The sequence below is a fragment of the Frankia torreyi genome, assembly GCF_000948395.1.
Taxonomy (GTDB): Bacteria; Actinomycetota; Actinomycetes; order Frankiales; family Frankiaceae; genus Frankia; species Frankia torreyi.
Genome location: NZ_JYFN01000061.1, coordinates 1 through 41,452, shown reverse-complemented (window position 1 = coordinate 41,452; position 41,452 = coordinate 1). Strand labels below are relative to the sequence as shown.

The window sequence follows — 41,452 nt, the reverse complement described above, 5'->3', positions numbered from 1 at the left end:
CGCCAGCGCACCCGCCTCACGGGCCTTACGCCACTCCACGATATGCGCCGAGTACAGACTCTCCCGGCGCAGAATTGCACCCTTCTGCCCGTCCGGGGCCGCCTCGTACTCGTTCAGGATCCGCAGCTTGTACGCCGCTGAGAACGACCGCCGCCGCGCCTTCGGCTCGACCTCCGGGTCCGGCCGCCGGCCCGCGTCCTCACGTCCGTCCACACGGACATCATCGANCAGGCCACGCCCAGCCGGCACCGCCATCGTCACGATCTTCCTCTCCCTACCCGCCCAGGTCACAAGATGATAGCCGCCGCCTGGCTCATCTCATGCTGACAGATAGGGGGGGCAGCGACGCAGGATCCTGTTCCACGTCGACGTCGCCGGCGGTATATTCCTTCTCCTATGATCAGGCCGATCGGCTCACGAACACCGGCTACACCTATGACCTGTTCGGCCGCACCACCACCGACCCGTATCCACCCGCGGGCAGCTCGGCGACGCTGGGCTACTACGTGAACGACCTCGTCGCCTCGGAGACGGTCGGCTCGTCGACCCGGACCTACGCTCTTGATCCCGCGCGGCGGATCCGTTCCTGGACCGACGGCTCCACCACCAGCACCAACCACTACACGTCCGCCTCTGGGGACAGTCCGGCGTGGATCGGTGCCGGCACGGCTTGGACCCGGAACATCACCGGGATCGGTGGGGACCTCGCCGCCACCCAGACCGACACCGGCACCGTCACGTTGCAGTTGGCGAACCTCCACGGCGACGTGGTCGCCACCGTCGACGACAGCACGTCAGCGTCCTCGCCGGCCAGCTACGCGGAGTCCACCGAGTTCGGCAGCCCCTACTTCCCCTCCACCGCCTACCCCCGCTATGGCTGGCTCGGTGCCAAACAACGCTCCCGCGACACCGACTCCGGCCTCACCCTCATGGGTGTCCGCCTCTACGACCCCAGCCTCGGCCGCTTCCTCCAGACCGACCCCGAACCCGGCGGCTCCGACAACCCCTACGACTACGCCCACCAGGACCCCTACAACACCTTCGACCTCGACGGCAAATGCATCCAGGTCTGGCGCAAGCACTGCCGCGGTAAGAAGAGCGTGTGGGCACGGGGCGGGCGGCTCGTGAAGGCGGCATATGCTCACACCGAGATCGGTTTCAGCGGCTGCTTTGGAGTGTGTTGGGGCATGAGCGCTCAAGGGCTCGGTACCAAAGGCGGGGCTCTCAACCAGTGGTGGGGCTGGGGCTGCTGCTCGCTCGGCGTCAACTACGGGTATTCTCCTCGTCGATATTCGGCTCGGTCGTGTCAGTCCGCGACCGTCTCGCTTCCCGCCGGCTATCTGACGAAGGGCCGAAGCCGCTCGCTCCGCGATGTTTCGTTCGGTAGAGGTGTGGGTGTCGGCAGTGGGGCCGCCGTGGGGGTTCATGCCTTGGATGTGATTCCGCTCGGAAAGTACTGTGCGAGGTGAGCGGCGGTCGTTTCCGAGGTGCTTACGTCCATGTCTGGTTCCAGAGGACGTCGAGTTACTGGCGTCTGCTCACTGTGGCGCCCGACGTCTGTGTGCAGTACCGGGCATTCCGGCGAACCACGATGATTGGCCGCGATGATGTCTCACGGGTCCTGTACGAGAAAAGAGATCTGTATCTCGGGCTATTTGGGACGGTGAGTTTCCTTGACACGTATGGGAACCGGTTTGGCCTCTCGTTCGTCCCGCTGCGGCCCGGGCGGGTGCTCGACGCTCTCGTCCTGGCCGGCTGGCCTGTCTGGGCCGAGCGGGTGCATCTCCTCGGCGAGCGTACCGAGATAGTGATCCCAGGAGCGCACCATGGTGGGAATAACAGTGCGGAACAGCCGTGACAATGCATCCGCAGCCACCGGGTCTGGCGGGGGGCGGCGGTGAGCCACCGCTGCCAGGCCCCCTTCGGGAATGGCTATCCCGGTCGGGAAATGCCGTCCTGCAGGCGCACGAGTCCTTCGGTTGCCTGGGCCATCGCCTGTACACCCCTGATCGGTCTGGGTTTCGCAATCACCGCCGAGACGACCGGCAGCCTTGTGCTCGGACTACTCAGCGCTCCAGTGAGTGTTATGGGAGTCTGGCTGGCCTCGCTGCTATTGGTGGTTGTCGACGCTCGACGGTTGGTGGCCCTCGGGTGGTCGTCGCACTGGGCTTTCGGGTTGTTCGGCCCTTGGATCTACCTACTGATCCGCGTGCTATGCCGCCTGGGTGCCACACCGAGGGTCGGCTGGGTTCAGTTCGCCGTGGCCCTGCTACTGACGTTCACGATGGGTATCGCGACACAGCGTGCCTTCGAGAGTGCGATTCAAACCATTAATAATCATCATCACGTCCATGTCACCGGCGAACAGAAGAAATTGCCAGCATCCGAACACTGATCTGAACCGCCCCGGGCATCTTGGAGGTCCGGGGCGGTTCAGCCGAAGCCTGGATCCGCTTGTTGGGCGATCTAGCAGAGCCGGTCGAGGGTGTAGCGACCGCTGCTGATTGCGGCGTCGAGGTCGAGGAAGTCGCGTGCGGCGGCGCGGTTGCACAATGCGTCGGCCTTGCCGGCCATGACATCGTCCAGGTGCAGCACGGGACCGATGTCCATCTGGACTGGGGGCTCGATCCGCCAGTTCGCGACCAGTTCCACCCGGTGGACCTCGTCGGAGTTGTCTGGTTCGGTGATGTGGAGCCGCGCGATCAGCTCGGTCCGGAGTTCGGTCTCGACCTCGAGACCGTCCGCTCGGGATGCCGCGATGACCGCGTCGACGGCGGCGGGGAAGTCCGCGCGTTGGTCCCAGTCGGCGAAGAGGTCGACGTCCTCGCTCGGCCGCTGGAGGATCCCGTGGGCCGCGACCGCGTGGCCGCCGGCGAGAGCGAAACCGTAGGGACCGCCGACCTGGAGCCCGATCCGGGCGAGTCGCTGGTGGATCGGCGGGGGCTTGGCCGTCACCGGTCTACGCCGCAGACGGATGCCCGGCGGTCAGCTCGGTGAACCGGGCCTCCCACCTGCTCCGGACCTGCGGCGGCAGAACCAGATCACCCCACAGCCGGACCAGTGTGCGCCCCTCCAGCCAGCGGGACAGGTTGCCGTCGTGGACGCCTCTCGTAGCACCGTCTCGTGCATCCGTTCGAGGCGGCCGGGTTTCGCCAGGTCGTACCGGGCCGAACCCGACCAGTCCAACCACCGGTCCAGGACCACCACACCCGAGGTCGGACCATGCAGCTCGCCGAGGGTGTCCGCGATCGCGTAGGGACGCACGTCGGCGTACCGCGAGCCTGCGGGCGGCCCACCGGATGGCACATCGCTCATCGCCGACACCACCTCCCGGACTGGTCCTCGTGTCGAAGAATGCTCGTCCCACTCCACAGTAGACCAGGCCCAAGCCCGCTCCATCGGCGCCGCCAGGGAGATCACCTGTGCGACGAGAGGCGAGTTCGCGGCGGCCCTTCCAACCGGGAGATGAGGTTGCCTGTCGCCCCTGTGGCGCCCAGAAGATACGCAAGCCGTCTGGCGGGGTCGCTCTCGCTCGCCAGCGTGCCGAAGTCGCGAAACTCCTGGTCAGGCTTGGTAGGTCAGCTGGGCTTGACCTCGATCAGCAGCATGAACGTGCCGAGGCAGACGGTCGTCAGTGGCAGCCATTTGCGCATGCCGACACCTGTTTCTCACGGGGGTGGACAACGTCGTGCGTCCCAGCCTGGCCATCGCCCAATCAGAAGTCCAACAGATGGTTCTACTGAAGACTAGAATCACTACTCATGGATCTGAGGCAGTTGGAGTACTTCGTCGCGGTCGCCGAGGAGCAGAACTTCACCCGGGCGGCCGAGCGGGTGCACATCAGCCAGTCCGGGGTCAGCGCCCAGATCCGCCAGTTGGAGCGGGAGCTCGGCGCCGAGCTGTTCGATCGGTCGGCGCGCACCGTCACGCTCACCGTCGCGGGCAAGGCCGCGCTCGAACACGCCCGCGCCGCGCTTACCGCCGCCGGGGCGGTGAGCCAGGCGGTCGGCGAGGTGACCGGCCTGATCCGCGGCCGGCTCGCCCTCGGCATGATCATCGGTTGCACCATCACGCCGCTGTTCGACGCCCTCGCCGCCTTCCACCGGGCGCATCCCGGCGTGGTGGTCTCGCTGCTGGAGGACTCCTCCGACCGCCTCGCCGACGGGGTGCGCGCCGGCGCCCTCGACCTCGCCCTCATCGGCACCGCGGAGGCCACCGTCGAGGGGTTGGAGTCGCTGACCATCGTCAGCGAGCGGCTCGTCGCGGCCGTGCCGCCCGGCCATCCCCTGACGCGGCGGCCCCGGCTCACCCTGCGCGACCTGGAGTCCTACCCGATCGTCTGCATGCCGCCCGGCACCGGCCTGCGCGCCGTGTTCGACGAGGCCTGCGCCGCGCAGCGCCGGCGGCCGCTGATCGCCCTGCAGGCCAGCGCCGCCGACGCCCTCGCCGACCTCGCCGCCCGCGGCCTCGGCGTCGCGATCCTCAGCGCCTCGATGGCCGCCGGCTACGCCGATCGGCTCACCGCCCGCACCGTCGACGACGTCGAGGCGCCCGCCCGGCTAGCCCTGATCTGGCGCGGCGGGCACGGTCCGGCGGTACGCGCGGCGCTCGCGCACCTGCACCGCGCGTTCGCGGTTCCGGCGGCCACCATGTGATAGGTCTTGGCGCCGCCGGCGCAGTCGCCGCCGAGACCGGCCAGGACGGAGCGCACGGTGCGCAGGGTGCACGAGACGCGCGAGACGACCGGCGCGGGCGGCGCGGGCGGCGCGCGGCTGCACCGCCAGCTCGGCCTGGCCGGCCTGACCTTCATCTCGCTCGGCTCGGTCATCGGGTCCGGCTGGCTGCTCGGCGCGCTCACCGCCGCTGAGGTGGCCGGACCCGCGTCGGTCGTCTCCTGGGCGATCGCCGGCGCGCTGGTCGCCCTGCTCGCCCTCGTCTACGCCGAACTCGGCGCGGCCTACCCGGTCGCCGGTGGCACGGCCCGTTATCCGCAGCTGGTCCTCGGGCCGCTCGGTGGGTTCGTCGCCGGCTGGGTGGCCTGGATTCCCGCCGTCGCTCTGGCTCCGCTCGAGGTCACCGCGGCGCTGTCGTATCTCGACCACCGGTTTCCCGGGCTGGTGGACGACGACGGCACCCTGACCCGCAGCGGGCTCGCCCTCGCCGCCGCGGCCCTGATCGTCTTCACCGCCGTCAACCTGCTCGGCGTGCGCTGGCTGGCCCGGACCAACACCGTCACCGTCGGGTGGAAGGTGCTCGTTCCCGCCGTCACCGTCGTCGCGCTGACGGCCACCGCCTTCCATCCGGCGAATTTCCAGGCGGGGGGCGGATTCGCCCCGTTCGGCGCCAAAGGCGTGTTCACCGCGCTGCCCGCGGGGGTGGTGTTCTCGCTGCAGGGTTTCGAGCAGGCCGTGCAGATGGGCGCCGAGGCGAAACGGCCGCACCGGGATCTGCCCCGGGCCATCATTGTGGCGACCCTGGCCGGCACGGCGCTGTATTTCCTGCTCCAGGTCGCCTTCATCGCCGCCGTCGAGCCGGCCCGGCTCGCCGCGGGCTGGAGCCGGCCGCTCGGCACGGGCGACTACGGGCCTTACGCGACGCTTGCCACCAACCTCGGTCTGGGTTGGCTGGCGATTCTGCTCTATATCGACGCGGTCGTCTCCCCGGGGGGTACCGCGCTGATCTATCTCGGCACCTCGGCCCGGCTGTCCTATTCCCTGGCCCGCACCCGGAGCCTGCCGGCCGTGCTGGCCCGGCTCGACCGGCGCGGGGTGCCGATCGTGTCGGTACTGCTCGCGGCCGCCGTCGGCATGGTGGTGCTCCTGCCCTTTCCGAGCTGGCAGAACCTGGTCCGGCTGGTCAGCTCGGCGACGTTCGTCATGTACGGTTTCGCGCCCGTCTGCCTGGCCGTGCTGCGCCGCGCCGACCCCGACCGGTTCCGCCCCTACCGCCTGCCCGCCGCGCGGATCCTCGCCCCGCTCGGCTTCGCCGCAGCCAACCTGGTCATCTACTGGGCCGGCTGGCGGACCAACCAGAAGCTGTTCGCCGCGATCGCCGTCGGGCTGGCGGTGTTCGGCGGTTATCAGGCGACCCGGCCCGCCGGCCGGCGGCCGGACCTGGAGTGGCGCGCCGCGTGGTGGATCGCCCCGTGGCTCGGTGGCCTGGCGGTCCTGTCCTGGCTGGGCCAGTTCGGGGGGCGCGGCGTGCTCCCGTTCTGGGTCGACCTCGCGGTCGTGGCCGGTTTCGCCCTCGTCGTCTTCGCGGCGGCTGTGCGCGCCGCGGTGTCCACCGGGGTCGGGCGGCGGCGGGTCGAGATCGCGCGGATCCAGACGTCGGACGCCGCCGGCGGCGAGACCGGGGGCGGCGAAATCGAGGGCGCCGAGAACGAGGCCATCCCCGGACACGGCCCGCCCGGCCGGTGAATGGCATCGACGTGATTACCACCAAGGTGCCCCCGGACGGGTCCGTCGGTCTTGACCGCCTCCTGGCGGTAAGCGCACTTCGTGGCCGGTTCGCGGCACCCGTCGCACCGAGGGAGATCGGCCTCGAAGATCCGTCCCAGCGAAGTGATAGCGACCTTTCACTTCAGTGGTAGCGTCGTCGGCGTCACGTTCAGCGCGATCGGCGAAGGGCGGAGAGGTGATGACCGAAGTATCGGAAATACCACTGCACATGCGGCGCGCGCAGTTCGATCCGATCTCCGAGCTCGGCGAGGTCCGCGACAGCGCGGGCGTCTGTCCGGTGGTGACGCCTTTCGGCGTGCCCGCCCATCTCGTGAGCCGTTACGACGACGTTCGGGAGGTGCTTTCCGATTCGGCGCGGTTCAGTACCGCGGATCGGCGTGCGCTCACACCCCCCGACGCCGCCGGGCCAACCGAGGAGGAATACGCCCGGGCCCGGGTGGGAAATCTTCTGTCCTACGACCCGCCGGAGCACACCCGGTTGCGCCGGATGCTCACGCCGGAATTCACCATGCGCCGGATGCGGGCACTCGAGCCGCGGATCGTCGACATCGTCAACGCGGCCCTCGACGACGTGGAGCGGGCCGGCAAGCCGGCCGATCTGGTCTCGACGTTCGCCCTGCCGGTGCCGTCCCTGGTCATCTGCGAGCTGCTCGGCGTTCCCTATGCCGACCGGGCCGACTTCCAGCGGCGCACCGCCGACCAGCTCGACGCCTCCCAGCCGCCGCAGCGCCGCCTCGCCCTGCAGCAGGCCAGCCGCGCGTACATGGCCACCCTCGTCGAGCGGGCGCGCCGCGATCCCGGGGAGGACATCCTCGGCATGCTCGTGCGCGAACACGGCGACGACGTCAGCGCCGAAGAGCTCGTCGGCATCGCCTCCCTGCTGCTTCTCGCCGGCCACGAGACGACCGCGAACATGCTGGGACTGGGCACCCTCGCGCTGCTGCGCCACCCCGACCAGCTCGCCCGGGTCCGCGACGATCCGGCCAGCGTCGAACCGGCCGTCGAGGAACTGCTGCGCTGGCTGTCCATCGTCCACGCCGGCATCCCGCGCACGGCGACGACGGAGGTGACCATCGCCGGGAGCACCATCGCGGCCGGGGAACACGTCGTCCTCGCGCTGCCCGGGGCGAACCGCGACCCGGCGCTCGTCGACGATCCGGACCACCTCGACATCACCCGCGAGCCCACCGGGCACGTCGCCTTCGGTCACGGTCTGCACCACTGCCTCGGCGCGCCGCTGGCCCGCCTGGAGCTGCGGATCGCCTACCCTTCCCTGCTGCGACGCTTCCCCGGCCTCGCGCTCGCCGTGCCGTACGAGCAGATCGCCTTCCGGCCCTACTCGGTGATCCACGGACTGCAGGCGCTGCCCGTCACGTGGTGACGGGCGCGGTCCGCCGGCGCCGGCGTGAGGGTCGCTGAGGATCATCGAGAGAGGAGTGCCGCCGTGCGGATCGTGGCCGAGCGGGACCGGTGCATCGGCGCCGGAAACTGTGTGATGACGGCGCCGGAGGTCTTCGACCAGGGCGAGGACGGCCTCGTGACGCCGCTGGTCGACGAGGCCGACCCGGTGGACCCGGCCAGCGTCGACGCCGCGCGCCGGGCGGTCGACCGCTGCCCGGCGACGGCGCTGCGCGCGGTGGAGGACTGACCGCCGCCGATCTATCCGTTGCCGCCGATGCGCTGTCCGCACAGCGGCTGCGGGTTGACGACCTCGAAGCGGTCGCCGGTGGCGGCGATGCGCACGAAGTCCGAGCAGCGGTCGAGCTGCCCGTGGTCGGCGGTGAGGTTGATCTTCTGCACCATCATGCCGTCGGCGTCGTAGTCGGTGATCGATCGCATGCCGGTCATGAACGATGCCCGGGTCGGGCAGCCGTGCTGGGTCTTCAGTCCGCGGATGAACAGGTCCGCGTTGATGTAGCCGGCGATGGCGCTCTGCTGGCCGGCGGGCTGGATCTCGGGCGAGTAGGCGGCCATCGCCTGCAGGAACCGCTGCTGCGCGGGCAGGTTCCGCTCCAGGGCGGCGAAGGTGAGCTGGGAGTAGGTGCCGGCGAGCTTCTGGCCGTAGGGCGCGAGCAGGCGCGGGTCGTAGCTGACCGCCGAGACGGCGACCTTGATGGGATGGCCGGCGCTGATGGCCGCGTCGAGCGCGCCGGTGTACAGGTCCAGCGGCGAGGCGGCGATGACCGTGTCGGCGCCGGCATCGATGATCTTCCGAGCGACGTCTGTGGCGTTGGTGGAGTCGATGTCGTCCTGGACCACCGGGATGCCGGCGTTCTCCAGACTCTGCCGGACGCCCGCCGCGTACAGCTTGGACGCCTCGGTCAGGAAGGTGACGACCAGCGCCGCCTTGGTGCCGCCCTGCTGACGCACGAAGTCGGCGAGCGTCGTCGTGCTGCGACCGGCGTCGGTGACGAAGGTGTAGGTGAACATGTTGTCGTGGTCACCCCAGAACGGCTGATCGGCCACCCCGACGACGGGAATGTGCTGGTCGTCGAGGTACTGGCCCGATCCCTGGGAGAACGAGGTGTACTCCAGGACGGCGAAGGCCCCCTCGTTGACGAGGGTCCGCGCGCCCTGCAGATTGCCCCGGGGATCGGATTCGTCGTCCTCCCAGACGTAGTCGATCTTCCGTCCGTTGACACCGCCGGCGGCGTTCTGCGCCGAGATCCGGGCGTTGACACCGGCCCGGTAACCCGAGAACTGGGTCCCCATCACCCCGGTGTCGGGGTAGAGCAGCCCCACCTTGATGGAGTTGTCGGTCACCCCCGGCGCACAGGTCCCGCTCGCTTGCGAAGCATCCGAGGGTCCGCCGGAGCTGCACGCCGCCAGCATCGTCGCCGCCGCAATCATCGCCACGGCAAACCTCGTCCGCAACACCCGCATGAGCCACCTCTCGACTGTTGTTAAGACCCGACCGAACCCCCCCCGTGGCGACGCCCACTCGGCTGCAATTCCGCCGGGATGACGGCAGCACACATTGCGTCCACCGCAATGTGTGCTGCAACCTCCAGCGTCACCCGTCTTCCGGGCCGACGGAGATCGGAAGATGTCACTCACATACGACAGTTCGTATGCTGCCTATCTCCCGATCGGATCTTCATGTTTCGTCCGACGGAAGCCTAGCAGGGAAGCCGTGGCGATCGAGCGGCCAGGGGCGCGTCCCGGGTCCGCCCAGACGGGCTATATCAGACCGCGAGACACTTACACAAACACATTTGCGCGTTGACAGACACAGGTCGACCGGTGGATGTAAGAACTTTCCGCGTTGATGTGTAGCGCGAGATGTGGGAAGCCGGTTTCGCGAAGCGGCGCACATCGACGTGTCGCACCGCCGGGGACGGCACGAGGCAGGCCCATGCGCGCCAACCCGGCGATGCTCGGGGCAGCGGTCCGACAGCCACCCCGTCCACGTTACTTTGGTCACGCTGCTTTGGTCACGCTGCCTTGGTCACGTCGCGTGAGTCACACCGGGCACATGGGCGGCGGGCCGGCGTGGTCCCGTCGCCCTTCCGGCTGCCCCTGGCCGCGCAGATGCGTGCCGAGCCGGTCGATCTCGTACCCGTCGGGGTAGACGCTCGCGATCAGGTCGAGGACGACCTGCGGCGCCCGCTTGTCGGTGGCGTCCCGGGCCGCATGCTCGCGCGTGGCGCGGTGGACCCGCTCCCGGTAGGCGGCGTCGGGATAGTCGTAACCCAAAGCCGCGACGATGCGGGGATCGGTCAGGCTCATCATGACCTTCTCGACCCGCGGGGCGATGTGCACCGGCACGGCGGTCGCCAGCAGCCGAAGCGCGGCCTCGGCGAGCCGCCGATTCGACGGGGCGAACCGCACCTGCCGGGCGAAGTAGTCGTCGCGGAAGGCCACCATCTCCGCCTCGGTGGCGGGCACGTCCCGGATGTTCATGTGCAGGGCCTGCACGCGCTCGAACTCGACGACGCCGAGCACCTCGTGCTCGGTGAGCTCCCGCCACCCGTACTCCCGGGCTGCGGTGAGCTGGCCGAGGGTGGTCTCGACCGACACGGCCGTGAAATCCTCCGCGGTAATCGCGTACTGGCGGTGCATCTCGTTCATCCGCCGCAGCGCGTCGCGCCCCCGACCCGGCACGAATCCGTGGGTCAGCATTTCGTGGTGGATGAGCATCTGATCCACCAGTCGTTTGCGGTTACGGAACTCCAGTTCACCGGTGCGAATCAGGATGCGGGTCATCCGGGGCGGTGAGATCGTCGCGAAGAAGCCGGTCGCGATCTGCGGCAGCAGGGCCCGCTGGAAGTCGCGGTGAAAAAGATGGGCGATCTCCCGGGCATTCTCGACGGGATCGAGCGCCAGAATCCTGTCCCGTAACGCGTAGGGGTCCCTGTCGTGACTTGTTGTGCTCATCGCTCGCCGCCTCCGCTCCCGCGCCGGCCGAGCCTCGATCGGGCGATCGCCGGCCCCACCGGCCCCTGCCCATTTAGTACGACACAATCGAGCGGATGTCCATGCCCCCATGGGGCCCCGCGCCGCCCGCTAGGCCTTCCGGGCGACGCCGCCGTAGGCGCTGACCTGGGCATCGGTCAGGTCACCCGGGATGGCGCCGTCGGGGCGCCAGCGGTGCAGCAGCCGTACCCCGGGCTCGATCAGCTCCAGCCCGGTGAACAGGCTCTCGACCTCGGCCAGGCTGCGCAGCCGGGTGGGGATGCCGCGCCGCCGGTAGGCCTCGGCCGCGGCCGCCACCGCCGGGTCGACATCACCGGTGCCGTGGCTCAGGACGAGGTAGCTGCCCGACGGCAGCGCGTCGAGCAGCCGGCGCAGCAGGTCGTGCGGGTCGTCGGAGTCGGGGATGAAGTGGAAGATCGACATCAGGGACAGGGCGACCGGCCGGCGCAGATCGAGCGTGGCACGCACTTCGGGGGCGCCCAGGATGCGCTCGGGGTCGCGCAGGTCGGCGTCGAGGTAGGCGGTGGCGCCCTGGGGGCTGCTGGTCAGCAGGGCGCGGGCGTGCGCGAGCACGATCGGGTCGTTGTCGGCGTAGACGACCCGCGAGTCCGGGGCGATGCTCTGGACGGTCTCGTGCAGGTTCGGCGAGGTGGGAATGCCGGTGCCGATGTCGAGGAACTGGCGGATCCCGACCTCACCGGCGAGGAAGCGCATCACCCGGGTCATGAACGCCCGGCTCGTCCGGGCGGCGGTGGCGACGTTCGGGGACGCGAGCAGGGCCTGCTCGGCGGCTTCCCGGTCGGCGGGAAAGTGGTCCTTTCCGCCGAGGTAGTAGTCGTACATCCGGGCCGAATGCGGCTGGTCCGTCCTGAGATCCACCGGGCTGCGCTCCTCGACGAGACTCTGCCACCACCGCCCGCCCGCCGGATCCCGCTCGCCTGCGCCCGTCATCGCAGCCAGCCTCCTCACATCAGGACGAACACCTCTAATCACCCTAGCCGCAGCGGGTTCTCGTCGGCGGCGGAGGTCATCGCCGGCCTGTGCAAGGAGCTGGGACCGTGGCGGGAGTCAGGCCGTCCCCGGCTGGGTGGGTGGCCGGTCGGAGGGGCGCACGAGGCCCGTCTCGTAGGCGAAGACGACCGCCTGCACGCGGTCGCGCAGCTCCAGCTTCGCGAGGATCCGGCCGACATGGGTCTTCACGGTGGCCTCCGACAGCACGAGGTGCGCCGCGATCTCGGCGTTGGAGTGTCCGGCCGCGACCTCGCCCAGGACGACCAGCTCGCGGTCGGTGAGGCGGCCCAGGCGGGGATCGGCGGGTGCGCGCGGGCTGTCCGGGTCGGGCAGCCGGTGGGCGAAGGTGTCGAGCAGCCGGCGGGTGATGCTCGGCGCGACCACCGCGTCGCCGACCGCCACCGCCCGGATCGCGGACAGCAGGTCCGCCGGACGCACGTCCTTGAGCAGGAAGCCGCTGGCACCCGAACGCAGGGCCGCGTAGGCGTACTGGTCGAGATCGAAGGTGGTCAGGATGAGGATCCGGGCCGCCCCGCCGGCGCCGATGATCTGACGGGTCGCCTCGATCCCGTCCACGCCGGGCATCCGGACGTCCATGAGCACGACGTCGGGGGCGAGCTCGGCGGTCAGCCGGATCGCCTCCGCGCCGTCGCCCGCCTCCCCGGCGACGGTCAGGTCGGGCTGCGAGGACAGCACCATCCGGAAGCCGAGGCGCAGCAGCGGTTGGTCGTCCACGAGCAGGACCGAGATCGTCACCCGGCCACCCGCTGCGCCGCGACCCACCTGGGCACCGGGCCGCCCGGCACAGGGCCGCCCGGCGAGGCGGTGCCCGGCGCGGGGCCGTCGGCGGGCGCGACCGGATCGGGAGCGGCGGGCAGCCGTGCGTGGACGCGCCAGCCGCCCGTCGGCCGCGGTCCGGCCACCACGATGCCGCCGAAGGCCGCCACCCGTTCCCGCATCCCGACAAGTCCCTGCCCACCAGCACTGCCCTGCCCACCAGCACTGCCCTGCCCACCAGCACCGGCGGGCCCACCAGCACTGCCCTGCCCACCAGCACCGGCGAGCGGTCCGCCGTCGAGGATCTCGACCTCGAGCGCGCCGGCGCCGTACCGCAGCCGGACCTGGGCCGTCGCCGCGGGCCCGCCGTGCTTGAGGGTGTTGGTCAGGGCTTCCTGGACGAGCCGGTAGACGGTGAGGGCGGCGCCGGCGGACAGCGCGAGCGGCTCGCCGCCCACCTCCAGGGTGACGGGCAGGCCGGTCGCCCGGACCTGCTCGACCAGTCGGTCGAGATCACCGAGGCCGGGCTGCGGCGCACGGGTGTCCTGCTGCGCGTCGTCGCGCAGGATGCCGAGCAGCCGGCGCATCTCCCCGAGCGCCTCCCGGCCCGTGTCGGACACGGCCTGGACCGCCCGGCCGGCCTCGGCGGGGTCGGTGTCGAGGGTGAACGCCACGCCGTCGGCGAGGGCGATCATCACGGACAGGTTGTGGGCGACGACGTCGTGCATCTCGCGGGCGATGCGGGCCCGTTCCGCCGCGGCGCCCAGGCGGTTCTGCTGGTCGCGTTCGCGTTCGAGGCGGGCCGCGCGGTCCTCCAGGTAGGCCAGCCGGGCGCGGCGCCCGCCGATGTTCACCCCGGTCGCGCAGGCCGCGATCATCATGCCGGTGAGGAACACGAAGGCGCTGAACATCTCCCGCACCGGCGGCCCGCCCCAGCGCACCGCCGCCAGCACCACCCCGAGCTCGGTGACGCCGGCCGCGAGCAGCGTCCAGCGGCGGGGCCGGGACGCGGCGACCGAGTAGAGGGCGATGACCAGCGCCGCGTCGCCGGGCGAGGTCACGTCGAGCAGCCACTGGACGAAGGCGATCGCGGCGAGCAGGGCGAACACCGCCAGCGGCCGCGACCGCCGCCAGATCAGCGGAACCAGCAGCACGGCCGCGAACACCAGGCTCAGCGCCTGCCCCTCGGGGTGCAGCACCGCGGCGATCAGCGCCAGCGCCGCGCACGGCAGCACGACCGCCGCGTCGACCCCGGTCGGATGCGCCGCGAGCAGCCGCAGCAGCCGCCCGGGGCTGCGCAGGCCGGGCAGATCGTCGACAGCCACGTCGAGGGCCACGGGCTCCATTGTGCTCGCGGCCGTGCTCGCGACGACCCGTCCGAAGCCCCGACCGATGCCCCGCCGAAGGCCCCGACCGATGCCCCGCGCCGAGGAGGCCACGAGCCTAGGCGTCCCGTCGCCGCAGGACCACCGCCGCGGCGGCCAGCAGGACCGCCGCGTACCCGCAGAACAGCAGGAAGCCGGTCCAGGGCCCGAGCGAGGAGGAGTCCCGCACGACGGTGAAGATGTCCTGGCCGGCGCTGCTGGGCAGGTACGGGTCGATGTTGTTCGACCAGCTCGACGGCAGGAAGTTGACGATCAGCGGCAGGATCAGCAGCACCCCGAACAGGGTGGCGATCCCGCCGGCGGTGCTGCGGACCAGTGCGCCGAGAGCGACCCCCAGCAGGGCCACGACCGTCAGATAAAGGCCGCCGCCGAACACGGCGGTGAGGACGCCGGGATGACCGAGCGTGGTGTCGATGTGCTTCGACGACAGCATCGCCTGGCCGCCGACGAAGGCGACGAACGACGAGACCGTCATCAGCACGAGCGTGACGACCCCGAACACGATCGACTTCGCCCACAGCACCGGCAGGCGGTGGGGCACCGCGGTGATCGTCGCACGGATCATGCCCGTGCCGTACTCGCCGCTGAACATCAGCACGCCGAGCACGCCGATCGCGAGCTGGGCGAGGAACACGCCACTCAGGCTCGTGTTCGTCGGATCGAAGGTGAGCCGGTCGATCGGCGACTCCTGATCCCAGTGGCTGGCCTGCGCCCAGGAGATGAGGATGCCGAGGGCGACCACGAAGACGATGGCCGCGAGCAGGGAGAACAGGGTCGAGCGCAGGGACCGCAGCTTCGTCCACTCCGACAGCAGGACCCGCCGTTGGGTGACCCCGTAGCCGGCCTGCGCCGTCAGCTCGCCGCGTGCCGGTCCGACGTCCGTCAGCGTCGTCATGATCTCGCTCCCGCCCCGTGCGTCTCGAGGCGGGCGCCGCCCGCCGCCGGTGCCGACCCGTCCCCCGGCTGGTGCGGCAGCGCCGACGCGGAGCCGCCGTGGTACTCGACGGCGTCATGGGTCAGCGCCATGAACGCCTCCTCCAGCGACGCCTGCCGCGGCGTCAGCTCGGACAGTGCGATGCCGGCCGCGGCCGCGATCTCACCGATCCGACTGCTCGGCAGCCCCGACACCTCGAGCACGTCGGCTCCGTCCGCGCGGATCGTGACGTCCGCCGCCAGCAGCAGATCCCGCAGCTCCGGCGCGCGCGGCGAGCGGACGTGCACGACGTTCTCGGAGGCGCCGGCGACGAAGTCCGCGACGGACATGTCCGCGATCAGCCGGCCCTGGCCGATGACGACGAGATGCTCGGCGGTGAGCGCCATCTCGCTCATCAGGTGGGACGACACCAGCACCGTGCGTCCCTGCGCGGCCAGATCCTGCAGCAGGGTGCGGATCCAGCGGATGCCCTCCGGGTCGAGACCGTTGACCGGCTCGTCGAGGATCAGCGTCCCGGGATCCCCGAGCAGCGCCGCGGCGATGCCCAGCCGCTGCCCCATGCCCAGCGAGAAGCCCCCGGCCCGCTTGCGGGCCACGCCGCCCAGCCCGACCAGCTCGATGACGTCGCCGACCCGGCGGCGCGGGATGCCGTGGGTCTGGGCGAGGGCCAGCAGGTGGTTGTAGGCCGACCGACCGGTGTGCACCGACCGCGCCTCCAACAACGCACCGACCTCGCACAGCGGTGCCCGGAAATCCCGGTACCGCTGCCCGTTGATCAGGACGCTGCCCTCGCTCGGCTGGTCCAGACCCACGATCATTCGCATCGTCGTCGACTTTCCCGAGCCGTTCGGCCCGAGAAATCCGGTGACGATGCCGGGCCGGACCGTGAAACTCAGCTCCGATACGGCGACTTTTTCGCCGTATCGCTTGGTGAGACCTTGCACCTCGATCATCGCTGATCGCCCATCTCTAGGGATCCAAGTCCAGCAGTGCCGAACCTAATCCGATGGACACGGCGCGACGACGGCCCACAGAGCGATCTTTACGGGCGCCGATGTCCTCCTTGCGGCGTACCCGCCTACGCCACGGGAGGTACGCCGCCCCCACCCCGAGCCGGCGGCAGCACGCGCCAGCGGCAGCACGCGCGGCGACGAGCAACGGTAGGGCTAGCCCTCTGGCCGGATCGGGTCCTCCCCCGCAGGCGTAGGGAGCGCCTGGTATCGAGCGCGGCGCCGAACGGCGACGGTCGTAGCATGACGCAATCGCCTGCGAACACGGTGGAACCGCCTGCGAACACGGTGGAACCGCGGATGGCGGATGACCATTTCGACGAGCTCGTGCGCCTGCACCGGACGACCCTGCTCGCCTACGCGACCCGGCTCACCGGCGGCGACCGCGGGCGGGCGGAGGACGTCGTGCAGGAGACCTTCCTGCGCGCCTGGCACAACCTCGACCGGTTGACCCCCGAGCGCGGCTCGGTCAACGGCTGGCTGCGCCGGGTGGCGCACAACCTCGTCGTCGACGGCTACCGGGGACGTCGGGCCCGGCTGACCGAACTCGAGCTCGAGCCCGAGCACACCGAGGTCCAGGCCCAGCCGGACCACGCCGAGTCGGTGCTGGTCGCCGCCACCGTGCAGGCGGCGCTGGGCCGGATCTGGCCCGAGCACCGGGCCGCCCTCGTCGAGGTCTACCTGCGCGACCGCACCTGCGCGCAGGCGGCGACGGCCCTCGGCATCCCCGAGGGGACGGTGAAGAGCCGGGTGCACTACGCGCTGCGGACCCTGCGCCGGCAGGCGGAACTGACCGTCCTGTAGGGCGCGTCAGGTGCAGGACGCGGTGCGGCCCGCCGGGATCGCCATCGGACCCGGATCCGCAACGGTGCCGGGAACGCCGTCCTGCCGGGTCGCGACGTCACTCATCCGCAGCCGCGACGCCTGCGTCGCCAGCCGGACCGCCTCGCCGCCGGTGCCGCCGATCACGCCGCCGTCGATCGAGACCGTGCGGTCCGTCTCGACCAGAACCCCGGGCCCACGGTCGCCCACCAGCTCCGTGTCCGTGACCGTGGCCCGGGTACCGGGTCCGAGCACCAGCGCGGCGCCCGCCGTGCCGCGTACCCGGCTGCGGGAAAGACGCGGATGCGCCGATTCCCGCACCTGGATGCCGACGCCGACGTCGCCGATGTCGAGCCCGACCAGCCGCGGCGCGGCGGCGTCCTCGACCGACACCCCGATCGGGCTGCCGTGCACCCGGACGCCGTCCAACCAGGCGGTCGAGTCGCCGAGCAGGAGGACTCCCACGTCACCGCAGCCGACGATCTCCCCGCCGAGGAGGGTCGGGCTTGCGTCACCGTCGACGACGACCCCCGCCACAGCGCTGCCACGCACCGCACAGCGCTGGATCTCGGCCGCCGACCGACCCGAGGCGTGCAGCCCGTGGCCGGCGGGGCTGTCGACCACGCATTCGACCAGGCTCGGCGCGGCCAGGTCCACGGTGACCACCGCCGGACCGGCGGTGTCGCGAAACCGGCAGTTCTCGACGGTCGGCCGGGCCCGGTCGGCGACGTAGAGGCCGACCTGACCGCCGTCCACCAGCGAGCCGACCATCCGCAGGCGGCAGTCCTCCCGGGCGAGGACCGCGGCGCTGGACAGCGAGCTGATCCGGCAGCGGTCGAGCAGCGCCGCTCCCGTCCCGGCCGCCAGCACACCCACGCCTTCGACGTCCGTGAACGTGCAGCGTCGCAGGATCGGCATCGCCCCGCCCGACACGGTGAGACCGGGACCGCCGATGCCCGCCAGGGCGACGTCGACGAGTTCGGCGAGGCCGGCCTCGACCGCCACCCCGGCACCGGCGGGGTTTCCGATCCGGCCTCGGACCACTCGAGTCCGCCCGCCGTGCAGGTGCAGCGCCACCGCCGCGGTGGCCCGCAGATCGCAACCGTCCATCCGCAGCCGACCGCCCACGACCCGCATCAGCGGCGCTCGCTCGTCGCCGCCACGTAGCTCCAGCCCCCGCAGCCTGATCTCCCCGTCGGCGACGAGCAGGGTCCCCCCGGGCGGCACCTCGATCACGACGCTGCCCGGGCCCTCGCGCGCGACCAGGGTCACGTCCCGGGAGAAGACGAGTGACTCCCGGTACAAGCCCGGGCCCAGCGCCACCGTGCCGCCCGGATCGGCGACGGCCAGCGCCCGGGCGATCACCGCCGCGCCCTCGGCCGGCGCGACGAGGTCAGACCGGACGGCTGCGGTCATCGCGAGGCTCCCTGGGTCTCGGCGTGGCGGGGTGGCTGTGGGGCGGGGTGGCTGTGGGGCGGGGTGGCTGTGGGGCGGAGTGGCTGTGGGGCGGAGTGGCTGTGGGCGGAGTGGCGGAATGGCGGGGTGGCGGGTCACGTCGTCGCGGCCGGTCCCAGGGCGTCGGCCAGGCGCGCGCCGTCGGGTGCGAAGGGGCGGCCGCCGGCGCCGACGCCGAGGGCGAACCGCAGTCGCTCGGGCAGCGCACCGTCCGGGCCGTCGGGCGCAGCCGCCCCGCTCGTGGCGGGAGACCGCCCGGCGAGGACGTCGCGCAGCCGCCCGAGCGCGCGCTGCGCCAGCGCGTCGTCGACGCGGCCACCGACCACCTCGCGCAGCAGCACCCGCGTGGGGGTCTCGCCGACTCCGGCGTGGCCGTCCTCGGCGTCGGTCGGCCGGTCGACGCCGAGGACGACGAACCGGGTGCCGGCCACGAACAGGGCCTCGCGCGACGAACCGCCCGGTGTCGCGTCCGCACCGAGCCACGTCGTCCGGCGGGCCGTCGAGGACCAGATCACGTATTCCACGGTGCGTCCCGGCAGCTCCCAGGGGGCCGTCGACACCTCGAGGAAGGCGGGTTCGACGAGCATGTCCCCCGGCCGGTGACGCACGACCACGTCCGGGCTCGCAGCCGCCGGGCGGAACACCGGACCCACCACGGCCGGCAGCCGACCGAGGCCGGCCTGGACGCAGCGGGCCAGCAGGATCAGGCCGTCGTCGTCCTGCCGCCGTTCGGCGCTGCGCAGCGCCGCGTTCACCGACCGGTCGGCGGAGTCGAGCCGTCCCGCCGCCGAGAGATAGGCGCGGACCGCGACCAGCCCGGCCAGCAGGTCGTCCGCCCCGGCTCCCGCCCGCAGGCCCGGTTGCAGGGCAAGGGCGCCCATCACGGCGCGTGCGTGCGTCTCGTAGCGCCACCCGAGCAGCGTCCGCAGCCGGTCCCGGTCCTCCGCCGTCACCCGCGGCAGCACCGCGAGCCAGGGCAGGAGGTGCCCGGTGTCAGCCCGGTCCGCGCCGAAGCCGCCACCGGCGGCGTCCCGGCCGGAGCGGCCTCTCTCGAAGCGGCCGTCATCGAAGCGGCCATCGCCGGTGACCTGGCGGGGGACGCGGGCCGCTTCGTGGCTCCCCTCCGCGGCGCTGTCGGCGGGCATGGCCTCGGTCGGGTCGAGCGGAGGCGGTGCGGCACCGGGGACGCGGTGGGGGCCCGCCGCCAGGTCCCGGCCGTGGCCGAGAGCTTCCTCCAGCGCGGAATCCACCGCGGATCCGACCGGGGCCGCCCCGGGCCGGGCGGGAGTGCCATCGGGCGGCATCCGCTGGTACCAACGCGGGCCGGGCTGCGCCCCGCCACCCATGTCGGCCACCGGATCCGCGCCCCGCGAGAGCCCCTGCGCCGGCGACTGCCCGACCGGAGCGGAGAGCTCCGAGGAACCGGACACAGGGTGCGGTGACGCAGGAGGCGATGCAGGTGGTGGCGGGGATGCAGGAGGTGGCGGGGATGCAGGAGGTGGCGGGGATGCAGGAGGTGGCGGGGATGCGGGTGGCGGCGAGGCGGGGACCGGAGGTGACCAGGGGGTCGCCGTGGGAAGGGAGCGCCGGATGACACCGGGCATCGGACCGGGAGCTGACGATCCCCCCGCAGCCGGCGAGGCAAGCGACGCAGGTAGCGGCACCGGCGCGGGGAGCGGCCTGGTTTCAGGCGGTTCAGGCGGTTCAGGCGGTTCGGATAGTCCGGATGGTTCGGATGGTTCGGATGGTTCGGATGGTTCGGGCGGTTCGGATGGTTCGGATGGTTCGGGCGTCCGAACGAGTGGAGTGCCGCGCTCGCCCGCGCGCGCCGCTGCGGGCCACCCGTGCGGCAGCCATGGGCCGACGGACGAAGACGCTTCCGCTTCGCTCTGCCCCTCCGCCGGTACCGACCATCGATGGAACGACGTTCCGGTGATCGCCCCGCCCGGCAGCAGCAGGACACCGGCGTCCGCGGTGTACACCGGGACACCGACCCCGGCGAGCAGCGCACGGACCAGGGCGGCCAGTCGGTTCGGTGCCGGCTGCGGATGCGCCAGGACCAGCAGCGGCCGGCCGCGCCACTCGGGACAGGCACGGATCAGCCGGGCCAGCAGCGCGGGCGGGACGGGGCGACCGTTGACCTGGAAGCCTGCCGGGCCGGTGCCCAGGTGAACGGTGAACATCCCGGGTGGGGCCACCGGCAGCCGCCGCATTGCTCCGGCCAGAGCCGGCTCGAAGAACCGGCCGGCGGCGGTGGCGAGGGTGCCCTCGAGCAGCCGCGCCAGGATCGGTTCCGTCGGCTCCGGCGGGGGCGTTCCCTGCGCCCGTCCGGCGGGATCCCGCGGGGCCTGTGACGGCGAGGCCAGCAGCCGCGGCACCGGCCGGCCCGCGGCGCTCCATCCGACACTCGTCTCGGGGGGCAGCCAGCCGGCGACCGCGGCGAGGGGAACCGGACCCGACCCCGCCCCGGGGCCCGGGTGATGCTCGACGGCCTCGGTCTCGTCGTACCGGTCAGCCCAGTCGCGCCAGGCGTCGGTGGCAGGAGGTACCGCCTCGGTGGCACGCACAGCCTCGGTGGCAGGCTCGGCACCGACGAGATAGCCGGTGGCGAGGCTCATGACGTAGCCGGCTTCATAGTCAGGTCCTCACGAGGTCCGGACCCGCGCCGAGGCCCCGCGCGGTCACGGCGCGTCCGGGGCGGCGGACTGGCCCGCCGGCGGGACGACCCACGCGGCTTCGTCCTCCCGCCGCCGACTCAGCACGGTCGCCAGCACGCGGTGCAGGACGACCTCGTCGATCCGCTCGGCCGGTTCGCCGTGCTCCAGGTGCCACCGGAACCCCTGCTCCGGCGCGATGCCGTACGCACGCAGGTAGTAGCCGACGGCGTCGGTCCACACCCACCGGCCGTCCGTGCGAAACATGCCCGGCACGACGTCCCCCTGGGCCGGGTCGAGGACGTCCGGCATCGGCGCGGAGCCATCGAAGAGGGCGACGCCGTTGTCCAGGTAGCCGAGCAGGCGGGCCCGAACGGCCACGTTGGTGATCCGGGGCCGGTCCGGGGCGAAGCGCGGGCCGGTGACCGGGTCGGCCGCGTCGAACACTCGGGCGACCGACACGCCGAGCGCCGGTTCACGCGACCAGAGCAGGGCGCCACACATGCGGGCGAGGGTCTGGTACGAGGGCGTGTCGGTACCCACAACGCTCACCTCGACCTGCGGGTCGGGCTCCCCGGCGGCGACCAGCGCGGTCTGCAGCCGTGAGGTCACCTCGACCGGTGGTCGCGTACCCGCCTCGATCGTGACCGCGAAGACCCGCTTGGGCGGCGCCCAGGGCTCGCCCGCGGCCGAAACCCGCCAGGTCCGCCACAGGCCGGCGGCGTCCGGCTCGGCCAGGATGGCCGCGAGGATCGCCTGTTCGGTGTCGGCCAGCTCGGCTGGCCCCACGCCGGTGGTCAGGTCGATGGGCAGGGATGCCGCCGTCCCGTCGGCGTAGGGATCACCGGAGCGGAACTCCCAGGCGGTCGGGAGCCGTTCGGCGATGGGCAGGACATCCAGCGCTCCCAGCAGTCCGTCCTTCTCCTGCCCGGCGGCCCTGAACTCCTCGCGGGCCAGCCCGATCTCGGCGCCGCCCACGTCGAGCAGGCCGGTGGCCACGGCGAGCGTGACCGCCTGGGCGATGTCGAACCGCTGGCCCTGCGCCAGCCAGAACCGCGCCGTGCTGATCAGCTCGTCGGGCAGGAAGCCGGCGAGGCCGAGCAGTGCCCGATGCCAGGCGTCGGTCATCCATGCGTCACGAGCATCGGAAGCGACACCGTCGACGCCTCCCACCGACACGACGCTTGTCGGGGCCTCGGTCACCAGAACCTCCAGACTTGCCTGAACAGCGTGCCGTCGGGCCCACCGCCGCGGGCCCCTTGGCCGGAGCACGGTCCTGCCGGGCCGCCTGGTTCACGGGTGGGGCACCCACCGGGCACTCACGGACCGGATTCGCAGGGCTTCGAGGGGTGGAGAAATGCGGGCTCCGCACCCCACCACGGCGTGGCTCCTACACCGGGCTGGTCGTCACACCGGGCTGGTCGTCTACACCGGGCTGGTCGTCTACACCGGGCTGGTCGTCGTTCCCGCGGGCGTCGGCGTCCCCGACGCCTCGATGTTCTGGCCCTGGCTGTCACCCGGCCCGGGCAGGGGCTGGCCCTGGCTCACCTGGAGCGTCCCGTCCGGCCCGCCGTTCACGATGCCCGACAGTGCCCCCACCGGCTGCTGACCCTGCGGCGTCAGCGGCTCGACCCCCTCCATCCGCTCGCCCGGTACCTGCGTCTTCGGGTCCATCGGATCCAATGCCTCCGTTCGCACCCGCATCTCGCCGGACACGGGCGTCGTCGTTCCCGCGGGCGTCGGCGTCCCCGACGCCTCGATGTTCTGGCCCTGGCTGTCACCCGGCCCGGGCAGCGGCTGCCCCTTGCTCACCTGGAGCGTCCCGTCCGGCCCGCCGTTCACGATGCCCGCCAGTGCCCCCGGCGACCTCATGGACTCGACCTGCCCGAGCATCCTCGTGCGCGACGGCTGCACCATCGTCGACAGACTGTCCCGGCCCCGCGTCAACGGATCCGAGAGCCGGTTGACCGTGCCCTCGATCGGCTTCCCGGCCTGGGGCTTCTCCGACCGTCGGAACCGCTTCTGCGCGCGCTTCCCCGACACGCCGTCCAGCCTCTCCGTCGCGGTCTGGTAGGCGTCGCTGAGCGTGCCGGCGAGGTCCTTGGCCCGTGCGTCGAGCGTGTCCAGTTCGCCGAGGATCCGATTGGTCACGGCGGCGCTGGCGGCACTCCACACGGCGGCCTGGGCCAGATCGCCGCTGAAGTCGGCCATCCCGCTCGGAAGCCCCCCCACGGCCGACGAGGAGTAGCCGGCGAGAACCTGCGCCACCGTCTGCGTCGTCACCGGCTGGCCGAACAGGTACTTCTGCATGTTGGCCGCGATGCCGTTGATCCCGTCGGCGGCCGAGTTGTGCAGGGCCGATTCCCAGTAGGCGCCGGCCATCCCCCGACCGAACGCGGCCAGCGCCTCGCCCACGTCGTGCAGCGCGGAGGCGATCGGTGGCGGACCGGACAGCTTGTCGTAATAGCCGGACAGGCCCGAGGCCAGCCCCCCCACCACGGTGGAGATCTCCTGCGCGGCGCTCCCCGAGGTCAGTGCATCGCCGTCACCGAACAGCAGGGCAGCGTTTCTCGTGTCGCCGTTGGCGGCGCTCAGGTGGTCGGTGTGCAGCCGCACCGTCTGCTCGGCGTCCCGCAGCCGCCGGACGTCCATGAGGCCCAGGGTCCCGGCGGACAGCTCGTCGGCGACGTCGTCCAGGCTCGACACCGCGGACCCCCAGTCCGCCAACGCCTGGAGGTTGAGGCCGACGGTGAAAAGCGGGCTGCCGAAGGGGGCGTAGGTCCACCATCCCGGGCTGCCGAAGGTGATCCAGCCGTCCGCCGGAGACGCGGCGCCCCGCAGATCCACCCGAACACCCGTCACAGCCGCCAGTGCGGAGGCGAAGTCGGTCAGCGTCTCCGAAGCGCTCACAACGCGCCAGCGCCCTCGTTCCGGGCGTGGACGGCGCCCAGTGGATGCCCTACCACCTGGTCGAACTGCCCGGCGGTGGCCGCAGCCAGGTCCTCCACGTCGTTGAAGATCGACCGCCCCTGCGCGAGGGCGGTGCTCAGGTCGCCCAGCCCCGTCTTCAGGGAATCGTTGTTCTCGCTGATCAGACCGAACAGCGCGGTACCCGCGCCGACCAGATCGACGGCCGGCTGCCAGGTCTGACCGCTCGGTTGCAGTTGCACGTCAGCCGTCAGCGCCAGCGGACCGGCGGCGCCGTCCCCAAGCTCCTTCAGGGCCGCACCAAGCTGGGTGATCAACTGATCGTACTTGCCCGAATCGAATCTAATGGTGCCGCTCATCACAGTCCTCGTCCCATGCTCGCAACACGGTGCAGCGAGCGTCCCCGGTTCACGGCATGCCCGCGGACGACCTTGGAGGCACCACCTTGGTGGGTGCGTTTCCGCGGCGGCGACCATGGCCACCCGCTCACGCTCCCCTTTACCGGAAAGGGACCCGGACAGAAGGTAGCTGATAGATGAAATGTAAGCGACGGTAGCGTCGACGACAGAACGGAGACCGCCGACTCCCACCGGTCGGAACACTCTCGACCTGCCCGGTCTGCCCAGCTCGGAAGCCCTTTCCTGGAAACGGTGCCGCCAGCCGGCGATCAATGGTCCCGGGGCGCACTAGACCCTGGCCTTTTCCCCGGAGTAGCTTGCTGGAGGTAGACATTTCGGGAGGTTCCATGCGATCGGTCGTCACGCCTGTGCGGAGTCCGGCACGGTGACGTACGGCCTCGGAATCGATCTCGGGACCACCTTCACGGCGGTGGCGATCGGGTGGTCCGACCGAACAGAGATGGTCAGCCTCGGCAATCGCAGCATCGTCGCCCCCACGGTCGTCTACGCCGGCCGCAACGGGCCGCTGCTGACCGGCGACGCCGCCGAACGCCGCGCCGTGCAGGAACCCGACCGGGCGGCGCGGGAGTTCAAGCGACGGCTGGGCGATCCCACTCCGGTGCTCCTGGGCGAGGCCCCGTTCTCGCCGGCGGCGCTGCTGGCGGCGATGCTGCGCGACGCGGTCGACAGCGCGGTCCGCCTGCAGGGATCGCCCCCGGAACGGATCGTCCTCACCCGGCCGGCCGTGTGGGGCCCCTACCGGTTGGAGCAGTTCGACGAGGTGCCCCGGCTGGCCGGGCTCACCGACGTTCCACTCGTGACGGAGCCGGTCGCCGCGGTGACCTACTATGCCGCCAGTCGGCAGTTGTCGGACGGCGACGTCGTCGCCGTGTACGACCTCGGCGGCGGCACGTTCGACGCCGCGGTGCTGCGGATGGAGGCGGGCCAGCCGCGGATCCTCGGCAACCCGGAGGGCATCGAGTGGTTGGGCGGCGCCGACTTCGACGAGGCGATCGTCCACCACGTCGACCGCGCGCTGAACGGCGCCGTCTCCGCGGCCGATCCCGGTGATCACGACACCGCCGTCGCGCTGTGGCGGCTGCGGCAGGAATGCGTCCTGGCCAAGGAGGCCCTCTCCGCCGATGAGGACACCGTCATCCCGGTGTTTCTGCCCGGCGCAAAGCACGAGGTGACGCTTGGCCGGGCGCAGTTCGAGGAGATGATCAGGCCTGCAATCGATTCCACCGTGGAGGCATTGCACCGTGCACTGAGTTCCGCCGAGGTCAAGCCCGGCGACCTGTCGGCGGTGCTGCTCGCCGGCGGTTCCTCGCGCATCCCCATGGTGGCCCGGACGATCGAGGCGGCGCTGCAGCGCCCCACGGTCGTCGACGCGCATCCCAAGCACGTCGTGGCACTCGGCGCGGCCCGGCTCGCCGCCGCGCAGCTCGCCCCCACCGCCCTCCCCCCGGCGACGATGGGACCGATCAACGGCACCGACACCCACGACGACTCCGACACCCACAACGGCTCCGACACCCACGACGGCTCCGACACCCACGACGACACTGGGGCCGACGACGGCTCCAGGGCCGACGACACCGGGGCCGACGACGAGGCCCAGGGCCGCCCCGCGGATGGCGGCGAGGGCGGGGGCAGGAGTGCTGCCGGGACGATCGACCCGACGGCGCGCGCGCGGGCGCGGCGCCGATGGCTGACTCTCGTCGGCGCCGTGGGCATGCTGGTGGTTCTCGCGGCGGGGACCACCGCGGTGGCGCTGAGTGTCGGCGACTCGGACCCGCCCGGCCTGGCCACCTCCATCGACGCCCAGGTGACCCCACCCCGCACTCCCCCGTCCCCGACCCGGCCGGCGGCATCGATGAGCGTCTCGCTGACCAGCGCCCCGGCGGCCACCTCCGACCCGCCGAGCCCGGCGGCCACCTCCGACCCGGCAAGCGACCCGGCAAGCGCCCCGCCGGTCGGGGCCACCCCGGCGGATCGGGCCGGCCGGCTCCCGACCAACCCGGCCAAGCCACTGCCGGCCCCTTCGGTGGCCGCTCCGAAGGCGGCCCCGGCACCGGCGCCCGCACCGGCACCGGCACCGGCACCGGCACCGCGGGTGACGGCTGCCCCCGCGGCCCCACCGCAGACCTCCTGGACCTACGTCAACGTCTCGACCAGCCTGTGCCTGGACAGCAACGCCTCCGGGTCGGCCTACACGATGGGCTGCAACGGCGGCGACTACCAGCGATGGAAACTGGTACAGGTGAGCGGCGGGTACCACCTCACGGACGTCGCGACCAACCTGTGCGCGGGGGCCCGCGCCAACCCCGCGACGGATGGCACCAAGTATCAGGGCTCGGTGTTCACCACGACCTGCACCGGCCAGAACAGCCTGACCTGGGTTGCCGCCACCAACTCGTTCGGCTATCAGTTCACGAACGTGGCCACGGGTGAATGCCTCGACAGCAACGGCCAGGGCCGCCTCTACACCCAGGACTGCAACGGGGGAAACTTCCAGCACTGGTCCCGGACTTAGGTTGTGGTTGTGACCTTGGGGGGTCGGGTGCCTCGATCCTGACCGTCGAGGCGTGCAGGGCACGATCGTGGAAGTCGAGGTCGCGCCCGGCAGCGTGGTGCGGTTCCGCGGGACCGCGCCACCCCGCTCGGTTCGACCCCGGCCGCAAAGGTCACGGCGTGTCCCCACCTTCGACCCTCTTCTGGCCCATCCCCGTGAGCCCACCCGGGGGGGACACCTCGGCACGGTCGTGCAAGGGCGATGACGGTATCGGCGCACGTGGGCCGAGGGTGCCGAGGTATCGGCCGAGCGGAACGGGTTGCCTGGGTTCCCCGGGGCGCACGAGGGGGAGATCGACTGCCGGTGCGGAGCGCGGGCGACCATCCTCGGGCAGGATGGCGGTGAGCAGTGGACGGGCCAGCATGTCGGCGGTGAGCTGGCCCCCGACGTGGTCGCCGATGGCCCGCAGAGCGGCGATGACCTTCGACTGGTCGGGATGGGCGGCCCGGTGGCGTTCGACGGCACCCCAGAAGGGATGGGCGCCGACGGCACGCTGGGTGTCGGGAACCCCGAGCTCGAAGCTCTCGCGGGGTTGCCCGTCGACCCAGTACCGGAGCACGTGCAGCGCCTTGGCGGAATCGTTGACGGCCACTGTCTGCGTGCCGCGGGACAGCGCGGCGAGGGTGCCGGACATGATGCCTTCGACCCCCATGGTCTCGAAGCCGAACGCCCAGTCCCCGAGGGATCCACTGGCGAGAATGGAGCGGTCGGCGCCGGGCTGGCCGACGGCGTAGGTCTCGCCGATGGCAAGGAGGCGGGCTGCCGTCGGATCGGCCCCGTAACGCTCGACCAGGTTCCAGGGGGTCACGCCGAGGGTGAAGGTGAGGCAGAACGGCCGGTAGCGGACGACGGCCTCCCACCCGTGTTCCAGGGGCGACTGGGTCATTCCACACTCCGGATCTGACCACTATGGCCGGTGAGCATCCAATGGCCGGTGAGCATCCAGGCGACGTCCCCGGGATTCCTCAGCGGGCCAGGGCCGCCGTCACGTCGCCCGGGAGAAGGTTCTGCAGGTCGTCCACGGTCGGATCGGGCATCTTCCGCAACCGGCTCGCCTGCCGGGTGACGGCCTTGTCCAGAAGCTGGCGGGCGTAACGGCCGTTGCCGAACGTCTCGTCCCGGCGCAGCGTGTCGAAATGCTTCCGGAGGACCTGCAGGGTGCCGCCGTGGGGCTCGTAGCCGCCGGCGCGGGCGAGATTCTCGAAGATCGCCACAAGCTCGTCCGCCGAGTAGGAGGCGAACCGGATCTGATGGCTGAACCGGGACGCGAGACCCGCGTTGCTCGCCAGGAACTGCTTCATGTCACCGGTGTAGCCGGCGGCGATGACGACGATCTCGTCCCGGTGATCCTCCATCAGCTTCACCAGCGTGTCGATCGCCTCCCGGCCGAAGTCGTCGCCCTGGCCGCGGGAGGGGGACAGGGCGTAGGCCTCGTCGATGAACAGGATGCCGCCGCGGGCGGAGTTGAAAACCTCCGTCGTCTTCACCGCGGTGTGGCCGACGTACTGCCCGACCAGGTCGGCACGGGACACCTCGACCATCTGCCCGGTACGCAGGACGCCCATCGCGGCCAGCAGCTCGCCGTAGAGGCGGGCCACCGTGGTCTTCCCCGTCCCGGGTGGCCCGGCGAAGACCAGGTGGCGGGACATGGACGGGGCCGGCAGCCCGGCCTCCGCCCGGGCCTTGGCCGAGGCGATGAGATCCACCAGGTCGGCGACCTCGCGCTTGACCTCGTCCAGTCCGATCATCGCGTCGAGCCGCTGCATCAGGGCGTCGACCACCTGACGCTGACCCGCCGCCGCGTCCCGCCCGCGGGCGGCGGTCTCCGCCAGGTCCTCCGGCAGCAGCCTGGCGAGCTCCAGCTCCGGCGCGTCCGGGGTGGTGGCCAACCGGTACGCCTGGCGGCCCAGCATCTCCTCGAACACCTGCCGCGCGGCCCGCGCGTTGCCGAAGGTCTCCGTCCTCGGCAGGGTGTCGAAATGCCGGCGCAGGGCTTCCTGGGTCTCGTACTCCAGCGCGTAGTGGTGCTTGCGGCACAGCCGCTCGACGATCGTGACCAGCTCGGCGCTGGAGTAGCTCTCGAACTCGATGGTCTTGGAGAAGCGGGAGGCCAGGCCGGGGTTGGCGGCGAGGAAGGTGCGCATCTGCGGCGAGTACCCGGCGACCACCACGACGAGCTCGTCGCGCCGGTCCTCCATCAGCTTCACCAGCGTGTCGATCGCCTCCCGGCCGAAGTCGTGCCCGCCGCCATCCGTCGGCGACAGGGTGTACGCCTCGTCGATGAACAGCACTCCGCCGAGCGCCGACTCGAACTTGGCGGTGGTCTTCACCGCCGTCCCGCCGACATGCTCCGCGACGAGATCCGCGCGGGCGACCTCCACCATCTGCCCGCCGGGTAGCACCCCGAGTGCGGCCAGGATCTTGCCGAAAAGCCGGGCGATGGTCGTCTTGCCGGTTCCCGGCGGCCCGGCGAAGACGAGATGCCGCGACATCGGCGGCGCGTGCAGCCTGGCCTCCTGGCGTCGCTTCGCCACCTGGTGCAGCCCGACGAGCGTGGCCACCTCCCGTTTGACGCCCTCCAGGCCGACCAGCGCGTCCAGCTCCGCCAGCAGCGCGGTCACCGGATTCGACCCGTCCGGCGGGTCGGTGGACGGTCCGCCGCCGACGGAACCCGGGTCGGGGCGGGAATGCTCCCGCTGGACGGCGATCGGACCGCCCGGATCCTCCTCCGGTGCGGCGGATGGCGGTGCGGCGGGAGGCGGTGAGCCCGCGGGGTTTCCCGACCGGGACGGCGGGGAGGGGTCCGGCATCCAGGTCGGGTCACCCCCCGCGGGGGACTGTGGTCCGTCGGCCGACTGCGGTGCCCAGCGCGAGGCGGCGTCGGCATCCCGATCGTCGGCGCGGGGGCCTGCGGGCGCGGGGAGCTCGACGTTGTTGTGACCGGTCTCGACGCCGTCGATGCGCAGCTGCGTGGTGGGCGTCGCGGTCCGCACCGCTTCCCCGCCGTTGCCGCGCATCACGCCACCCTGGATGACGACCGGCCTGTTCGTCTCCACCAGTACCCCGGGCCCGGCGTTGCCGACGAGTTCGGCGTCACAGACCGTCGCCTGGGTGCCGGGTTCGAGCACGAGCCCCGGGCCGGCCGTGCCGTGCACGCGGATGCGGGACAGGTTCGGGTGGGCGGCGTCGCGGACCAGGATGCCGGCGTCGCGCGCGCCGTCGACCTCGACGCCGGCGACCGAGGGCCGCGCCGCCGCGGTGATCTCGATGCCGATCCGGCACTGCGTCAGCGTGGAGTTGTGCAGCTCGGTCGTGGCCGCCCCCGCCAGCCGCACCCCGGCCCGGCTGGCACCACGCACGCGGCCGTCCTCGAACCGGCCGGCACCGCCGGCGGCGTGCAGCCCGTAGGCGACGTCGTCGAGGTCGAGTCCGCCGAGCAGCGGCGCGGCCGAGCCCTCGATCGACACCCCGATCGGGCTGCCGTGGACGCGGACACCGCGCAGCTGCGCCGTCGACTCGCCGAGCAGCAGGACGCCCACGTCGCCGCAGTCGGCGACCTCCCCGCCGACGAGGACCGGCCGGGCCGCCTCGTCGGCGACCACCCCGGCCGCGCCGCTGGCCCGCACGATGCAGTGGCGCAGTTCGGCGGCCGAGCGGCCGGTGGCGTGCAGCCCGTGGCCGGCCGAGTTCTCGATCAGGCACTCGACGAGGGACGGCGCGGCCTGCTCCACGGTGATCGCGCCGTGCGCGGTCGCCTCCCGCAGTCGGCACCGCTCCAGAACGGGCTGGGCCCGGTCGGCGACGTAGAGGCCGACCTGGCCGCCGTCGATCTGGGTGTCGACCAGCCGCAGCCGGCTGGCCTGCTGCACGAGGACGGCGACGCTGCTCGCCGAGCTGATCCGGGAGCCTTCGATCCGCGGTGTCCCGGTTCCGGTCGCCACGACCCCGAACCCGTCGAGGCCCGCGAAGGTGCAGTGCCGGAACGTCGGCTCCGCGCCGCCCGCCACCACGAGGGCGGGTCCGCCGGTCGCCTCCACGGCGACCTCGGTGAACTCGGCGACGCCGGCGTCGACCACCACCCCGGGACCGTTCGCGTTCCCGATCCGGCCGGCGCGCACCCCGACCCGTCCCCCGCGCACATGGATGGCCGCGGACGCGGTGGCCTCGAGCTGGCAGTTGTCCAGCCCCAGCCGCCCGCCCCCCGCCTGCACCAGCGGCAGCTCCTCGTCGCCCCCGCGCACGGTCAGGTCCCGCAGCCGGATATCACCACCCGCGCACAGCAGGGCCGATCCGAGCGGCACCTCGATCACGACGCTGCCCGGGCCCTCCTCCGCGACCAGGACCACGTCACGGGTGAAGACGAGCGACTCCCGATACACCCCCGGCCGGACGGCCACGGTGTCCCCGGGACCGGCCGCGACGAGCGCGCGCCCGATCGCGGTCACACACTCGGCGTCCGTGGCGGAGACGGACAGGACGGCTGCGGTCATCGCTGGCTCCTTGAGCTCGAGCAGGTCATGACGCGTCGACGGCGGCGAGGGGCTCCTCGTCCAGGAGCGCCACCCCCATCTGCGGCACGACCCACACCGCGTTCTCCTCCTGCCGCGGGTTCAACAGGTGCGCGAGCACCCGGTGCAGGGCCACCTCGTCGACCGGCAGCGACCCGTCAGCCGCCAGCAACCCGTCCACCGGCGGCGACCCGTCCACCGGCGGCGACGGGTCCACCCGCGGGGCCCCGTCCACCGGCGGCGACGGGTCGAGCGCCGGGCCTCGCGCCTCGGCCACGTGCCGCATCAGGTCCGGGTCCGGGGCGAGGCCATGCTCGTCCAGGTAGTAGCTGGTCGCGTCGGTCCACACCCAGCGGCCGTCCGTGCGAAACGTCATGGGCACCACCTCGCCGCGGGCCGGGTCGACCACGTCGGACATCAACGAGGAGGTGTCGAGAATCGGCACGCCGGCGTCCAGGTAGCCGAGCAGGTCATCGCGAAGCCCCAGGTCGTCGATGCGCGGCCGGTCCGGGTCGAACCGGGGGCCGTCGACCGGGTCGACCTCGTCGAACGTCCGGGCCACCGACACCTCGACGGCCGGCTCACGCGCCCACAGCAGGGCGCCCGACATCTGCGCGAGGCGCTGGTAAGGGGGCGGTTGTTCGCCCGCCGTGCACACCTCCACCTGCGGTGCCGGCTCGCCGACGGCCAGCAGCGCGGTCTGTAGCCGCGCCGCCAGGGCCGCCGCCGGGCCCGACCGCGGCTCGGCCGTGACGACGAACACCCGCTTCGGCGGCGGCCAGGACGACCCCGCGGCCGGAGCCCGCCAGGAGCGCCACAGGCCGACGGCGTCCGGCTCCGCCCCGACCGCCTCGACGACGACCGCCTCGACGTCCCCCAGCGCGACCGCCGCGTCCGGGGCGGTCAGGTCGAGCGGCAGCACCGCCGCCGGCCCACGCGCGTCCGCGTCGGCGGCGGAGCGGAACTGCCAGGCGCTCGGCACCCGCTCGCCGGGCGGCAGCGCGTCGAGCACTCCCACCACGTCGCCATCGCCGTCGCCATCGCCGTCGCCCGCGCCGTCCTGTCCGCCGGCGGTCAGCTCCTCCCGGGCCAGCAGGATCTCCTCGCCCCCGAGGCTGAGCTGGCCGACGGCCACGGCGAACGCGACCGCCCGCGCGAGGTCGAGCCGCCGGCCCGCGGCGAGCCAGGTGCGCGCCTCGGTGATCAGCTCGTCCGGCAGGTAGCCGGCGAGCCCCAGCAGCGCCCGATGCCAGGCGTCGACCATGGCGGCATCGTCCCCGACGCTGATCACGGTCATCCCGAGCGCCACTGTCACCTCACCGGCCTCGGGGACGTCCTCGCCCCCCAGGTCGGCACTGGCCGACGCCGACGCCAACGCCGATGGCGCCGTCGATGGCGCCACCGAGAGCGACAGCGGATGTGGCGGGAGTGGGCCTGCCGGGGTCTCGGTCATCTCCGCCTCCGTGAACCGTTCTCGCTGGGCCGCCCGGCTCCCGCGACCGCGGTGGCGGACCCTCTGCCGAGAACACGACGTCAGGAGGTCGGACGGTTCACGGCGTCCGGCTACTCGTCCGCGGGCCTGGTCCCGACGAGGCGCTGCAGGATCTCCTCGCCCCGACCTTCCAGGATGAGCTGCATGAAATTGATGCCCCGACGGGACTCGGCGAACTCCCTGACATCGTGCCCCGGACCGGACCGGTGGAATTCCCGGCCGAACGCGGCGGCCAGGCGGTCCGCGTCGCGAACGAAAGCCTGGTAGTGGGCGTCGACCGTCGGCGCCGCCGTCCACAGCATCACGATCTCGATCGGCGTGTCCCGGCCCGCCTCGGCCTGGGCGACGATCTCGTCCACCCCGATCTCCTCGACAGAGCGCACGCTGCCGTCCCCGAGCGCCACGCCGAGACGACCGTCCGGCAGCAGGGGAAAATCAAGCATGAAAGCGTTGGCCGGAAGACCCTCAGCGCGAAGCTCGTACTGGTAGCGGTGGTCTCTCATCATGTCGGCGGTGGGCGCCGTCAGCCCGTTGCTGGTCATCCGCAGCCACGCGGGGGCGTCCGCCGCCCACAGCCGCCCCGCGGAGTCGGTCACCAACGGGTCCGGCCGACCGGCGGGCCTGTGCAGGACTTCCCAGGAGCCGCCGCCGTCCGCGAGGGCGGTGTGGTTCCCGATTGAGGTGACGTCGACCCCGCTGGGCGGCGCGAACACGAAGACATCCGCCGCCGCGCCGACCTGCGCCCACGCCCGCCGGCCCACCGGCGGGGCTTCGCCGTTCCCGTCGGATTCGACGCCCGGCAGGTTCTCGGCGACGACAAGGGGTTGACCGCGGCGCCACCCGTGGCCCTCCAGGTAGGCGGGCATCTGCGTCGGCGACATGACGTGCGACGTTCCGTCCAACCGCTCGATCACGAACTCGGGCTCGCCGGCCTGATTGCTCCGGACGTCGAATCCCCGCACCTCGAAGACATCATCGCGAGCCGCGAGATCCGCACGGTGGTTCATCGCGGACAGGTACGCCGCGGGCTGGGCCGCGGTCAGGCCCGTTCTCGTGCGCACCACGGCGTCGTCCTGACGCCGCCGCGCCACTCCGTTCTCCGAGACCCACTTGCTCGCGTCCTGCGCCGCCAGCGCCCCCAGCACCCGCCACTGCGTCGGCCGCCCCTGATCGTCCACCGCCCGCAGCCCGGCGGTCGCATCGTCGAGGGCGCCGTGACTGTTCTCGTCGAGGACGAGGACCTCCACCTCCCGGATACGGGCGAAACGCTGGAGGTTCCGCTCCGACCGACCGGGGCCGCCCGGGGTCCACACCCGCAGATCCCTCCGGTGCAGACCATCGTTCGTCCATCCCCCGCTCGTCAGGAGGTCCGACAAGGAGGGCAGCCGGGGTCCGATCCTGTACTCGTCGTCGACGTCCTCCACGAGAGGCGACCGACTGCCGTCGGCCATCGTCATCCCCAGTCCACCCTCGTGCGAGGGGAGAACCAGGTCGAAGACGCCAGCGACCCGACCGGCCTCGTCGGCCCGCGCCAACTGCTGTAGGCGAGGGAGCGAATCCAGATATTCCGGCAAGGTCAACGACGCCATCCCCGTGCTCCAGACCACCGGGCGCAACGGAGCCGGTGCCAGGGAACCGCTGTCCTCGGGCGCCAGCCACACCGGAGGCGTCACCACACCGCGGTGCGCGACCGTCTCCGGCCGCACGAGGTTCCAGCCACCTTCCAGTCCGTACCGCGCGGTCAGCCGGCCGCCCACCACCTCCTGCGCGACGCCTTCCTCGGGCAGCCAGAACTCCGCCCGCAGGTCGGCGGCGAAACCCTGCGCCTGCCTGCGCAGCGCCGCCGTCCGCGGCGGCGCCAGCACCAGCTGAGCCCACCACTGCGGTGACCCCACCGGCGGTCCGTCCGACGCCCACACCTGAACCGGCCCGCCCCGCCAGCCCGCCGCCGTCAGCATGTCCCGCAGCACCTCCGACGACAGCCGCACCGGCGCGCCACCCGCCCGCGGCCGCGCCGCCAGCGCGCCGTCGCCCGTCCGCGGCAGGAGCACCGTGGTCACGTACGGCTGACCCACCAGGCCTTCCGCCACCGCCTCCATCCCCCTGGCCACCACCAGGCCCCGCCCCGGATCGGCTCGAACGGCGAAATCCGCCATCTCCACCATCGGCCTCGGGCGCACGCGGTCACCGTCGCGCGCACCGTCCGAACCGGCGGGCTCCGTCTGGCCGCCGACGGTTTCCGCGGTCGGGACGTGTGCCATGGCCTGATAGTGATCGACGCCGTTGTACTGCACATACACGCTGGCCCGGGACTCATCGGACGACGGCGGATGGAGATGGTTGCTTCCCGTCAGGCCGGCGGACCCGGTCGTCGCGATCACCACGTCCAGATCGATCGCCTGAGCCACAATTTCCGGAACCCGGTCGAAGAACGGCGTCTGCCACCAGGCGGCGTCACGAATCGCCAGGGCCACCAGATCACTCACCGTCATCCCGACGAACTGTCCCCGGGGCCCCAGGCTCGCCAGCAACGGTGAAACCAACAGCAGGCGATTCCAGACATCATCGGTCGGCTCCCGGGTGACCGACCTCTCCAGATCGTTGAGGAGACGGGCCGCCTCGCCCCGGTCCCGGCGGGACCGGGGCGTCTTGCCCCAGTCCCGCAGCGCCTCCAATCCCCCGAGAACGAAGTGCAGGCCCGGCAGGCCCAGACCCCGGGCCAGTTCGCGGACCACCCGAGCAGGACCACCCCCCAGTTCCGGCAGGTCGAGCGCGATCCGCAGTTCCTCCCCCGCCGGCCCCGTGAACCAGGCATGCGTATGCTCCCGCAGCCGCTGCACCGTCATCCTCGCCACCGGCGAACCGGGCGCCTGATCCCGGGCGCCCACGATGACCGACGTGAAATAGCACAGGCCGTCACCGGTAACCCGAAGAATCCGGAAGTCCCGACCATCGGCTGACACCGTGCCCACCGCCGGACCCGCCACCGAGGTCGGCTGGCCGACCTCGGGCTCCGGACGTGCAGCGAGATCCGATGGCTGAGCCGCGTCGGTCTGCTGGGGGGAGGCTGGCTGAACGGGGCCGGACGGCTGCACAGGACCGGGCGGATCTAGGGACGGGGTAGGGGGCGGTGTGGACCGCAGCCGGGTCAGACGGTCCCGCACGATGCGCCGGGCCGCCTCCACCGCATCCCGGACGGCCGCCGCCGAGGCCGGCGGGTTCGGCTCCTCCCCGGTCGGACTCGCCAGGGAAGGAACCTCCTGCCCCTGCCCCAGGGGCTCCACCCCGTGATAGCGGCTCAGCGACGTGTCCCAGTCCGGATGCTCGTACACCCGCACCACCTCCGCCGGGCCGGCCTCCACCGTGTCCCCGGAAACCCAGGCCACCGGAACGCCCAGCAGCCCCGGAACCACATCCCGACCGAACACCGCAACCAGCCCGCCGCCGTACGGCGAGTCCCCCCGCATCGCCGCGCCGAGCACCTGCGCCACTGACGGCACATGCCCCAGCACCCGGGCCTGTTCCCGCACCGCCGTCACCACCTCGGCCCGGCGCCGCCCCCGCGGCGACTGCGCCGACAGGTCCGCCACGCGCTCCCACATAGGATGATCCGGACGTTCGGCCAATGCCTCGGTGACCACCTCCCGCGCGCCCCGAGGGTCCCACTCCTCCTCGGGAACCAGCCCAGCCACCTCGGCGTCAGACAGAAGCTCGACGATCGTGGTGGCCACCGAACGATCATTGGACCGCTCGCCGCCGGCGGCGGGCGCGTCGGGCACAGCCTCACCGGGCACAGCCTCACCGGGCACAGCCTCACCGAGCGCAGCCTTACCGAGCGCAGCCTTACCGAGCTCGGCCTCACCGAGCACAACCTCATCGAGCACAGCCTCATCGAGCACAGCCTTACCGAGCTCGGCCTGGATCGCCCCGGCCACCGGGCCGGGAGCGGTGCGCAGCAGTGCGTACAGTTCCGCCAGGTCATGCTCCGGATGCTGGCGCGCCGCGCTGTGCAGAACCGCCGTGAGCAGCCCCTCCTCGTCGTTCGGAGTACCACGTGGCACCGGCACCACCCGGCTGTGTCCCCCCGGTCCCGACCGCATGACGGTCCCCGGCCCCCGATAGGACGGCGGCTCCTGCGCCAGCTCGGCAGGCCGGATGGCCGGCGCAGCCAGCAGGTGGGTGGCCGCTTCGGTGATGAACCGCTCCGCCCGGGCCTCCCAACCCGCCCCCTGCGTCGGTTGAACCGGCACCGCGATGAAGGTGACACGCTGATCGGCGGCGACGCCCATGCGGTCCATCTCGGCCCGCAGCAGTCGAGCCAGCGGTCGCGGGGCGGCCGGTTCGAGGCCACGACGACTGGTCAACACCAGACGGCCGTCGAACTCGCTGCCGATGACCACCGGGAACGCACCGGCTTCGCGCGCCATGTCGATCAACTGACGCGTTTCCACCGCGAGATCCGTCGTGGACCAGGCGAGATCCGCCGACAGGAGATTCATGCCGCTCGCGGTGAACTCTCCGATCAGAGGTGACCACCTCAGCCGGGGCGCCTCCTGCCAGATGCCGTCGGTGTCGAAATCCGGTTCGTCGCGGTGCGTGGCATACACCGGCAGACCGAGCTCACCGCGCAGCAACGCGGCGTACCCGGTGCTCACCGGTCTGGGCCGCCGGAGGCCAGGCGGCTCGTCCAGGCCCCCGACACCCAGGTAGACCGCCCCGGTGAAGCCCGGCGGGGCCTGGGCCAAGATGATCGCGGCCAGTTGCTCGGGCGGGATCCGCAGCGTCCCGATCGACGGATGATGGCCGACCACGACGTCCCGGTGACCGTCGGCCAGCACCAGGAACCGACCCGGACGCCGCCTCGGCGTCGGCCCTCTCTCCCCGTCGTCAACCGACCGCAGATCGACCCCGTAGACACCGTGACCATCGATCAGCGGCACCGCCAGAAGATCTGCGGCCGACGCATCGGCCAGATACCACTCCGACGCGTCGGACTCCGGCCTCTCAAAACTGTGGTCGACGGGGACCAGCACATTCGTCATGCTGTCCTGGATCCAATCCACGACCGGCGGATGTCCTCCACCCGCGGCCTCGGATCCCGCCTCCGCGATGATGGGAACCCACGACTCCGCGCTGAAGTCCTGCAGGTCCTCGACAAACGTGGCGTTGTGGCCGACATAGACGGGTTGGCCGTCGTGCGCCGCGGAGATCTCCGCGGCAAACCGTTCGAGAAGCGCCCGATTCCCCCCGACTCGGGTCGTGATCAACCGTATCGGCGAGGCCGGCAGGGCTTCCTGCCCAGGCTGAAGGAAGGCATTGCGCAGAAATGCGTTCACCGTCTCGGCGTCGAGCGGATCCAGCCGCTCCGGTCGCCACGACGGCTCGTCCGACGGGCTCGTGTGCACCACCACGAGCGGCAAGCCGCCGGCGACCGGGGGCATGGCGTGCAGATTCTTGTACCAAGAGGCGATCTCGGCCCGTGCGGCGGGATCGGAGCTGCTCGCGCCGAACAGCAGCGCCCCGCTCTCGAACGACTGCACCCCGTGGTTATCCGTGATGCTCTCGACGAGTTGGGACCTGCCGTCGATCGTCAGATAGCTCGGGATCCCCCTTCCCGTAGGCGGGCGGACGATATTCAGTTCAAGCGGCCGCGCACCGGTCTCGCCCACCCCGCGCGCCCTGTTCTCCGGACGCACGGCTGGGCCGCCTGGAACGTCACGGCTCACGAACGGGTCCATCCCGAACTGAATCCGGACGACCGATCGGCCGAAGGCGGCGGCAAGACTCTCGGTGTCACGCGCGAAGTTCTGATCGGCGGCGGCGGAGTCGGGCGGTGGCGTCCAGAGCACCACCGTCCCGAACGGCTCGCGCCGCGCCGCCTCCGCGGCGGCCACGACCGTCTCCGTCCCGATCTCTGCGAGCGGGCGCACACTCCCATCTCCGAGGGTCACCCCGAGACCACCGTCCGGCAGCAGTGGAAGATCAAGCGCGAACACACCCGGCGGGTATCCCAGACTCGGTCTCAGATACTGCATCAGGTTTCGCTGGGCGGTGACCTCGGTGGGGGCCGCCAGCCCGTTGCCGGTCATCTGTAGCCACGCCGGTGCGTCCGGCGCCCACAACCGGCCCAGCGGATCGGTCACCAGGGGAACCGGCCGATCGGCAGGCGCGTGCAGGACGTCCCAGACCCCCCGGGCCCCCCGGGCCCGCCCGCGACGTTGGGCGACCCTCGCATGCAGGCCCGCGGCGATCAGAACGTCGTTGTCGAGAGCCGGCGCGAACACGAACGCACCGGCGGCGGCACCGACCTGCCGCCACGCCTCCTGGCGCAGGGTGATCAGCCAGTCCGGGTCGCTGCCGTAGGTGTCGAGCGGCTCGGCGACGACGAGCGGCTGGCGACCCGGATTCCAACCGTGACGCTCGAAAAACTCCACCATCTCGACGGGTGATCGAGCGTAGAACGTCCCGTCCCGGCGGCCAATCATGAATTCGGGCTCGCCGGCAGCGTTGCGCCGGACACGGAAGTTCCGCACATCGTAAAGGTCATCCCTGTTGGGAGACTCGCGGACGTTTTCCGGCGACGAGTCGGAACCCTGCTGGATCAGCCCGGTGCTGGTGCGGACGACCGCGTCATCCCGGCGCGGCCGTGCCACCCCGTCGACCGACTCCCACCTGCTGGCACCCTGATCCGCCAACGGCCCGATCACCCGCCACGGCGTCGGCCGCCCCTGCCCATCCACCGATCGCGGCCCCGCACCGTCGAAGGCCCCATGGCTGGACGCGTCCAGCACCAGCACCTCCAGGCCGGTACTGGCCGCGAAACGCTCCAACATCCGCTCCGACCGGCCGGGCCCACCCGCGGTCCACAACCGCAAAGCCCTGAAATGCCGGACGTCCCCGAGCTCCCGCTGCAGGAACTCCGCAAACGTGGGACCCGCGACCCCGTCCCCGGGATCATCCTCGAAATCATCACGGAAACGCACCCGGGTACCATCGGGCCGGGTCATCCCGACGCCTCCCTCATGCGAGGGAAGAACCACATCGAGGACCCCGGTGTTCGCCCGGTTCAACGCCTGCAGCAAAGGAAGCTGATCGAGATAATCCGCCAACGTCACCGACGCAAGGACACCATTCCATTCCATCGGGCTTTCAATCTCGGCCAGCGCCAGAGAGCCATCCTCCGCCACAGACAGCCATGAGGGAACTCTCAGCGATTCCCCCGGAATGTGGCGCGCCCGCACCTCCCGCCAGGCACGCCCCGAGCGACCAGGTTGCGCTGTCAGACGTCCCTCCACCACCCGCTGCGAAGCACCCTGCTCAGGCAGCCAGAACTCCGTCGGCAGCAGGAACCACCTCGCCGGATTCCGGGAGAAAGCCCGCAGCTGGTTGACCAGCCGACTAAACTCCGGATCCTCGTCAAAGTCGGAGTCGGAATCCGTGTCATTCTGATCGGCCGCCGTGGCCGCCGGCCCACTCGGCGCCCACACCTGAACCGGCCCACCCCGCCAACCCGCCGCCGCCAGCATCGCCCGCAACACCTCCAACGTCACCGGCACCACCTCACCACCCGCCCGCGACGCCACTCCCAGCTCACCGTCCTCCGTCCGCGGCAGGAACACCGACGTCACATGCGGCTGGCCCACCAACCCCTCCGCCAGCCCCGCCATCCCCTCCCCCACCACCAGCCCACGCCCCGAATCAACCCGAACAGCGAGATCCTCAACATTCACCGGCGCCAGCGAACCAGCATCCGAGTCAGCAGAATCGGATTCCCCGGCATCGGACTCGTACACGGACAAATCGGCAACCGGAGACACCGGCCCAGGCACCCCGTCACCATCCACAGGCGGGCTTTCCTCACCATGTGTGGAATCGGCGGCCGAATCGTCGAACAGACGCGGCGGCTCCAGCGGCGGAGAAGCCAACAGCCCCGGCAGATCACTCTCGTCGAACGGAAGCGCCGGATCGGACGACGACGTTTCTGGCGACTCCGGGGCGGGCGACTCCGGGGAGGAGAAGCCGAAGGCCCGCGGTGCTGCCGGCGTTGCCACCGCCGGTGGGACAGCGTCGACCACGGGCAGCACGGCCTCCGGCTGAGCGGACTCCACCGGCTCCGGAGCGGACTCCACCGACGACGAGGTGGACCCCACCTGCAACACCGCAGGCTCTGGGAGCAGCGCCGCAGGCTCCAGAGGCGTCGCCGCAGGCTCCAGAGGCGTCATCTCCACTGGTGGCGAGACCGGCTCGACCGGCCGCGGGACAGGCGCCACCATCGGCGGAGCGGACTGCTGGCCGAGACGCAGCGTGGAGGCGTACGTGATCGCATCGGCCGATTCCGGCCCCTCCGGCGCCGGCGCCGGGATGGCCGGTGGGCGGAGGGCCGGCGGGCGGACCGTCGGGTCCTCGGCCAGCCAGATCGACACCCGACGACGCTCCCACGCCTCCCATGAAGCAGCCGACCCGTCGACCTGCATCGGCCCGGACGTCGGACCGGCACCTCGCGTATGCGTCTCGTGCCCAACCGCGCCGGGCGGCAGACCGACCGCTGCCAGCCGCCGGGCCAGCACCGGCGCCAGCACCTGCCAGGCCGACAGCGCACGATACTGCCCGGAGCGCGCCGCACGGC

Annotated in this window: 26 protein-coding genes and 1 pseudogene; 8 read left to right on the top strand and 19 right to left on the bottom strand. The window is 71.9% G+C overall.

The window, feature by feature from the left end; translation table 11 throughout:
- A pseudogene (locus FF36_RS36475) lies at positions 1-213 on the bottom strand (IS3 family transposase); the annotation flags it as partial.
- A gap of 107 nt (positions 214-320) precedes the next feature.
- Between FF36_RS36475 and FF36_RS25880 the strand changes: the two are divergent.
- Entirely contained in the window at positions 321-1,469 is a 1,149-nt protein-coding gene (locus FF36_RS25880; RefSeq protein ID WP_044887792.1) for an RHS repeat-associated core domain-containing protein, read from the top strand.
- Between the two features lie 617 nt (positions 1,470-2,086).
- Entirely contained in the window at positions 2,087-2,395 is a 309-nt protein-coding gene (locus FF36_RS35100) for a hypothetical protein (protein WP_128423390.1), read from the top strand.
- A gap of 71 nt (positions 2,396-2,466) precedes the next feature.
- Here FF36_RS35100 and FF36_RS25870 read toward each other — a convergent pair whose 3' ends face one another.
- Together FF36_RS25870 and FF36_RS33340 are read right to left on the bottom strand one after the other, a co-directional pair.
- Positions 2,467-2,955 carry a nucleotidyl transferase AbiEii/AbiGii toxin family protein gene (locus FF36_RS25870; RefSeq protein WP_044887798.1) on the bottom strand — a complete coding sequence of 163 codons (489 nt, stop codon included), beginning with the start codon at positions 2,953-2,955 and terminating at the stop codon, positions 2,467-2,469.
- Positions 2,956-2,985: 30 nt separating this feature from the next.
- The gene (locus tag FF36_RS33340; protein WP_199865502.1) at positions 2,986-3,315 is read right to left on the bottom strand and encodes a hypothetical protein; all 330 of its coding nucleotides are present in this window, start codon (positions 3,313-3,315) and stop codon (positions 2,986-2,988) included.
- 446 nt (positions 3,316-3,761) lie between these two features.
- Here FF36_RS33340 and FF36_RS25865 point away from each other — a divergent pair, with 446 nt between their 5' ends.
- The 4 genes from FF36_RS25865 (at position 3,762) to FF36_RS25850 (ending at position 8,109) form a co-directional block, all read left to right on the top strand.
- The gene (locus tag FF36_RS25865; RefSeq protein ID WP_044887790.1) at positions 3,762-4,655 is read left to right on the top strand and encodes a LysR family transcriptional regulator; all 894 of its coding nucleotides are present in this window, start codon (positions 3,762-3,764) and stop codon (positions 4,653-4,655) included.
- Between the two features lie 57 nt (positions 4,656-4,712).
- Positions 4,713-6,419 carry an APC family permease gene (locus FF36_RS25860; protein ID WP_052681442.1) on the top strand — a complete coding sequence of 569 codons (1,707 nt, stop codon included), beginning with the start codon at positions 4,713-4,715 and terminating at the stop codon, positions 6,417-6,419.
- Positions 6,420-6,639: 220 nt separating this feature from the next.
- Positions 6,640-7,842, top strand: coding sequence for a cytochrome P450 (locus FF36_RS25855; RefSeq protein ID WP_044887788.1), 1,203 nt, complete (start codon positions 6,640-6,642; stop codon positions 7,840-7,842).
- A 63-nt stretch (positions 7,843-7,905) separates the two neighbouring features.
- A complete protein-coding gene (locus FF36_RS25850; protein WP_044887787.1) occupies positions 7,906-8,109 on the top strand; it encodes a ferredoxin in 204 nt (67 codons plus the stop codon).
- An 11-nt stretch (positions 8,110-8,120) separates the two neighbouring features.
- On the opposite strand, the gene FF36_RS25845 is transcribed toward FF36_RS25850, so the two are convergent.
- The 7 genes from FF36_RS25845 to FF36_RS25815 form a co-directional block, all read right to left on the bottom strand.
- Positions 8,121-9,224 (bottom strand): ABC transporter substrate-binding protein, encoded by a 1,104-nt coding sequence (locus FF36_RS25845; RefSeq protein ID WP_082122232.1) that lies wholly within the window; start codon positions 9,222-9,224, stop codon positions 8,121-8,123.
- 699 nt (positions 9,225-9,923) lie between these two features.
- Entirely contained in the window at positions 9,924-10,838 is a 915-nt protein-coding gene (locus FF36_RS25840) for a hypothetical protein (RefSeq protein ID WP_044887785.1), read from the bottom strand.
- A 129-nt stretch (positions 10,839-10,967) separates the two neighbouring features.
- A complete protein-coding gene (locus FF36_RS25835) occupies positions 10,968-11,828 on the bottom strand; it encodes an SAM-dependent methyltransferase (protein WP_044887784.1) in 861 nt (286 codons plus the stop codon).
- 117 nt (positions 11,829-11,945) lie between these two features.
- Positions 11,946-12,644: a response regulator gene (locus FF36_RS25830; RefSeq protein WP_044887797.1), complete on the bottom strand. Its 699-nt coding sequence runs from the start codon at positions 12,642-12,644 to the stop codon at positions 11,946-11,948.
- Positions 12,641-14,011 (bottom strand): sensor histidine kinase, encoded by a 1,371-nt coding sequence (locus FF36_RS25825; protein ID WP_236706425.1) that lies wholly within the window; start codon positions 14,009-14,011, stop codon positions 12,641-12,643. The genes FF36_RS25830 and FF36_RS25825 overlap by 4 nt, the downstream gene beginning before the upstream one ends.
- A 97-nt stretch (positions 14,012-14,108) precedes the next feature.
- Entirely contained in the window at positions 14,109-14,945 is an 837-nt protein-coding gene (locus FF36_RS25820) for an ABC transporter permease (RefSeq protein WP_044887782.1), read from the bottom strand.
- Entirely contained in the window at positions 14,942-15,937 is a 996-nt protein-coding gene (locus FF36_RS25815; RefSeq protein WP_044887781.1) for an ATP-binding cassette domain-containing protein, read from the bottom strand. The genes FF36_RS25820 and FF36_RS25815 overlap by 4 nt, the downstream gene beginning before the upstream one ends.
- 357 nt (positions 15,938-16,294) lie before the next feature.
- Between FF36_RS25815 and FF36_RS25810 the strand changes: the two genes are divergently transcribed.
- Positions 16,295-16,798 carry a sigma-70 family RNA polymerase sigma factor gene (locus FF36_RS25810; RefSeq protein ID WP_044887780.1) on the top strand — a complete coding sequence of 168 codons (504 nt, stop codon included), beginning with the start codon at positions 16,295-16,297 and terminating at the stop codon, positions 16,796-16,798.
- Between the two features lie 6 nt (positions 16,799-16,804).
- On the opposite strand, the gene FF36_RS25805 is transcribed toward FF36_RS25810, so the two are convergent.
- The 5 genes from FF36_RS25805 to FF36_RS25780 form a co-directional block, all read right to left on the bottom strand.
- The gene (locus FF36_RS25805) at positions 16,805-18,232 is read right to left on the bottom strand and encodes a right-handed parallel beta-helix repeat-containing protein (protein ID WP_052681441.1); all 1,428 of its coding nucleotides are present in this window, start codon (positions 18,230-18,232) and stop codon (positions 16,805-16,807) included.
- A 134-nt stretch (positions 18,233-18,366) separates the two neighbouring features.
- The gene (locus tag FF36_RS35095) at positions 18,367-20,889 is read right to left on the bottom strand and encodes a hypothetical protein (protein WP_128423389.1); all 2,523 of its coding nucleotides are present in this window, start codon (positions 20,887-20,889) and stop codon (positions 18,367-18,369) included.
- A 63-nt stretch (positions 20,890-20,952) separates the two neighbouring features.
- Positions 20,953-22,053, bottom strand: a complete 1,101-nt coding sequence (locus FF36_RS25790) for a hypothetical protein (protein ID WP_044887777.1) — start codon at positions 22,051-22,053, stop codon at positions 20,953-20,955.
- A 315-nt stretch (positions 22,054-22,368) separates the two neighbouring features.
- Positions 22,369-23,835, bottom strand: a complete 1,467-nt coding sequence (locus FF36_RS25785; RefSeq protein ID WP_044887776.1) for a hypothetical protein — start codon at positions 23,833-23,835, stop codon at positions 22,369-22,371.
- Positions 23,832-24,212, bottom strand: a complete 381-nt coding sequence (locus FF36_RS25780) for a hypothetical protein (RefSeq protein ID WP_044887775.1) — start codon at positions 24,210-24,212, stop codon at positions 23,832-23,834. Before FF36_RS25780 ends, FF36_RS25785 begins: the two co-directional genes overlap by 4 nt.
- 424 nt (positions 24,213-24,636) lie before the next feature.
- Here FF36_RS25780 and FF36_RS31800 point away from each other — a divergent pair, with 424 nt between their 5' ends.
- Positions 24,637-26,787 (top strand): Hsp70 family protein, encoded by a 2,151-nt coding sequence (locus tag FF36_RS31800; protein WP_052681440.1) that lies wholly within the window; start codon positions 24,637-24,639, stop codon positions 26,785-26,787.
- A gap of 151 nt (positions 26,788-26,938) precedes the next feature.
- Here FF36_RS31800 and FF36_RS31795 read toward each other — a convergent pair whose 3' ends face one another.
- From FF36_RS31795 to FF36_RS35600, 4 genes are all read right to left on the bottom strand, one after another.
- Entirely contained in the window at positions 26,939-27,712 is a 774-nt protein-coding gene (locus FF36_RS31795; protein ID WP_052681438.1) for a DUF6461 domain-containing protein, read from the bottom strand.
- 79 nt (positions 27,713-27,791) lie between these two features.
- Positions 27,792-31,316: an AAA family ATPase gene (locus FF36_RS25765; RefSeq protein WP_044887774.1), complete on the bottom strand. Its 3,525-nt coding sequence runs from the start codon at positions 31,314-31,316 to the stop codon at positions 27,792-27,794.
- A 25-nt stretch (positions 31,317-31,341) separates the two neighbouring features.
- Positions 31,342-32,787 carry a hypothetical protein gene (locus FF36_RS25760; RefSeq protein ID WP_128423388.1) on the bottom strand — a complete coding sequence of 482 codons (1,446 nt, stop codon included), beginning with the start codon at positions 32,785-32,787 and terminating at the stop codon, positions 31,342-31,344.
- Positions 32,788-32,897: 110 nt separating this feature from the next.
- On the bottom strand, positions 32,898-41,249 hold the full coding sequence (locus tag FF36_RS35600; protein ID WP_157871738.1) for a hypothetical protein: 8,352 nt from the start codon (positions 41,247-41,249) through the stop codon (positions 32,898-32,900).
- Positions 41,250-41,452: the final 203 nt, after the last annotated feature.

Coding starts and splice junctions, on each gene's coding strand:
- FF36_RS25880 (WP_044887792.1), top strand. CDS start 321: ATGCTGACAGATAGGGGGGGCAGCGACGCAGGATCCTGTTCCACGTCG.
- FF36_RS35100 (WP_128423390.1), top strand. CDS start 2,087: ATGGGAGTCTGGCTGGCCTCGCTGCTATTGGTGGTTGTCGACGCTCGA.
- FF36_RS33340 (WP_199865502.1), bottom strand. CDS start 3,315: ATGAGCGATGTGCCATCCGGTGGGCCGCCCGCAGGCTCGCGGTACGCC.
- FF36_RS25865 (WP_044887790.1), top strand. CDS start 3,762: ATGGATCTGAGGCAGTTGGAGTACTTCGTCGCGGTCGCCGAGGAGCAG.
- FF36_RS25855 (WP_044887788.1), top strand. CDS start 6,640: ATGACCGAAGTATCGGAAATACCACTGCACATGCGGCGCGCGCAGTTC.
- FF36_RS25840 (WP_044887785.1), bottom strand. CDS start 10,838: ATGAGCACAACAAGTCACGACAGGGACCCCTACGCGTTACGGGACAGG.
- FF36_RS25835 (WP_044887784.1), bottom strand. CDS start 11,828: ATGACGGGCGCAGGCGAGCGGGATCCGGCGGGCGGGCGGTGGTGGCAG.
- FF36_RS25825 (WP_236706425.1), bottom strand. CDS start 14,011: ATGGAGCCCGTGGCCCTCGACGTGGCTGTCGACGATCTGCCCGGCCTG.
- FF36_RS25820 (WP_044887782.1), bottom strand. CDS start 14,945: ATGACGACGCTGACGGACGTCGGACCGGCACGCGGCGAGCTGACGGCG.
- FF36_RS25815 (WP_044887781.1), bottom strand. CDS start 15,937: ATGATCGAGGTGCAAGGTCTCACCAAGCGATACGGCGAAAAAGTCGCC.
- FF36_RS25810 (WP_044887780.1), top strand. CDS start 16,295: ATGGCGGATGACCATTTCGACGAGCTCGTGCGCCTGCACCGGACGACC.
- FF36_RS25805 (WP_052681441.1), bottom strand. CDS start 18,232: ATGACCGCAGCCGTCCGGTCTGACCTCGTCGCGCCGGCCGAGGGCGCG.
- FF36_RS35095 (WP_128423389.1), bottom strand. CDS start 20,889: ATGAGCCTCGCCACCGGCTATCTCGTCGGTGCCGAGCCTGCCACCGAG.
- FF36_RS25790 (WP_044887777.1), bottom strand. CDS start 22,053: ATGACCGACGCCTGGCATCGGGCACTGCTCGGCCTCGCCGGCTTCCTG.
- FF36_RS25780 (WP_044887775.1), bottom strand. CDS start 24,212: ATGAGCGGCACCATTAGATTCGATTCGGGCAAGTACGATCAGTTGATC.
- FF36_RS31795 (WP_052681438.1), bottom strand. CDS start 27,712: ATGACCCAGTCGCCCCTGGAACACGGGTGGGAGGCCGTCGTCCGCTAC.
- FF36_RS25765 (WP_044887774.1), bottom strand. CDS start 31,316: ATGACCGCAGCCGTCCTGTCCGTCTCCGCCACGGACGCCGAGTGTGTG.
- FF36_RS25760 (WP_128423388.1), bottom strand. CDS start 32,787: ATGACCGAGACCCCGGCAGGCCCACTCCCGCCACATCCGCTGTCGCTC.